This window comes from Pseudomonas aphyarum (assembly GCF_028657055.1).
GTDB lineage: Bacteria > Pseudomonadota > Gammaproteobacteria > Pseudomonadales > Pseudomonadaceae > Aquipseudomonas > Aquipseudomonas aphyarum.
Genome location: NZ_JAMDGS010000011.1, coordinates 54,116 through 110,636, shown reverse-complemented (window position 1 = coordinate 110,636; position 56,521 = coordinate 54,116). Strand labels below are relative to the sequence as shown.

Annotated in this window: 54 protein-coding genes (1 of these 54 only partly in view); 28 read left to right on the top strand and 26 right to left on the bottom strand. The window is 61.2% G+C overall.

Features of this window, described 5'->3' with window-relative positions; translation table 11 throughout:
- Window positions 1-92, bottom strand: the 5' portion of a protein-coding gene (glyQ, locus tag M5G18_RS16575; protein ID WP_003187265.1) for a glycine--tRNA ligase subunit alpha. It extends 862 nt beyond the left edge of the window; the window shows 92 of its 954 coding nt (coding positions 1-92); its start codon is at window positions 90-92; the stop codon falls past the left edge of the window.
- A gap of 81 nt (window positions 93-173) precedes the next feature.
- On the opposite strand from glyQ, the gene tag reads away from it, so the two are divergent.
- Both tag and M5G18_RS16565 read left to right on the top strand, forming a co-directional pair.
- Window positions 174-731 carry a DNA-3-methyladenine glycosylase I gene (tag, locus tag M5G18_RS16570; RefSeq protein WP_273898123.1) on the top strand — a complete coding sequence of 186 codons (558 nt, stop codon included), beginning with the start codon at window positions 174-176 and terminating at the stop codon, window positions 729-731.
- Between the two features lie 40 nt (window positions 732-771).
- Window positions 772-1,659 (top strand): lysophospholipid acyltransferase, encoded by an 888-nt coding sequence (locus M5G18_RS16565; RefSeq protein WP_085748012.1) that lies wholly within the window; start codon window positions 772-774, stop codon window positions 1,657-1,659.
- 51 nt (window positions 1,660-1,710) lie between these two features.
- Here M5G18_RS16565 and M5G18_RS16560 read toward each other — a convergent pair whose 3' ends face one another.
- From M5G18_RS16560 to def, 5 genes are read right to left on the bottom strand one after another with little or no spacing between them, the layout of a single operon-like run.
- Entirely contained in the window at window positions 1,711-2,025 is a 315-nt protein-coding gene (locus tag M5G18_RS16560; protein WP_273898122.1) for a hypothetical protein, read from the bottom strand.
- 20 nt (window positions 2,026-2,045) lie between these two features.
- Complete coding sequence (gene trkA, locus M5G18_RS16555) at window positions 2,046-3,422, bottom strand: Trk system potassium transporter TrkA (protein WP_085606334.1); 1,377 nt, start codon at window positions 3,420-3,422, stop codon at window positions 2,046-2,048.
- A 22-nt stretch (window positions 3,423-3,444) separates the two neighbouring features.
- Complete coding sequence (gene rsmB, locus M5G18_RS16550; protein WP_273898121.1) at window positions 3,445-4,755, bottom strand: 16S rRNA (cytosine(967)-C(5))-methyltransferase RsmB; 1,311 nt, start codon at window positions 4,753-4,755, stop codon at window positions 3,445-3,447.
- Window positions 4,752-5,711 (bottom strand): methionyl-tRNA formyltransferase, encoded by a 960-nt coding sequence (gene fmt, locus M5G18_RS16545; protein ID WP_273898120.1) that lies wholly within the window; start codon window positions 5,709-5,711, stop codon window positions 4,752-4,754. The genes rsmB and fmt overlap by 4 nt, the downstream gene beginning before the upstream one ends.
- A gap of 56 nt (window positions 5,712-5,767) precedes the next feature.
- A complete protein-coding gene (gene def / locus M5G18_RS16540) occupies window positions 5,768-6,274 on the bottom strand; it encodes a peptide deformylase (protein ID WP_007954104.1) in 507 nt (168 codons plus the stop codon).
- Window positions 6,275-6,443: 169 nt separating this feature from the next.
- Between def and M5G18_RS16535 the strand changes: the two genes are divergently transcribed.
- The 8 genes from M5G18_RS16535 to M5G18_RS16500 all read left to right on the top strand — a co-directional run bounded on the left by M5G18_RS16535 (window position 6,444) and on the right by M5G18_RS16500 (window position 14,603).
- Window positions 6,444-7,469, top strand: coding sequence for a LysM peptidoglycan-binding domain-containing protein (locus M5G18_RS16535; protein ID WP_007954103.1), 1,026 nt, complete (start codon window positions 6,444-6,446; stop codon window positions 7,467-7,469).
- Window positions 7,470-7,548: 79 nt separating this feature from the next.
- Window positions 7,549-8,649, top strand: a complete 1,101-nt coding sequence (gene dprA / locus M5G18_RS16530) for a DNA-processing protein DprA (protein ID WP_273898119.1) — start codon at window positions 7,549-7,551, stop codon at window positions 8,647-8,649.
- Window positions 8,650-8,703: 54 nt separating this feature from the next.
- Window positions 8,704-9,261 carry an L-threonylcarbamoyladenylate synthase type 1 TsaC gene (gene tsaC, locus M5G18_RS16525; RefSeq protein WP_007954101.1) on the top strand — a complete coding sequence of 186 codons (558 nt, stop codon included), beginning with the start codon at window positions 8,704-8,706 and terminating at the stop codon, window positions 9,259-9,261.
- A 271-nt stretch (window positions 9,262-9,532) separates the two neighbouring features.
- Window positions 9,533-10,204 carry a hypothetical protein gene (locus M5G18_RS16520; protein ID WP_273898118.1) on the top strand — a complete coding sequence of 224 codons (672 nt, stop codon included), beginning with the start codon at window positions 9,533-9,535 and terminating at the stop codon, window positions 10,202-10,204.
- The gene (locus M5G18_RS16515; protein ID WP_273898117.1) at window positions 10,182-10,916 is read left to right on the top strand and encodes an iron-containing redox enzyme family protein; all 735 of its coding nucleotides are present in this window, start codon (window positions 10,182-10,184) and stop codon (window positions 10,914-10,916) included. Before M5G18_RS16520 ends, M5G18_RS16515 begins: the two co-directional genes overlap by 23 nt.
- 42 nt (window positions 10,917-10,958) lie before the next feature.
- The gene (locus M5G18_RS16510; protein WP_273898116.1) at window positions 10,959-12,053 is read left to right on the top strand and encodes a DUF3419 family protein; all 1,095 of its coding nucleotides are present in this window, start codon (window positions 10,959-10,961) and stop codon (window positions 12,051-12,053) included.
- Window positions 12,050-13,318, top strand: coding sequence for an aminotransferase class I/II-fold pyridoxal phosphate-dependent enzyme (locus tag M5G18_RS16505; protein WP_273898115.1), 1,269 nt, complete (start codon window positions 12,050-12,052; stop codon window positions 13,316-13,318). Before M5G18_RS16510 ends, M5G18_RS16505 begins: the two co-directional genes overlap by 4 nt.
- Window positions 13,308-14,603 (top strand): phenylacetate--CoA ligase family protein, encoded by a 1,296-nt coding sequence (locus tag M5G18_RS16500; protein ID WP_273898114.1) that lies wholly within the window; start codon window positions 13,308-13,310, stop codon window positions 14,601-14,603. The genes M5G18_RS16505 and M5G18_RS16500 overlap by 11 nt, the downstream gene beginning before the upstream one ends.
- A gap of 23 nt (window positions 14,604-14,626) precedes the next feature.
- Here M5G18_RS16500 and M5G18_RS16495 read toward each other — a convergent pair whose 3' ends face one another.
- Window positions 14,627-15,604, bottom strand: coding sequence for an NADPH:quinone reductase (locus tag M5G18_RS16495; protein ID WP_273898113.1), 978 nt, complete (start codon window positions 15,602-15,604; stop codon window positions 14,627-14,629).
- Between the two features lie 147 nt (window positions 15,605-15,751).
- On the opposite strand from M5G18_RS16495, the gene hemF reads away from it, so the two are divergent.
- Entirely contained in the window at window positions 15,752-16,666 is a 915-nt protein-coding gene (gene hemF, locus M5G18_RS16490) for an oxygen-dependent coproporphyrinogen oxidase (RefSeq protein WP_007954079.1), read from the top strand.
- 9 nt (window positions 16,667-16,675) lie between these two features.
- Window positions 16,676-17,497, top strand: coding sequence for a shikimate dehydrogenase (gene aroE / locus M5G18_RS16485; protein WP_273898112.1), 822 nt, complete (start codon window positions 16,676-16,678; stop codon window positions 17,495-17,497).
- Between the two features lie 7 nt (window positions 17,498-17,504).
- On the opposite strand, the gene M5G18_RS16480 is transcribed toward aroE, so the two are convergent.
- The 3 genes from M5G18_RS16480 to betC all read right to left on the bottom strand — a co-directional run bounded on the left by M5G18_RS16480 (window position 17,505) and on the right by betC (window position 21,806).
- On the bottom strand, window positions 17,505-19,073 hold the full coding sequence (locus tag M5G18_RS16480) for a SulP family inorganic anion transporter (RefSeq protein WP_273898111.1): 1,569 nt from the start codon (window positions 19,071-19,073) through the stop codon (window positions 17,505-17,507).
- A 284-nt stretch (window positions 19,074-19,357) separates the two neighbouring features.
- Window positions 19,358-20,275, bottom strand: coding sequence for a choline ABC transporter substrate-binding protein (gene choX / locus M5G18_RS16475; RefSeq protein ID WP_273898110.1), 918 nt, complete (start codon window positions 20,273-20,275; stop codon window positions 19,358-19,360).
- Window positions 20,276-20,291: 16 nt separating this feature from the next.
- A complete protein-coding gene (betC, locus tag M5G18_RS16470) occupies window positions 20,292-21,806 on the bottom strand; it encodes a choline-sulfatase (protein ID WP_273898109.1) in 1,515 nt (504 codons plus the stop codon).
- A 114-nt stretch (window positions 21,807-21,920) separates the two neighbouring features.
- On the opposite strand from betC, the gene M5G18_RS16465 reads away from it, so the two are divergent.
- A complete protein-coding gene (locus tag M5G18_RS16465; protein WP_129973334.1) occupies window positions 21,921-22,871 on the top strand; it encodes a choline sulfate utilization transcriptional regulator in 951 nt (316 codons plus the stop codon).
- A 4-nt stretch (window positions 22,872-22,875) separates the two neighbouring features.
- On the opposite strand, the gene M5G18_RS16460 is transcribed toward M5G18_RS16465, so the two are convergent.
- Window positions 22,876-23,535, bottom strand: coding sequence for an NAD(P)-dependent oxidoreductase (locus M5G18_RS16460; protein WP_273898106.1), 660 nt, complete (start codon window positions 23,533-23,535; stop codon window positions 22,876-22,878).
- 84 nt (window positions 23,536-23,619) lie between these two features.
- Here M5G18_RS16460 and M5G18_RS16455 point away from each other — a divergent pair, with 84 nt between their 5' ends.
- Window positions 23,620-23,946: a DOPA 4,5-dioxygenase family protein gene (locus M5G18_RS16455; RefSeq protein WP_127796489.1), complete on the top strand. Its 327-nt coding sequence runs from the start codon at window positions 23,620-23,622 to the stop codon at window positions 23,944-23,946.
- On the opposite strand, the gene M5G18_RS16450 is transcribed toward M5G18_RS16455, so the two are convergent.
- Complete coding sequence (locus M5G18_RS16450) at window positions 23,947-24,348, bottom strand: GFA family protein (RefSeq protein WP_273898103.1); 402 nt, start codon at window positions 24,346-24,348, stop codon at window positions 23,947-23,949. It abuts the gene before it with no gap.
- Window positions 24,349-24,671: 323 nt separating this feature from the next.
- Here M5G18_RS16450 and M5G18_RS16445 point away from each other — a divergent pair, with 323 nt between their 5' ends.
- The 9 genes from M5G18_RS16445 to M5G18_RS16405 all read left to right on the top strand — a co-directional run bounded on the left by M5G18_RS16445 (window position 24,672) and on the right by M5G18_RS16405 (window position 34,848).
- Window positions 24,672-25,979: a CitMHS family transporter gene (locus M5G18_RS16445; RefSeq protein ID WP_007954069.1), complete on the top strand. Its 1,308-nt coding sequence runs from the start codon at window positions 24,672-24,674 to the stop codon at window positions 25,977-25,979.
- A 71-nt stretch (window positions 25,980-26,050) separates the two neighbouring features.
- Window positions 26,051-26,818: a TerC family protein gene (locus M5G18_RS16440; protein WP_273898101.1), complete on the top strand. Its 768-nt coding sequence runs from the start codon at window positions 26,051-26,053 to the stop codon at window positions 26,816-26,818.
- A 214-nt stretch (window positions 26,819-27,032) separates the two neighbouring features.
- Window positions 27,033-28,691: a Na/Pi cotransporter family protein gene (locus M5G18_RS16435; protein WP_273898100.1), complete on the top strand. Its 1,659-nt coding sequence runs from the start codon at window positions 27,033-27,035 to the stop codon at window positions 28,689-28,691.
- A 94-nt stretch (window positions 28,692-28,785) separates the two neighbouring features.
- The gene (locus M5G18_RS16430) at window positions 28,786-30,177 is read left to right on the top strand and encodes a M16 family metallopeptidase (protein ID WP_273898099.1); all 1,392 of its coding nucleotides are present in this window, start codon (window positions 28,786-28,788) and stop codon (window positions 30,175-30,177) included.
- A gap of 75 nt (window positions 30,178-30,252) precedes the next feature.
- The gene (locus M5G18_RS16425; protein ID WP_273898098.1) at window positions 30,253-31,281 is read left to right on the top strand and encodes a DUF5924 family protein; all 1,029 of its coding nucleotides are present in this window, start codon (window positions 30,253-30,255) and stop codon (window positions 31,279-31,281) included.
- Between the two features lie 55 nt (window positions 31,282-31,336).
- Entirely contained in the window at window positions 31,337-32,485 is a 1,149-nt protein-coding gene (locus tag M5G18_RS16420) for an ABC transporter permease (protein ID WP_045121722.1), read from the top strand.
- The gene (locus M5G18_RS16415; RefSeq protein WP_273898097.1) at window positions 32,482-33,285 is read left to right on the top strand and encodes an ABC transporter ATP-binding protein; all 804 of its coding nucleotides are present in this window, start codon (window positions 32,482-32,484) and stop codon (window positions 33,283-33,285) included. The genes M5G18_RS16420 and M5G18_RS16415 overlap by 4 nt, the downstream gene beginning before the upstream one ends.
- Window position 33,286: 1 nt before the next feature.
- Entirely contained in the window at window positions 33,287-34,225 is a 939-nt protein-coding gene (locus M5G18_RS16410; protein WP_273898096.1) for an MlaD family protein, read from the top strand.
- Complete coding sequence (locus M5G18_RS16405) at window positions 34,222-34,848, top strand: ABC-type transport auxiliary lipoprotein family protein (protein WP_273898095.1); 627 nt, start codon at window positions 34,222-34,224, stop codon at window positions 34,846-34,848. Before M5G18_RS16410 ends, M5G18_RS16405 begins: the two co-directional genes overlap by 4 nt.
- A 3-nt stretch (window positions 34,849-34,851) precedes the next feature.
- On the opposite strand, the gene M5G18_RS16400 is transcribed toward M5G18_RS16405, so the two are convergent.
- From M5G18_RS16400 to M5G18_RS16380, 5 genes are all read right to left on the bottom strand, one after another.
- Window positions 34,852-36,081, bottom strand: coding sequence for a nucleoside recognition domain-containing protein (locus M5G18_RS16400; RefSeq protein ID WP_007954056.1), 1,230 nt, complete (start codon window positions 36,079-36,081; stop codon window positions 34,852-34,854).
- A gap of 102 nt (window positions 36,082-36,183) precedes the next feature.
- Complete coding sequence (gene gltP / locus M5G18_RS16395; protein ID WP_007954055.1) at window positions 36,184-37,515, bottom strand: glutamate/aspartate:proton symporter GltP; 1,332 nt, start codon at window positions 37,513-37,515, stop codon at window positions 36,184-36,186.
- Window positions 37,516-38,212: 697 nt separating this feature from the next.
- Window positions 38,213-38,677, bottom strand: a complete 465-nt coding sequence (locus M5G18_RS16390; RefSeq protein WP_007954053.1) for an inhibitor of vertebrate lysozyme family protein — start codon at window positions 38,675-38,677, stop codon at window positions 38,213-38,215.
- Between the two features lie 2 nt (window positions 38,678-38,679).
- Window positions 38,680-38,844, bottom strand: coding sequence for a DUF1328 domain-containing protein (locus tag M5G18_RS16385; protein WP_003177151.1), 165 nt, complete (start codon window positions 38,842-38,844; stop codon window positions 38,680-38,682).
- 67 nt (window positions 38,845-38,911) lie between these two features.
- Entirely contained in the window at window positions 38,912-39,196 is a 285-nt protein-coding gene (locus M5G18_RS16380; RefSeq protein WP_273898090.1) for a hypothetical protein, read from the bottom strand.
- Window positions 39,197-39,623: 427 nt separating this feature from the next.
- Here M5G18_RS16380 and algB point away from each other — a divergent pair, with 427 nt between their 5' ends.
- Both algB and M5G18_RS16370 read left to right on the top strand, forming a co-directional pair.
- Complete coding sequence (gene algB / locus M5G18_RS16375; protein WP_007954049.1) at window positions 39,624-40,970, top strand: sigma-54-dependent response regulator transcription factor AlgB; 1,347 nt, start codon at window positions 39,624-39,626, stop codon at window positions 40,968-40,970.
- A 10-nt stretch (window positions 40,971-40,980) separates the two neighbouring features.
- Window positions 40,981-42,771, top strand: a complete 1,791-nt coding sequence (locus tag M5G18_RS16370) for a KinB sensor domain-containing domain (RefSeq protein WP_273898087.1) — start codon at window positions 40,981-40,983, stop codon at window positions 42,769-42,771.
- On the opposite strand, the gene M5G18_RS16365 is transcribed toward M5G18_RS16370, so the two are convergent.
- From M5G18_RS16365 to M5G18_RS16335, 7 genes are all read right to left on the bottom strand, one after another.
- The gene (locus M5G18_RS16365; protein ID WP_273898086.1) at window positions 42,768-44,381 is read right to left on the bottom strand and encodes an EAL domain-containing protein; all 1,614 of its coding nucleotides are present in this window, start codon (window positions 44,379-44,381) and stop codon (window positions 42,768-42,770) included. The genes M5G18_RS16370 and M5G18_RS16365 overlap by 4 nt on opposite strands.
- A gap of 75 nt (window positions 44,382-44,456) precedes the next feature.
- Window positions 44,457-45,236 carry an N-acetylmuramoyl-L-alanine amidase gene (locus tag M5G18_RS16360; RefSeq protein WP_273898085.1) on the bottom strand — a complete coding sequence of 260 codons (780 nt, stop codon included), beginning with the start codon at window positions 45,234-45,236 and terminating at the stop codon, window positions 44,457-44,459.
- A gap of 100 nt (window positions 45,237-45,336) precedes the next feature.
- On the bottom strand, window positions 45,337-47,427 hold the full coding sequence (locus M5G18_RS16355) for a diguanylate cyclase (protein ID WP_273898084.1): 2,091 nt from the start codon (window positions 47,425-47,427) through the stop codon (window positions 45,337-45,339).
- Window positions 47,424-48,302, bottom strand: a complete 879-nt coding sequence (locus M5G18_RS16350; protein ID WP_273898083.1) for an endonuclease/exonuclease/phosphatase family protein — start codon at window positions 48,300-48,302, stop codon at window positions 47,424-47,426. The genes M5G18_RS16355 and M5G18_RS16350 overlap by 4 nt, the downstream gene beginning before the upstream one ends.
- 14 nt (window positions 48,303-48,316) lie before the next feature.
- Window positions 48,317-48,958 carry a thiol:disulfide interchange protein DsbA/DsbL gene (locus M5G18_RS16345; protein WP_007954043.1) on the bottom strand — a complete coding sequence of 214 codons (642 nt, stop codon included), beginning with the start codon at window positions 48,956-48,958 and terminating at the stop codon, window positions 48,317-48,319.
- 200 nt (window positions 48,959-49,158) lie between these two features.
- On the bottom strand, window positions 49,159-49,770 hold the full coding sequence (locus M5G18_RS16340; RefSeq protein WP_085606391.1) for a c-type cytochrome: 612 nt from the start codon (window positions 49,768-49,770) through the stop codon (window positions 49,159-49,161).
- A 32-nt stretch (window positions 49,771-49,802) separates the two neighbouring features.
- The gene (locus tag M5G18_RS16335; protein ID WP_045121721.1) at window positions 49,803-50,108 is read right to left on the bottom strand and encodes a c-type cytochrome; all 306 of its coding nucleotides are present in this window, start codon (window positions 50,106-50,108) and stop codon (window positions 49,803-49,805) included.
- Between the two features lie 191 nt (window positions 50,109-50,299).
- Here M5G18_RS16335 and yihA point away from each other — a divergent pair, with 191 nt between their 5' ends.
- Window positions 50,300-50,944, top strand: coding sequence for a ribosome biogenesis GTP-binding protein YihA/YsxC (gene yihA, locus M5G18_RS16330; protein ID WP_096822423.1), 645 nt, complete (start codon window positions 50,300-50,302; stop codon window positions 50,942-50,944).
- 423 nt (window positions 50,945-51,367) lie between these two features.
- Here the strand turns inward: yihA and polA are convergent, their stop codons facing one another.
- The gene (polA, locus tag M5G18_RS16325) at window positions 51,368-54,172 is read right to left on the bottom strand and encodes a DNA polymerase I (protein WP_273898082.1); all 2,805 of its coding nucleotides are present in this window, start codon (window positions 54,170-54,172) and stop codon (window positions 51,368-51,370) included.
- A 74-nt stretch (window positions 54,173-54,246) separates the two neighbouring features.
- Between polA and M5G18_RS16320 the strand changes: the two genes are divergently transcribed.
- Both M5G18_RS16320 and M5G18_RS16315 read left to right on the top strand, forming a co-directional pair.
- Window positions 54,247-54,543, top strand: a complete 297-nt coding sequence (locus M5G18_RS16320) for a DUF2782 domain-containing protein (protein WP_273898081.1) — start codon at window positions 54,247-54,249, stop codon at window positions 54,541-54,543.
- 61 nt (window positions 54,544-54,604) lie between these two features.
- Window positions 54,605-55,558, top strand: a complete 954-nt coding sequence (locus M5G18_RS16315; RefSeq protein WP_273898080.1) for a homoserine kinase — start codon at window positions 54,605-54,607, stop codon at window positions 55,556-55,558.
- Window positions 55,559-55,600: 42 nt separating this feature from the next.
- Here the strand turns inward: M5G18_RS16315 and M5G18_RS16310 are convergent, their stop codons facing one another.
- Complete coding sequence (locus M5G18_RS16310) at window positions 55,601-56,521, bottom strand: zinc ABC transporter substrate-binding protein (protein ID WP_273898079.1); 921 nt, start codon at window positions 56,519-56,521, stop codon at window positions 55,601-55,603.

The window sequence follows — 56,521 nt, the reverse complement described above, 5'->3', positions numbered from 1 at the left end:
TGAAGTACCACACAACCTTGCTCGGCCCAGTATTGCTGGAGCGCGAGGATCAAGTCTTGGAAGGTACGCACGGCTGGCGTAGGCTGGCTCACGAAATTCACCTGTTTCTTGGGCTGCGATTTAAAGAGCGGGAGTATACCCGATTCAGTCGCACCTCCACCCCCTGGAGCCTTATGCCACGCTGCTTTTGGTGCAACGAAGATCCGCTGTACATGGCTTACCACGATCAGGAGTGGGGCACGCCGCTACGCGATGCGCAGGGTTTGTTCGAGTTGCTTTTGCTCGAAGGGTTCCAGGCCGGGCTTTCGTGGATCACCGTGCTGCGCAAGCGCGAGCGATATCGCGAGGTGTTGTTCGGCTTCGACGTACAGCGCGTGGCGCAGATGAGCGACGCGGAAATCGATGAATTGATGCTCGATCCGGGGATCATCCGCAACCGCCTCAAGCTCAACGCCGCCCGGCGCAACGCCCAGGCCTGGCTGGCGCTGGAAGATCCGGTGGCCTTCCTCTGGTCGTTTGTGGATAACCGCCCGGTGATCAATCATTTCAAGGATCGCAGCGAAGTCCCGGCCATCACTCCACAAGCCGTGGCCATGAGCAAAGGCCTGAAAAATGCCGGTTTTACCTTCGTCGGGCCGACCATCTGTTACGCGCTGATGCAGGCCTCCGGCATGGTCATGGACCACACTCAGGACTGCGACCGCTACGCGCAGCTGGTCAACGCCGGTTAGAATGGCCGCCTCGCGCACAGCACAAAATCAGGAGTGACCTGTGGAAAAGTTTAAAGGCGCCATGCTGGTTGGCGCTCTGCGGCTGTTTGCCCTGCTTCCGTGGCGGGCTGTGCAGGCCGTGGGTTCGGCGATCGGCTGGATCATGTGGAAAACCCCCAACCGTTCCCGCGATGTGGTGCGGATCAACCTGGCCAAATGTTTTCCACAGATGGACCCGGCCGAGCGTGAGCGTCTGGTCGGCCAGACCCTGAAAGACATCGGCAAATCCCTGACCGAAAGCGCCTGCGCCTGGATCTGGCCGGCCCAGCGTTCCATCGACCTGGTGCGCGAAGTCGAAGGCCTCGAGGTGCTGAAAGAAGCGCTGGCCTCGGGCAAGGGCGTGGTCGGCATCACTAGCCACCTGGGCAACTGGGAAGTGCTCAACCACTTCTATTGCAGTCAGTGCAAACCGATCATTTTCTACCGGCCGCCGAAGCTCAAGGCTGTGGATGAATTGCTGCGCAAACAGCGCGTGCAACTGGGCAACAAAGTCGCCGCGTCGACCAAGGAAGGCATCCTCAGTGTCATCAAGGAAGTGCGCAAGGGCGGTCAGGTGGGGATTCCTGCGGACCCGGAGCCGGCCGAATCCGCCGGGATCTTCGTGCCGTTCTTCGCCACTCAGGCCCTGACCAGCAAGTTCGTGCCGAACATGCTCGCCGGTGGCAAGGCTGTCGGGGTGTTCCTGCATGCCCTGCGCCTGCCGGACGGTTCCGGCTACAAGGTGATCCTCGAAGCGGCGCCGGAAGCCATGTACAGCACCGACACCGAAACCTCCTGTGCGGCGATGAGTAAAGTCGTCGAGCGTTATGTGGCGGCTTATCCGAGCCAGTACATGTGGAGCATGAAGCGCTTCAAGAAGCGTCCGCCGGGCGAGGCGCGCTGGTACTGATCGGCGAGGGGCGTTTGTGGATAACCTGACAATACGGGTTATCCACAGCCGTCACGGCTTCTGCCGATCGAGCTTCTTCAGAAACACCGTCATTTCCTTCTCGGCCTGCTTGTCACCATGGGCCCGGGCCGCTTCCAGCCCCTGCTCCCATGCCTGCCGCGCAGCCGCCAGGTCACCCAGCGCCAACTGCGCCTTGCCCAACAATTTCCACGCCGCCGAATACTTCGAATCGAAGCCGACACACCGCTGCAAGTGCTCGGCTGCCTTCGCGTTCTCCCCCAAATCCAGATAACCCTTGCCGAGGCCGAAGCGCAGCAGCGAGTTATCCACACCCTTGGCGAGCATTTTTTCCAGGGATTCGATCATCGGTCTCGTCTCTTGGTCGGTCAGAAGAAACTCAGGCCCACGTGGAACAACTTTTCCACATCGCGAATATGCTTTTTATCCACAAGGAACAGGATCACATGGTCCCCGGCAGCGATCACTGTGTCGTCGTGGGCGATGATCACTTCTTCATCGCGGATGATCGCGCCGATGGTGGTGCCTGGCGGCAGTGCAATGTTTTCGATGGCCTTGCCGATGACCTTGCTCGACTTCGAATCACCATGGGCCACCGCTTCGATGGCTTCCGCCGCGCCCCGGCGCAACGAGTGCACACTGACGATATCGCCGCGCCGCACGTGGGCCAGCAAGGTGCCGATGGTTGCCAGTTGCGGGCTGATGGCGATGTCGATGTCGCCGCCCTGGATCAGGTCGACGTAGGCCGGGTTGTTGATGATCGTCATCACCTTCTTCGCGCCCAGACGCTTGGCCAGCAGCGACGACATGATGTTGGCTTCGTCATCGTTGGTCAGCGCAAGGAAGATGTCCGCGTCGGCAATATTCTCTTCCAGCAGCAGGTCGCGATCCGACGCGCTGCCCTGCAGCACCACGGTGCTGTCGAGGGTGTCGGAGAGATAACGGCAGCGCGCCGGGTTCATCTCGATGATCTTCACCTGATAGCGGCTTTCGATGGCCTCGGCCAGGCGCTCGCCGATCTGGCCACCACCGGCGATGACGATGCGTTTGTAGCTTTCGTCGAGACGGCGCATTTCGCTCATCACTGCGCGAATGTTCGCACGTGCGGCGATGAAGAAGACTTCGTCGTCGGCCTCGATCACCGTATCGCCCTGGGGAAGAATCGGTCGGTCGCGACGGAAAATCGCGGCGACTCGGGTTTCCACATTCGGCATGTGTTCGCGCAACTGGCGCAGTTGCTGACCCACCAGCGGCCCGCCGTAGTAGGCGCGCACCGCGACGAGTTGCGCCTGGCCTTCGGCGAAATCGATCACCTGCAAGGCGCCGGGATGCTGGATCAGACGCTTGATGTAGTTGGTGACGACCTGCTCGGGACTGATCAGCACGTCGACCGGAATCGCCTCGTTCTGGAACAGTTGCTCCTCGCGGGTCAGGTAGGACGCTTCGCGCACCCGGGCAATCTTGGTCGGGGTGTGGAACAGGGTGTGGGCGACCTGGCAGGCGACCATGTTGGTTTCGTCGCTGTTGGTCACCGCGACCAGCATGTCGGCGTCGTCGGCACCGGCCTGACGCAGAATGTTCGGCAACGAGCCACGGCCCTGCACGGTACGGATGTCGAGGCGGTCGCCCAGATCGCGCAGACGGTCGCCGTCAGTGTCGACCACCGTGATGTCGTTGGCCTCGCTGGCCAGATGTTCAGCCAGCGAACCGCCGACCTGTCCCGCACCGAGGATGATGATTTTCATCCAGTCACTCCATTGAATCCGTTTAGCCGCGCGCGGCAGCGATCTTGATCAGCTTGGCGTAGTAGAACCCGTCATGCCCGCCCTGCTGGGCCAGCAATTGGCGACCATGGGGCTGCTTGATCCCGGCGGCCGTGGCCAGATCCAGTTCCCGGGCACCCGGTGTGCGCTCAAGGAACGCGGCGATCACTTCGGTGTTCTCGGTCGGCAAGGTCGAACAGGTGGCGTAGAGCAGGATGCCGCCCACTTCGAGGGTTTTCCACATCGCGTCGAGCAACTCGCCTTGCAGTTGCGCGAGGGCGGCGATGTCGTCGGCCTGGCGGGTCAGCTTGATGTCCGGGTGACGGCGGATCACGCCGGTGGCCGAGCACGGTGCGTCGAGCAGAATGCGCTGGAACGGCTTGCCATCCCACCACGCTGTCGTGTCGCGACCGTCGGCGGCGATCAGTTCGGCGTTCAGACCGAGGCGTTCGAGGTTTTCCTTCACTCGCACCAGACGCTTGGCTTCCAGATCCACCGCTACCACGCCGGCCAGCGCCGGTTCGGCTTCAAGGATGTGGCACGTCTTGCCGCCCGGCGCACAGCAGGCGTCCAGCACTCGCTGGCCCGGTGCGAGGTCGAGCAGGTCGGCGGCCAGTTGCGCGGCCTCGTCCTGCACGCTGATCCAGCCTTCGGCGAAGCCCGGCAGGCTGCGCACATCGGCAGCGGCCTCCAGCACGATGCCGTCACGGCTGAAGGTGCACGGCTGCGCGGCGATCCCGGCTTCAGTCAGCAGACCCAGGTACGCGTCACGACTGTGATGACGACGGTTGACCCGCAGAATCATCGGCGGATGCGCGTTGTTGGCTTCGCAGATGGCTTCCCATTGCTCAGGCCAGAAGGCCTTCAGGGATTTTTGCAGCCAGCGCGGGTGGGCGGTGCGCACCACCGGATCGCGTTCCAGTTCGGCGAAGATCGCCTCATGTTCGCGCTGCGCATTGCGCAGCACGGCGTTAAGCAAACCCTTCGCCCACGGCTTTTTCAGCTTGTCGGCGCAACCGACGGTTTCGCCGATGGCGGCGTGCGGCGGGACGCGGGTGTAGAGCAGTTGATAGAGGCCGACCAGCAGCAACGCCTCGACATCGGCGTCCGCTGCCTTGAACGGCTTCTGCAGCAGTTTTTCCGCCAGCGCCGACAAACGTGGCTGCCAACGGGCGGTGCCGAACGCCAGGTCCTGGGTGAAACCGCGATCGCGATCTTCGACCTTGTCCAGTTGCGTCGGCAGGGAGCTGTTGAGCGAAGCCTTGCCGCTCAGGACAGCGGCGAGTGCCTTGGCGGCGGCCAGACGCGGGTTCATTGCGCTTCTACCGCTGCGCCCAGCACGGTGCCGGTGGCGAATTTCTCACGGCGGCTGTTGAACAGATCGCTGAAGTTAAGCGCCTTGCCGCCGGGCAATTGCAGACGGGTCAGGCACAGCGCCTGTTCGCCACAGGCGACGAGCAAACCGTCCTTGCTGGCGCCGAGGATGGTGCCCGGTGCGCCGTTGCCATCGGCAAGTGTCGCCGCCAGCACTTTCAGCGCTTCGCCGTTGAGCGTGCTGTGGGTGATCGGCCATGGATTGAAGGCGCGGACCAGACGTTCCAGCTCAACGGCCGGACGGCTCCAGTCGATGCGTGCTTCGTCCTTGTTCAGTTTGTGCGCGTAGGTGGCGAGCTCATCGTTCTGCACTTCGCCTTCCAGGGTGCCAGCGGCCAGACCGGCAATCGCCTGCACCACGGCGGTCGGGCCCATTTCGGCGAGGCGATCGTGGAGGCTGCCGCCGGTGTCTTCGGCGCTGATCGGGGTCACGACCTTGAGCAGCATCGGGCCGGTATCGAGGCCCGCTTCCATACGCATCACGGTCACGCCGCTCTCGGCGTCGCCCGCTTCCACCGCGCGCTGGATCGGTGCCGCACCGCGCCAGCGTGGCAGCAGCGAGGCGTGGCTGTTGATGCAACCCAGGCGCGGAATATCCAGCACCGCTTGCGGCAGGATCAGGCCGTAGGCGACCACCACCATCAAATCCGGTTTGAGCGCAGCGAGCTCGGCTTGAGCGTCAGCGTTGCGCAGGGTCGGCGGCTGCAACACCTGGATATTGTTTTCCAGGGCGAGTTGTTTGACCGGGCTCGGCATCAATTTTTGCCCACGACCGGCCGGGCGATCCGGTTGGGTATAGACCGCAACGATCTCGTAAGGGCTGTCCAGCAGGGCCTTGAGGTGTTCGGCGGCGAATTCCGGGGTGCCGGCAAAAACGATGCGCAGTGGCTCAGTCATTGGGGAGTCTCATAAAAAGAAAAAGGCTTGCCGCAGCAAGCCTTTGGAGAGGGGCATCAAGCGTTCTGGCGGTGCTGCTTTTCCAGTTTCTTCTTGATCCGGTCGCGTTTGAGCGTGGACAGGTAATCGACGAACAACTTGCCGTTAAGGTGGTCGCATTCGTGCTGGATGCACACGGCGAGAAGGCCTTCGGCGATCAGTTCGTAAGGCTTGCCGTCGCGGTCCAGAGCCTTGATCTTGACCTTCTGCGGGCGGTCGACGTTTTCGTAGAAACCCGGCACCGAGAGGCAGCCTTCCTGGTATTGCTCCATTTCGTCGGTCAGCGATTCGAACTCGGGGTTGATGAACACCCGCGGTTCGGTGCGGTCTTCGGAAAGGTCCATCACGACGATACGTTTGTGCACGTTGACCTGGGTCGCGGCAAGGCCGATGCCCGGCGCTTCATACATTGTTTCAAACATGTCATCGACCAGCTGACGCACTTCGTCGTCCACTACAGCCACAGGTTTGGCGATAGTGCGCAGACGCGGGTCCGGAAATTCGAGGATGTTCAAAATGGCCATAAGCTTGATTGCTGCACGTGTGAGGTAAAGTCGGGCGATGGCCTGGCGGGTCCGAAGATGCAGGCTACCGTTGTGAAACGTAGCTCCTTGATTTTCAGCATAGAGCAGGGAGCGAGCCACGGGGGCTCTGGCGTTTCACGCGAACGCACATAATAAAGGGATTCACCGCATGAGGAAATCACTACTCGCCCTGCTGTTTCTGGCCTCGGCCGGCGCCGCGCACGGGCAAGTGCAACTCAAGGAAGGTTTTCCACAGCAATACACGGTGGTTTCGGGGGATACGCTCTGGGACATCTCCGGTAAATATTTGCGCGAACCCTGGCAGTGGCCGCAGCTGTGGCGGGCTAATCCGCAGATCGAAAACCCCAATCTGATCTACCCCGGCGACACGCTGACGCTCAGTTACGTCAACGGCCAGCCGCGCCTGACCGTCAATCGCGGCGAGTCGCGCGGCACCATCAAGTTGTCGCCACGCATCCGCACCAGCCCGGTGGCCGAGGCGATTCCGAGCATTCCGCTCAAATCGATCAACAGCTTTCTGCTGAGCAACCGCATCGTCGATAAGGTCGAGGACTTCGACAAGGCGCCGTACATCGTCGCCGGCGATGCCGAACGGGTGCTCAGCGGCACCGGCGACCGGATCTTCGCCCGTGGCCATTTCGATCCGAACCAGCCGGTCTACGGCATCTTCCGCCAGGGCAAGGTCTACACCGATCCGCAGAGCAAGGAGTTTCTGGGGATCAACGCCGACGACATCGGCGGTGGTGAGATCGTCGCCACCGAAGGCGACGTCGCCACCCTCGCCCTGCAACGCACGACCCAGGAAGTGCGCCTCGGCGACCGCTTGTTCAGCGGCGAAGAGCGTTCGATCAACTCGACCTTCATGCCCAGCGCTCCCACTACCGACATCAACGGCCTGATCATCGATGTGCCGCGCGGCGTCACGCAGATCGGCGCGATGGACGTGGTGACCCTGAACAAGGGCAAACGCGACGGCCTGGCCGAGGGCAACGTGTTGGTGGTGATGAAAACCGGGGAAACCGTGCGTGACCGGATCACTGGCCAGCCGCTGAAAATCCCCGATGAACGTGCCGGATTGCTGATGGTGTTCCGCACCTACGACAAACTCAGTTACGGCCTCGTGCTGAACGCATCGCGCTCGCTCGCGGTGCTGGACAAGGTGCGAAATCCTTAGCTGGCTTCACAAGTTACCAACAGAGTTATCCACAGCTTGTTCCGAAAGGTTCGGGCCTTATAACGATCAAGGATGATCCATGATGATGCCTGTCTCTGCGTCGGTTTCCCCGGCGGAACTGGAAGCGCGCCTGCGCCTGCACCGCTTGCCGGAAGTCGGTCCCAAGCGTTTCACCAAACTGCTCGAAGCCTTCGGCTCTGCCTCGAAGGCGATCAGCGCGCCGGCCAGCGCCTGGCGCTCGCTGGGTTTGCCGGCGGTCTGCGCCGAGGCCAGACGCTGCCCTGAAATTCGCGACGGCGCCAGCCACGCATTGCGCTGGCTAGAGCGTCCGGATCAACATTTGCTGATGTGGGATCACCCGGATTACCCGGCCTTGCTGGCGCAGATTCCCGACCCGCCGCCCTTGCTGTTCGTCGCTGGCGACCCACGGATTCTGGAAAAACCGCAACTGGCGATGGTCGGCAGTCGCCGCGCTTCCCGCCCGGGTATGGACACTGCCGCTGCGTTTTCCCGCAGCCTTGCGGGGGCCGGATTCGTCATCACCAGTGGCCTGGCGCTGGGCATCGATGCGGCGGCGCATCAAGCTGCTGTCGATGTCGGTGGGCAAACGGTCGGTGTGCTCGGTACCGGCCTGGAAAACTTTTATCCACAGCGCAACCGGCGGCTGGCGGACGCGATGATTGCGTCTGGCAGTGCGGTGCTTTCGGAGTTTCCTCTGGACACCGGGCCGACGGCGAGCAACTTCCCCAGGCGCAACCGGATCATCAGCGGTTTGTCCCTCGGCGTGCTGGTGGTCGAGGCCAGTGTTGCCAGCGGTTCGTTGATCACCGCGCGGCTGGCAGCGGAACAGGGTCGCGAGGTGTACGCCATTCCGGGCTCGATCCATCACCCCGGCGCCCGGGGCTGTCATCAGTTGATCCGTGACGGCGCCGTGCTGGTGGAAACCATCGAGCACATTCTCGAAGCCCTGCGCGGCTGGCAGCACCTGCCGGTATCCACCGTCGCAGCGAATCCGGATAACCCGTTGTTGCGTCTGCTGCACGCCGCGCCGCACACCAGCGAGGGGCTGGCCGACAGCAGTGGCTGGGCGCTGCCCAAAGTGCTGGCGGCACTCACCGAACTGGAGATGGATGGCCGCGCCGTGTGCGAAAACGGCCGCTGGTTTGCGCGCGTGAGCTAGGTTTTACATTGAAGATCGGTAAACTGCGCGAAACCTGTTTGCGGAGAGTTTTTCATGGTCAACAGTTGGCGTGTGCAACAAGCCGCACGAGAGATTCGCGCCGGGGCGGTGATTGCCTATCCAACCGAAGCCGTCTGGGGGCTGGGGTGCGATCCTTGGAATGAAGAAGCGGTGGATCGCCTGTTGGCGATCAAGAACCGTTCGGTGGACAAGGGCTTGATCCTGGTCGCCGACAACATTCGTCAATTCGATTTTCTGTTCGAGGATTTCCCCCAGGACTGGATCGACCGCATGGCCAGCACCTGGCCGGGGCCGAACACCTGGTTGGTGCCGCACCAGAACCTGCTGCCGGAGTGGGTGACCGGGGTGCATGACACCGTGGCGCTGCGGGTCAGCGATCATCCGCAGGTGCGGGATCTGTGCTCGCTGGTAGGGCCGTTGATTTCGACGTCGGCCAATCCACAGGGGCGACCGGCGGCGAAGAGTCGCTTGCGGGTCGAGCAATATTTCCGAGGTCAGGTCGATCTGGTGCTCGGCGGAGCGCTTGGCGGTCGCAAGAACCCGAGCCTGATTCGGGATCTGGCCACCGGCAATATCGTGCGCCCGGCCTGATACCACCCTTGGTTAATCATGTGAGTACTCCTCGGCTTTCATGGCGAGGAGTACTACGCGTGCCTGCGATTTTTCCTTCACTTAGCTGAAGTTATAGCCCTGTGTTTTGTTTGAATTTTTCCTTTCTACGTCAGATGAATCTTTAAGTGTTCAATTGTTGTAATTTTTCCGACGTTATTCTCAGAAGCCACACAGTGGCGATTTTTCTAAAACCATTCATTATTTCAATGCGCTCAGAAAACTTCGAAAAGTTAACGGCTGCGGAGAAGAAATGGATATCAGGGATTCGCAATTAACGGATTATCTGCAAGAGATTCAGACGACCTTTAAAAGGCGTCATGAAAACTATCGCATCGTTATTCTTGAAGCAGGATCAGACACACGAGAGTTTGAACGGTTTGTTTCCCGTCATTTTCGATTGCGATTGCAACACTACATGTTGACACCCAGAGCCAGGTCACTTGAAACACGCTTGGCGATTATTTCGCGCAGTACCCACTTTCTGTTGTATCAGCACGACAGGCCCACGGCCGTGTTGAGAGTGACCCCTGCGCCGTTCGAATGGGCCTCACTGGCGCAGCAGCAACTGTCTCCCGCCACGACGCTGTCGCGCCATGTCGAGTTCAGTCGCTTGATCAGTCACTCGCAGAATCAGTTCCCCATGTCGATCAACGGCCTGCTGGCGGCTGCCACGGAGTGGGCGATCAAGCGGGGTTACGAAGGGGTTACCGCGCTATGCCGACCACCGCAGCGGCGACTGTTCCAGCGCTTTGGCCTGACGCCCATCACCACCGACGCCCTGCGCATCGAACAGCGCCAACGCGGCGATTACTGGCTGCTCTCGGCTCAATGGCAGCAAATCCTCACAGCACTTCAACAGTCCGCCCACCTGCTCGCCAACCCATTGGAGAACTCCGTTGATGAATACGCCTCTCAGTTTTGAACAACAATTAAGCCTGCTCGATGAGCGAATCGAAAAGTCATGGGCCGGTATTCTGGAAAGTTCGCGGCTGGTAAAAGCCATCCGCGAGGGCAGCATTTCTAAAGCCTTATATGCGATCTACATGATCCAGACTTTTCATTACACGGCGCACAATGCGCGAAATCAAGGACTGGTGGGTGTTAGACATGCGGATAATCCGGTGTATGCCAAGTTCTGCTTTGAACATGCGGCACAGGAAGTCGGTCATGAAAAAATGGCACTGCATGATGTCATGAGTCTTGGTTTGAAGAATGAAGTGTTCGATATTCCGCCTGCACTTCCGGCCACTGATGTATTGATCGCTTATTTATATTGGATCTCCTTTACCGGTAACCCGTTACAACGGCTTGGTTATAGTTATTGGGCAGAAAATGCCTACCAGTTCATTACTCCGCTCATTGATAGCCTGAGTGAAACACTGGCGCTCAAACCCGCTCAACTGACTTTCTTCATTGCGCATTCCGACATTGATATCGAGCACTTCAACGAAATCAAATTGATGCTGCAGCGCACCTGCAAGCGTCAGGAAGACTGGGATGCGATAGCCACTGTGATGGAAACCAGCCTGCGTCTGACCGGCAACATGCTCGAGGCGGTTTATGAGCAGTTCGAGGCCTGGCGAAACGGGCTGGCGCCTCGCTATGACTTCCTCCATGCGCTGGACAACCAATGAAGGCCGGCCACCCATGTTCAGATCAGACGGCTGGAGGCAGACATGGCTGATTATTTCGACCGGCTCAACTACACGCTCGGGGATGAGGACACCGCGCTTGAGTACGCGATCCTGCCCAGACGTGCCAGGCACGTGCTGGGTATCGCCGGATGCGGCGGCCGGCTGTTGCCGTTATTGGCCGCCGCCCCGGCACGCATGACCTGTACCGATATCAGTGCGCCACAACTGGCGTTGACCCGATTGCGGTTTGCCCTGCTGGAACAGACCGATCACGAGTCGTTCATGGCGTTCATGGGCTATCGAATGGAAAGTATGCGGGCGCGACGCCGCTCCATTTTCCAGCAGCTGGTTTTACCGCCGCAGGATCGTCGCTGGCTGTCGGCGTTCTTCCAGTCCCGACGTTGGGAAGCGCCGATTTACATGGGGGCATTCGAGCAGACCCTGAAGCGCTTGGCGAAGATCACCCGACTGTTTACCGGCAAGGCCGGCCGGGGCATTTTTCAGTTCAGCCAGCTTGACGAACAAACGGAATATTACCGAAGCCGCTTCCCGCTCAAGCGCTGGAAAGCCGTGATCGCTTTGCTGGGAAACGCAGCAGTCCTCAATTCGCTGTTGTACAAGGGCGCGTTTCCACCCAACAACCTGGGGATCAGTTCCCGCGCGGCATATCTGGAAATTTTCCATACGTTGTTCACCACTCAGGTGGTCCGCGAGAGCTTTTTCCTGCAAATGCTGTTTTTCGGTGAGCTGCGTTATCCACAAGGCTTTCCGCTGGAGTGCGATCCGGCAATTTTCCAGCGGGCCCGTGAGGGACTTCAGCAGTGCGAGTTACGCGTGGTGCAGGCCGACATCCTCGACTGCGTTGCCGGGGAAACAGCCATCGATTTCGTATCGCTGTCGGACGTGCCTTCTTTCATGCCCGAAGCCGCCGGCAAGAACGTTTTGCAGCGCCTGGCACCGGCCCTGTCGGAAAACGCACAGGTGGTCATGCGGGGGCATTTGCATGTGGTGCGACCCGATTGGGCAGGTTTCTGCGATATCACCCAGCAGTACCAGGCAGACATTGCGCGAGAAAAAACCCAGCTCTGGCATGTCCAGGTCTATCGCCGCACACCCTCTTTGCAGGTATCCCGATGAACACTTTTCAACCGACCGTCAATTGGGTCAAAAACCGTGTCCGGCAAGCGCGTGACGATCAGCAGCAGCTATTCGATGCGGGGCTGAATGGCCTGAAGCTGGCTAAACGTGAAAGCAAAGAGATCGAACTCGATAGCGGCGAACGGCTGACCGAGTTTCTCTCGTGTTCTTATCTGGGGCTGGAGTGTGATCCCCGCTTGATTCAAGGGGCGATGCACTCCGTCCAGTCCTTCGGCGTGCAGTTCGCCGCCGCACGAACCCGGGCGCTGTTGCCACCCATGCGTGAGCTGGATGAACTGCTGAACCGGATATTTCAGGGGTATACGGTCACCTTCAACTCGGTGGGCAGTGCGCATCTTGGTTGTCTGCCGCTGCTCGGCTCCGGTGAGATGCCTTCGTATCCCATGCGTCGTGGCCCGTGCTGGATTGTCGACCGTTCCGCTCATGCTTCGATGCAAGTGCTGCAAGGCATTCTCTGGCAATTCGGGCCTATACAGCGCCGCGATTGCAGCGATGTAGAGCAGGTGGAAGAAGCGTGCTCAACGGCGGTCGCGGCGGGTAATACACCCATCATCCTGACCGACAGCATTGGCTCGATGCGCGGTGTGTACCCGATCAATCGCCTGCTGCAACTGGCGGAGCGTTTCGACGGTTATCTCTATGCGGATGACGCCCACGGTACCTCGATCCATGGCGTGGCCGGAGGTGGTTACGCGCTGGACACGGCGGATGAACGACAGCGTGGCCGGTTGATCCTCCTGTCATCGTTGTCCAAGGCCTTCGGCGCAACCGGTGGGGCAATCACTGTGCGCACCGAAGCCGATGCCGAGATGATTCGGCGTCATGCATCGACCTACACGTTTGGCGGGCCATTGTCCGTTGGCGGGGTGGGCGCGGCAGTCGCTTCGGGGAAAATCCATTTGTCGCCGGAACTGGGGCAATTGCAGGTGGCGCTGTGGAGAAATATCGCCACGATCGACCGTTTGCTGGGGCCAGTGCTGGGTAATCATCACGTCGCATCCCCCATTCGTTTTGTCCGCGTCGGTGCCGAAAGAGATGCGATCAGCCTGTCGCAGCATTTGCGCCGGCAGGGTATGGCGGTCACTACCGCGCTGTTTCCGGTGGTGGCCAAGGGCGAGGCGATTTTGCGCCTGGCTATCAGCGCGAGCCACAGTCAGCGCCAGTTGGAATGTCTGGCGAACGCCGTCCGTAGTGGATTCGATGAGCTGGGCATTCGTCAGGGAGGGCGGGGCCATGAGCAATGAACCCACGGATGTATCGGCCGAGGCCTTCGCTCGTAAATTGGCTCACGCGCGTTCACTGCCGTGGTTTCGTGCGCTGTATCCGCGAATCCTTGAAGTACAGGAATTGGCCGATCTGCACCGACTGCCGGTTCTGGCAGTGGAAGACGTTTCCGGCGGCGGGCTGTTTTCCGCGCTCGGTGAAGCCTCACATCGAGCACCGGGCGGTGGATTGACCCTGACCTCGGGAGGCAGCACCGGCAATCGCAAACAGATCAGCCATTCCTGGGCGTTCAACGCTGCAATCGTACCCTTGGGGGCACGGATGTTCGGTGCGACGGACGAACGCCCTGAATCGGTCATCAACTGCCTGACGGCCGGGGAAATGCAGGGTGCCTTTCAATACGCGTCAGCCATCGTCCAGCATATTGGCGCACGCCTGTTGCCTGCCGGTTCACAGATGGGGGTGCAGCGCGTCGCCGAGCTGATTGAGGCACACAAGGTCGATGCGTTGATATGCACCTCCTCCTTCGCCGCCGCGTTGTTCAACCATGAAAACGTCGGCGCCGTGCAATTGGGCAGCCTGAAGTGGCTTTACTACATTGGAGAACCTTGCAGTAAAACGTTGCGCGGCCAGTTGGCCCGGGACTGGCCGATGCTCAACATTCGCTCGTTGGGCTACAGCTCGACGGAGACCGGCCCCATCGGTTTTCAGTGTGCCCATCTGGAGCACGGTTTTTATCACCTGCATGCCGACGCCATGCTGCTCGAAGTGGTTGATCCTCTGACCCTCCAAGCGGTGGCTGAAGAGGAAACCGGTGAGTTTCTGCTAACGCCGCTGCTTCCCGATCATGTGCCGCTGTTGCGCTACCGGATCGGGGATCGTGGGCGAGTCCTGCGCACGGTGACGAAGTGTGCCTGCGGCAGTTCCATGCCGGTTCTGGCGCTCGAGGGACGGGTCGAGACATCGATCAAACTGGGTGGCGCGATCATCACTCAGTCACAGGTATTGCACGTACTCCGGCAGCTCTTGCCGCAGCTGCAGGCGACCGATGTCCAGGTGCAGATTGATCAACAGCCCGAGGGTGCACGCATGCGACTGGTCCTCGCCGAGGACGCACTGACAGCCGACACACAAGGCGTCATTGAAGATGCGTTGAAGGTCGAAGGACAGGCCAGCGCATTGCTCAGGTTGCCCGGTGTGCTGGGGCTGGAGGTGAAGCGTCTTGCCCGTCAGGGATTTGAAACTACCCTGGCCGGCAAGACGCCGTTTTTTGTGACGCTGGAACAGACCTCGGCACCGTCATGAAGATGGGACGAGGTCATCGGTGGTCAGGGCAGCAGCACAGTCGAGCCCGTGGTGCGCCGTGCCGACAGCTCGGTCTGCGCTTTGGCCGCGTCAGCCAGTGGATAACGCTGGCTGATATCCACTTTCAGCTTGCCGCTGGTGATCATCCCGAACAGCTCGTCGGCCATGCGCTGCAGGTTTTCGGCGTTGTTGGCGTAGGTCGCCAGGGTCGGCCGTGTGACGTACAGCGAACCTTTTGCCGCCAGAATCCCCAGGTTCACGCCGTCCACCGCGCCCGACGCATTGCCGAAGCTCACCAGCAGGCCACGGGGCGCCACGCTGTCCAGCGAAGCCGGCCAGGTGTCCTTGCCGACGCCGTCGTAGACCACCGGGACTTTTTTCCCGTCGGTCAATTCCAACACCCGTTGGGCGACGTTTTCGTGGCTGTAGTCGATGGTTTCCCAGGCGCCATGGGCTTTGGCCAGATCGGCCTTGGCTTTCGAGCTGACGGTGCCGATCAGATTCACGCCCAGGGCCTTGGCCCATTGGCAGGCGAGCAAACCGACGCCGCCGGCCGCTGCGTGGAACAGAATGGTTTCGCCACCCTTGAGTTCATAGGTCTGGCGCAGCAGGTACTGCACGGTCAGGCCCTTGAGCATCACGCCGGCGGCGGTTTCGAAGCTGATGGCGTCCGGCAGGTGCACCAGATTCGCTTCCGGCAAGACGTGGACGTCGCTGTACGCGCCCAACGGGCCGCTGCCGTACGCCACACGATCACCGACCTTGAACCGGGTGACCTCGCTGCCCACGGCCTCGACAATGCCGGCGCCTTCCGCACCCACGCCCGACGGCAACGCCGGTGGTGCGTACAGACCGCTGCGGTAGTAGGTGTCGATGAAGTTCAGGCCGATAGCCTTGTTGCTCACGCGAACCTGCTGCGGACCGGGTTCGGCCGGTTGATAGTCAACGTACTCGAGCACTTCGGGGCCGCCGTGGGCGCGGAACTGGATTCGCTTGGCCATCTGCCTACTCCTTGGGTCATTTGGGAAGGTCCCTATCGAACGCTCATGCTTGATCTTCGTCAACTGCGGCGTGCCGGTTTGCGATGGTATGCTACGCGCCCATTTGCGCGGGGCGCCGCGCAGTTCCGCCCGATCCAAGGTGAAGCCATGACGACCCGCACCGACGCCGTAAAGGCCTATCTGCTCGACCTGCAAGACCGCATCTGTGCCGCGCTGGAAACTGAAGACGGTGGCACGCGCTTCGTCGAAGACGCCTGGACCCGTCCGGCCGGCGGTGGCGGTCGGACCCGGGTGATCGAGAACGGCACTGTGATCGAAAAAGGCGGCGTCAACTTTTCCCATGTCTTCGGCAGCGGTTTGCCACCGTCTGCCAGTGCCCATCGGCCGGAGCTGGCCGGGCGTGGTTTCGAAGCCCTTGGCGTGTCGCTGGTGATCCACCCGCACAACCCGCATGTGCCGACGTCCCACGCCAACGTACGTTTTTTCATCGCCGAGAAAGAAGGTGAAGAACCGGTCTGGTGGTTCGGCGGTGGCTTCGACCTGACCCCGTACTACGGCAACGAAGAAGACTGCATCCACTGGCACCGCGTCGCCGAACAGGCCTGCGCGCCGTTCGGCCCGGACGTCTACCCGCGCTACAAGGCCTGGTGCGACACCTACTTCCACATCAAGCATCGCCACGAGCCGCGCGGCATCGGTGGCCTGTTCTTCGATGACCTGAACGAGTGGGACTTCGACACCAGTTTCGCCTTCATGCGCGCCATCGGCGATGCGTACATCGACGCTTACCTGCCGATCGTGCAGCGCCGCAAGAACGACGCCTTCACCGCCAAGCAGCGCGAGTTCCAGGAATTCCGTCGCGGTCGCTACGTCGAGTTCAACCTGGTTTACGACCGTGGCACCCTGTTCGGTCTGCAATCGGGCGGGCGTACCGAGTCGATCCTGATGTCGCTGCCACCGCAAGTGCGCTGGGCCTACGACTGGAAAGCCGAGCCGGGCAGCGAAGAAGCGCGCCTGACCGAGTACTTCCTGCAAGACCGCGACTGGCTGGCCCAAGCCTGAGGATTTCTGATGGATCGTTACGTCGTTTTCGGTAACCCGATCGGCCACAGCAAGTCGCCGATGATTCACAAACTGTTCGCCGAACAGACCGGGCAGAGCTTCGACTACAGCACCCTGCTGGCGCCGCTCGAGGACTTTTCCGGCTGCGCCACGGCGTTTTTCCAGGAAGGTCGCGGCGCCAACGTGACCGTGCCGTTCAAGGAAGATGCCTATCGCCTGGCCAACAGCCTGACCGCCCGCGCCGAACGCGCGGGTGCGGTGAACACCCTGAGCAAACTGGCCGACGGCAGCCTGCTCGGCGATAACACCGACGGTGCCGGTCTGGTGCGGGATTTGACGGTCAACGCCGGGTTCAGCCTCACCGGCAAACGCATTCTGCTGCTCGGCGCCGGTGGCGCGGTGCGCGGTGCGCTGGAGCCGTTGCTGGCGGAAAAACCGGCCTCGGTGATCATCGCCAACCGCACGGTGGACAAGGCCGAGCTGCTGGCCGAACTGTTCTGCGACCTGGGGCCGGTGTCGGCCAGTGGTTACGACTGGTTGCGCGAACCGGTGGACGTAATCATCAACGCCACCTCCGCCAGCCTCACCGGCGACGTGCCGCCGATTGCCCCAAGCCTGATCGAACCTGGCAAGACCCTGTGCTACGACATGATGTACGGCAAGGAACCGACCGCGTTCTGCCGCTGGGCCAGCGAGCATGGCGCAGGCGTGGTGATGGACGGCTTGGGCATGCTGGCCGAGCAGGCTGCCGAAGCGTTCTTCCTGTGGCGCGGTGTGCGCCCGGACACTGCGCCGGTTCTGGCGGAATTGCGTCGGCAGTTGGCGCTGTAAGGCGCCCTCAGTCCTCGAAGCGGATCGGACATTTCTCCGGCCCTTCGAGCTTGCGCAACTCCTCCACCACCTGCGGTCGCGCCTGACGCAAGGTCAGGCTGCGATCCTGGCGCAGCAGGCGCCGGGCTTCCTGATGGAGCATTTCCACGCCTGAATAGTCGATGAAGTTGATCTGTTGCGCCTCGATCACCACCCGCGCGCCATGCATCCGTTGCAAGCGCACTTGCAGGTAGTGGCTGGCGCCGAAAAAGATCGACCCGCCGACCCGCAACACATCGTCCTCGCCATCGCGCCAGTGCTGCACCCTCGGCTGCGAAGTGCGCTTGAGGTAGAAAAACAATGAGGCCAGCACGCCGGCATAGATCGCCGTTTGCAACTCCAGCAGCAACGTGGCGACGCAGGTCAGGCTCATCACCACGAATTCCGCCCGGCTCACCCGCAACAGCGCACGAATGCCGCGATGATCCACCAGTCCCCAGGCGATCAACAGAATGCTGCCGGCCATGGCCGGGATCGGAATGTGCGCGATCAGCCCGGCACCGAAAATCGCGAACAACGCCACCCACAACGCCGAAAACACCCCGGCCAGCGGTGAACAGGCCCCGGCCTCGTAGCTCAGCCCGGAACGGGTGAACGAGCCGGCGGACAAGGATCCTGAAAAGAACGCCCCGACGATGTTCGAAAGACCCTGTGCGCGGACTTCCTGGTTGGCGTCGAGCAGCTGTTGCGAGCGTGCGGAAATCGAACGGGCAATCGACAGGCTGGTGACCAGCCCGAGCATGCCCACCGCCACGGCGCTGGGCAGCAGGCGCAGGATCAGGTCCATATCCAGCGGCAATCCACTGAACGGCGGCAAGCGCCCGACAAACGCGCTGACCAGTTGAACGTGGCCGAAAATCGCCGGCCACAGCCAAACCACCAGACTGCCGAGCACCAAGGTCATCAACAGCGTTGGCCAGCGCGGCAGCCACTGTTTGAGCAACGCGCCAACCACCACCGTCGCCACACCAAGGACCAGCGACGGTTTATCCACAGCCCCGAGATGGCGCAGCAAATCCATCAGACTGGCCAGTGCCGTCGCCTTGGCCGACAGATCCAGTCCCAGCAGGTTCGGCAATTGACCGATGGCAATCACCACCGCCGCGCCGAGGGTGAAACCCAGCACCACGGAGTGCGAGACGAAATTCACCAGCGCACCGAAGCGCAACAGGCCGAGCAGCCACTGGAAAATCCCGGCGAGGAAGGTCAGCAGCAGGATCAGAGTGATGTAGTCCTGTGACGCAGGCACGGCCAGCGGACTGACACTGGCGAACAGCACAATCGAAATCGCTGCCGTCGGCCCACAGATCAGATGCCACGATGAGCCCCACAGGCAGGCGATCAATACCGGGACGATGGCGGCATAGAGCCCGTATTCCGGTGGGAGCCCTGCGATCAGCGCGTAGGCAATCGACTGGGGCAACGCGAGAATCGCCCCGCTGAGGCCGACGACCAGGTCCCGCCCGACGCTGGCGCGGGTCTGCCGGTGCAGCCAGGTCAGGAAGGGGAAAAGTGAGCGACGGCTGGGGAGGGCCATGGATCCTCTCGGTTTTTGGGAATGGTGCAAGGGTAACAGGGTGGTTTCGGATGTCGTTGTGTGTCAGTTGAATCCTTCCCCCTCACCCTAGCCCTCTCCCGGAGGGAGAGGGGACTGACCGAGGTGTATGTACGGGATGCATCGACCTGAAAGTCTTCAGTCGAACTCAGTTTCTGAAACCAACGAAGGTCAGCTCCCTTTCCCCCTCGCCCCCCTTGGGGGGAGAGGGTTGGGGTGAGGGGGGAAAAGATCTAAAGCGAACTCAGACCTTCAGCACACCGCGATCAAAGCTTCGCTTTAACCGCCGCCAACGCATCTTTGCCATCCACCGTCTTCACCCCCTCCAGCCACTTGTCCAACACCGCCGGATTCGCCTTGATCCACGCCTTCACCGCCTCCGCATTGCTGATCTTCTTGTTCACCACCTCGGCCATGATGCTGTTCTCCATCTCCTGAGTGAACGCAAGATTGGTCAGCAATTTACCCACATTCGGACAGGCCTCGGCATAGCCCTTGCGGGTCAGGGTGTAGACGCTACCCGTGTCGCCAAAGTACTTCTCGCCGCCCTTGAGGTAATGCATTTTCAGCTGCACGTTCATCGGGTGCGGGGTCCAGCCGAGGAAGGTGACGAACTTCTGTTTCTTCACCGCCCGCGAGACTTCGGCGAGCATCGCCTGTTCGCTGGACTCGATCAGCTTCCACTGGCCCAGGTCGAAGTCGTTCTTCTTGATGATCTCCTGCAGCGAGATATTCGCCGGCGCGCCAGAGCCGATGCCATAGATCTTCTTCTCGAATTTATCGGCGTACTTATTCAGGTCGGCAAAGTTATGCACACCCGCATCCCACACGTAATCGGGCACGGCCAGGGTGAATTCGGTGCCGTCGAGATTCTTCGCCAGTTGGGTGACATCGCCGGTGGCGACGAACTTGTCGTAGAAGCCCTGCTGCGCCGGCATCCAGTTGCCGAGGAACACGTCGACCTGGCCATCCTTCAAGCCGCCGAAGGTGATCGGCACCGCGAGGGTGTCGACCTTGGCCTTGTAGCCCATGCCCTCCAGCAGAAACCCGGTGATGGCGTTGGTCGCGGCGATGTCGCTCCAGCCGGGATCGGCCATTTTCACCGTGTCGCAGCTCTCGGCGAACGCGGATGCGCTGCCCAGTGCCAGCAGACTGAGCGTCACGACTGTGGATAACTTGACCATGGACTTCCCCTTAACGTTATTGGTTTTGGCAGGGTTGTGGATAACGGGCCTTGCGCTCCAGGTCATCGAGGTCGATGTGGTTGCGCATGTATTGCTGACTGGCGTCCACCAGCGGCTGGTGATCCCAGCTCTTCAGCTTGCCGATCGTCAGCGCCTCGGCGACGAAACGCCGGCGACGCTGGCTTTCGAGGACTTCGCGGTGGATTGCCGGGATGTCCCACTTGGCACGTGCTTCGGCGAGAAAATCGTCGAACAGCTGGCGATGTTGCGGTGATTGGCTGAGTTCTTCCTGCTCGCGTGGATCGTTATCCACATCGAAGAGTAGGCAAGGGTCGGTTTCGCTGTAGATAAATTTGAAGGCGCCACGACGAATCATCATCAGCGGGCTGACAGTGCCTTCGGCCATGTATTCGCCGAACACCTCGTCGTGACCACCCTGCCCTTGCAGATGCGGCACCAGCGAACGGCCGTCCATTGGCAGGTTCGGTTCCAGGTTGCCCCCGGCCAGTTCGACAAAGGTCGGCAACAGGTCGGCGGTGGAGACGGCAGAGCTGACACGGCCCGATTTGAACTGACCGGGTGCACTTATCAACAGGGGCACCCGCGCGGCCATTTCGAACCAGTGCATTTTGTACCAAAGGCCCTTCTCGCCCAGCATGTCGCCATGGTCACCGGAAAACACGATGACGGTGTCGTCCATCAGCCCACAATCTTCGAGGGTTTGCAGAAGTTTGCCGACGTTGGCGTCGATATAGCTGCACGCGCCGAAGTAGGCACGGCGTGCGTCGCGGATTTTATCCACAGGCAGCGGCTTGTCCCACAGGTCGTAGACCTTGAGCAAACGCTGGGAATGCGGATCGAGTGAATGCTGATCCGGCGTCGTCGGAAGCGGGATATCAGCATCGTCGTACAAATCCCAGAATGCCTTGGGAATCGTGTACGGATCGTGAGGGTGAGTCATCGACACGGTCAGGCAGAACGGCTGGTCGCCGTCCTCGCGAATGTGGTCGAACAGGTATTGCTGAGCCTTGAACACCACCTCCTCGTCGAAGTCGAGCTGGTTGGTGCGCACGCACGGGCCGGCCTGCAACACCGAAGACATGTTGTGATACCAGCTCGGCCGCACATCGGGCTCGTCCCAGTTCACCGCCCAGCCGTAGTCGGCCGGATAGATGTCGCTGGTCAGGCGCTCTTCGTAACCGTGCAGTTGATCGGGGCCGCAGAAATGCATCTTGCCCGACAGCGCGGTGCGGTAACCGAGGCGGCGCAGGTAATGGGCGTACGTGGGAATGTCGGCGGGGAAATCGGCAGCGTTGTCGTAGGCGCCAATTTTGCTCGGCAACTGGCCGCTGACCAGGGTGAAACGCGACGGTGCGCACAGCGGGCTGTTGCAGTACGCGGCATCGAACACCACGCCTTGTTCGGCGAGGCGGCTGAGATTCGGCAGTTTGATCGGCGACGGGCCGTAGAACGGCAACATTGGCGCGGCCATTTGATCGGCCATGATGAAAAGAATGTTCTTGCGCTTCATGTGATCGCGGCATTCCATAGTGAATATTTATGCGACATTGCTGCGATCGAGCATGGATTCCACGCAATATCCGGTAAAGCCCGCGCCGGACAATGACTAGGATAAGCACAGCTTATGTATGAAGCCCTCGGTGATCTGTCGCTGGACCTGCTGCGCGCCTTCGAGGCGGCGGCCCGTCATCGCAGCTTTACCGCTGCGGCGGTTGAGCTTGGCACGACCCAACCGGCGATCAGTCAGCAGATCAAACGGCTGGAAGAGCAACTCGGTACACGGCTGTTCGACCGCATCTACCGAGGCATCGAACTGACCGAGGTCGGCTCGATCCTGTTCGAGCAAGTTACCCTCGGTTTACAGAATATCGATGCAGGATTGAGCGCAATCAGCACACAGCAGCAACATGAAGTGCTGCAGGTCGCCACCGATTTCGCCTTCGCCGCGTATTGGCTGATGCCGCGTCTGCATCGCTTTCATGAAGCTTATCCACAGGTGGACGTCAGCTTGGTCACCAGCGAACGCAATCACAACATGCTGCGCCCGGATATCGACGTTGCCGTGCTGTTCGGCGACGGTCGCTTCAAACAGGGCGAAAGTCACTGGCTGTTCAGCGAAGAAGTGTTTCCGGTGTGCAGCCCGCAGTTGCTCAAGGATCGTCCCCTGCCCCTGCCGGCCCAAGCACTTATGGAGTTTCCGCTGCTGCACCTGCGCGGAGAAAACAGCAGCAACTGGTTCGACTGGAGCGGCCTGTTCCGCGCGCTGAACATCAGCACGCCCCCCGCGCCTGGTCAGTTGCGCTTCGACAACTACACCCTTCTGATTCAAGCGGCTATTGGCGGTCAGGGTGTGGCCATCGGCTGGCGGCACCTTGTGGATAACTTGCTCACCCAAGGTCTGCTGTGCCGGCCGATCGCCGAAACCACCTTGTCGCGCCTCGGTTATTACGTGGTGCTGCCGCAACGCAAACGCCGGGGCGCTTTGATCCAGACCTTCGTGGATTGGTTGATGGCCGAACAGGCGAGCAGCGCCGAATCCCTGGCTGGACTCCCGCTGCCGTCGATTGCGGTGTAACGGATCAGGAAGCAGCAACAAAATCCACATGTTGGCGGAGATGCAGATTCAGCCGCAACTCATCTGCAATCCCCACCGCCACCCGGTTCAGGCGCTCCAGCGGTTCGGCCAGACCCGGTTCAAGCGTGCGGCCCACCTGACTGAAATGCTCGATCGTCAACCCGGCGACGCTGCGCGGTGCATTCACCAGCGTCCAGTGCAACGGGCTGCTTTGCAGGGCTTCGCGCACTTCTTCGGCGGCGTGGCGTTGCAATGGGTCTGCGTTTTCCGGATCGTCCAGAGCTTCGAATTCGCCGATGACAAACAGCCGCGAGACGTTCGCCGCCTGCAATCCATCGATCAGCGCATCCACCGCCAGCACCTGTTCCACCGGCCCCAGCACCACGGTTTTCTCGACATGATCACTGCTCAGCGGCAAGCCCGGCGCATTCAGCAGGCAGATCACCGCCGAGCTGCCGGCCACGCTCTGATTGACCCGCTCGGCATCGAGCAGGTCGCCGCTTTTGGTGCGCAGCCCCGGCCGTGGCGCGAGCGCCGTCAGATCGTCGAGGATCGCGATGACTTCGTGCTGGCGGCGCAGCAGTTCAGCCATCAACGCACTGCCCAGGCTACTCATGGCACCATAGAGCACCACTTTCACCGCCGGGGTTTCGGCATTTTTCATGGCTGAGGTCCCTTTTGTTTTCCCTTGTATGGCGTGTGACATACGGGCAACGCCGAGGGTTCGAACCGATTCAGAGGGTTTGCGATGCAGACGATCAAGGGTTATCACGCCCATGTTTATTACGACGCCAGCACGATCGAACAGGCGCGGGCGCTGTGTGAGCAGGCCGCGCAATTATTCCCATTGAAGATGGGCCGCGTGCATGAACGTCCGGTCGGCCCGCACCCGGACTGGAGCTGCCAGCTGGCCTTCGGCCCGGAGTTGATCGGCGACGTGTTGCCGTGGCTGGCGCTCAATCGCAAAGGATTAGTGGTGTTCCTGCACCCGGACACCGGCGATGACTTGCTCGATCACACCGAACACGCGATCTGGATGGGCGCGATGCGGCCGCTGGATCTGTCTATTTTTTAATCAGATGGTTTCTTCAGGTTCGCCCGGCAAATGCTCGTCCAGGTGCAGCCATGGCAACTGGCTGTCGGTCCAGATGTGCCGCTCGGCGGGGGCCAGTTCTGGATGATCCAGTGTGGCAATCGTCAGATCGATGCTCTCGGGACTGAGCAACGTCACCAGCGCCAGTTGTGCGCCGCAGTTCGGACAGAAGAACCGGGCACAACTGGTCGACGAGTCATAACGCGAAGGCGTCCCGGCCAGCCACTGGAAGTTCGCCGCCGGCAGCGTGATCCAGGTGGTGACGATGCCGCCGCTGACCTTTCGACAGATCGAACAATGACAGTGGGCTATGTCGTGCAACGCTCCGCTGAACTGATAGCGGATATGTCCGCAGTGACAGCCACCGCCGTGCAACTCAGTCATCGCCCTGCCCTCCGCTTCCCGTGTTCATTGACTCTAGCCCGCATCCGACGGCCGGTTGGCCGTTCGCCCAAAGCTTTCTTGCGCGAAAGGTAGCTGAAAGGTTCCCCGATTAGGATCGCCCCCACTGCCGGCAACAGACCGGTTGGCCAACGCGTGTGATTGCTCGCACGACAGGCCCAATTAACAACAACAATGGTGATTCTGATGTCCTCTGCAACCCGCCTCCTCGCTCCGACTCCGCCCGTACGCTTCGTGCTTCCCGTTCTGCGCTGATCCGCCCGATCCGCTCACTTACCTAGCCGCGCTACGCCTGGAGTATTCCCATGCTGACTTTCCTTGGCTTCGCCATGGTCATCACGTTCATGTTCCTGATCATGACCAAGCGCCTGTCTGCGCTGATCGCTCTGATCATCATCCCGATCCTGTTCGCCCTGTTCGGTGGCTTCGCCCCGAAGATCGGCCCGATGATGCTCGAAGGCATTACCAAGCTTGCGCCGACCGGCGTGATGCTGATGTTCGCGATTCTGTATTTCGCCCTGATGATCGACTCCGGCCTGTTCGACCCGGCCGTGCGCAAGATCCTCAAACTGGTCAAGGGCGACCCGCTGAAGGTTTCGGTCGGCACCGCCGTACTGGCGCTCGTCGTTTCCCTTGATGGTGACGGCGCGACCACTTACATGATCTGCGTGGCCGCCATGCTGCCGCTGTACAGCCGCATCGGCATGAGCCCGCGAATCATGGCCGGTCTGATCATCCTCGCCGGCGGCGTGATGAACATGACCCCGTGGGGTGGCCCGACCGCCCGGGCCGCCAGTGCGCTGCACGTGGATCCGTCGGACATCTTCGTACCGATGATCCCGGCGATGGCTGCCGGTGTGGTGGCGATCCTGATCATTGCCTACTTCTACGGCAAACGTGAGCGTGCGCGTCTGGGTGAGCTGCACCTGATCGGCGACGAAATCGATCACAGCGAAATCAGCGTCTCGCAATTCCCGGATGCCCGCCGTCCGAAACTGATCTGGTTCAACGGCCTGCTGACTCTGGCCCTGATGTGCACCCTGATCGCCGGCCTGCTGCCGCTGCCGGTGCTGTTCATGGTGGCGTTCAGTATTGCCATGATCGTCAACTACCCTTGCCTGCAAATGCAGAAAGATCGTGTCGCGGCCCACGCCGGCAGCGTGCTGTCGGTGGTCAGTCTGATCTTCGCGGCGGGCATTTTCACCGGTATCCTGTCGGGCACCGGCATGGTCGATGCCATGTCGAAAAGCCTGCTGGCGGTGATCCCTGATTTCCTCGGCCCGTACCTGGCGGTGATCACGGCGCTGGTGAGCATGCCGTTCACGTTCTTCATGTCGAACGACGCGTTCTACTACGGTGTGTTGCCGGTGCTGTCCGAAGCGGCCAGCCATTACGGCATCACCGCAGTGGAAATGGCCCGTGCCTCGATCGTCGGCCAGCCGGTTCACCTGCTGAGCCCACTGGTGCCGTCGACGTACCTGCTGGTGGCACTGGCGGGGATCGAATTCGGCGATCACCAGCGTTTCACCCTGAAGTGGGCAGTGCTGGTCTGCCTGTGCATACTGGTCGCAGCCTTGCTGTTGGGGACTTTCCCGCTGTTCAGCACGTTGTAACGGCACCAAACTCACCAGGACGCCAGCTGATTGCTGGCGTCCTGGTTTAACACTCGCTCAAAGGAATACACATGGAATGGCTGACCAACCCTGAGATCTGGGTTGCCTTCTTCACCCTGACCGCCCTGGAAATCGTTCTGGGCATCGATAACATCATCATGATTTCGATCCTGGTCAGCCGCATGCCCAAACACATGCAGCAGCGCACCCGGATCTTCGGTCTTGGCCTGGCCATGATCACGCGGATCCTGTTGCTGCTGTCGATCACCTGGGTCATGCGTCTCACCGCCGACCTGTTCGAAGTGTTCGGCCAGGGCATTTCCGGTCGCGACCTGATCCTGTTCTTCGGTGGCCTGTTCCTGCTGTGGAAAAGCTCCCAGGAGATGTACCACGCACTGGAAGGTGAAGACGAAAGCGACGAGACGCCCGGCGGCAAGGGCGGCAATTTCCTCTACACCATCATCCAGATCGCGATCATCGACATCGTGTTCTCGCTGGACTCGGTGATCACCGCCGTCGGCATGGTTTCCCACGTGCCTGTGATGGTCGCGGCAATCATCGTGGCAGTGCTGGTGATGATGTTGGCTTCGGGCAAGATCAGCGAGTTCATCGATAAGCACCCGTCGCTGAAAATGCTCGCGCTGTCGTTCCTGCTGGTGGTCGGCACCGTGCTGATTGCCGAGTCGTTCGACGTGCACGTACCGAAAGGCTACGTCTACTTCGCCATGGCGTTCTCGCTGGCGGTCGAAGCGATCAACATCAAGCTGCGCACCGCCATCGCGAAAAAACGCAAACAGCAGGATCCGGTGAAACTGCGCAAGGATATTCCGGGTCAGTGACCCGAACGCTGCGCAACAGATCAAAGGGCCTTCGGGCCCTTTTTTCATGGCTGCATGAACCTGTTTTCATGACACTTTTGTTTCAATCCCCGCTTTAGCTGTGCAATGCTGGCGCCCAGACCGTTAGCCAACTACAGCTTAAGTATCAGAACGTAGAAATTGCGCGGTACCGTCAACTTGCCCCTTTGGGGCGCTGCTATTACAGGGGGTCTGCATGCTAACCCTGCTCAATCTGCTCTCTGCCGTGGCCCTGCTGATCTGGGGCACGCACATCGTCCGAACCGGCATCCTGCGGGTGTACGGCACCAATCTGCGCCACGTGATCGGCCAGAACATGTCCAAACGCTGGCTGGCCTTTGTCGCCGGCATCCTCGTGACCGCGATGGTGCAGAGCAGCAACGCCACCGCCATGCTCGTGACGTCCTTTGTCGGTCAGGGCCTGATGGCGTTGACCCCGGCCCTGGCGACCATGCTCGGCGCCGACGTCGGTACGGCGCTGATGGCGCGGGTGCTGACGTTCGACCTGTCGTGGCTGTCGCCGCTGCTGATTTTCATCGGGGTGATTTTCTTTCTCTCGCGCAAACAGACCCGGCTCGGGCAGATGGGCCGTGTGGCCATCGGGTTGGGGCTGATCATCCTGGCGCTGCAACTGATCGTCGAGGCCGCTGCGCCGATCACCCATGCCCAAGGAGTGAAAGTGATTTTCGCGTCACTGACCGGCGATATCCTGCTCGACGCCCTGGTCGGCGCGCTGTTCGCGATGATTTCCTACTCCAGCCTGGCGGCCGTGCTGCTGACCGCCACGCTCGCCGGCGCTGCGGTGATCAGTCTGCCGGTGGCGATCGGTCTGGTGATCGGCGCCAATATCGGCAGCGGCGTGCTGGCGTTCATGAGCACCAGCATGCAGAACGCCGCCGGCCGGCAAGTGGCGCTGGGCAGCCTGCTGTACAAGCTGATCGGGCTGTTGCTGATCATTCCGGTGCTCGACCCGCTGGTGCACTGGATCGACAGCCTGGATTTCAGCCCGCAGGAAATGGTCATCGGCTTCCACCTGCTCTACAACACGGCGCGCTGCCTGATCCTGCTGCCGAGCGTCGGGCCGATGGCACGGCTGTGCGCCTGGCTGCTGCCGGAGCGCCCGGAGGTCAATGGCACCGCCAAGCCGCGTCACCTCGACGCAACCGCCCTGGTCACGCCGAGTCTGGCACTGGCCAACGCCGCCCGAGAAACCCTGCGCATGGGCGACCTGATCGACAACATGCTTGACGCGACCCTCGACGTGCTGCGCGGCAAGCAGACCGCCGTCACCCAGGAAATGCGCAAGCTGACCGATGACGTCGAAGCGCTGTACAGCGCGATCAAGCTGTACCTGGCGCAAATGCCTCGTGAGGATCTCGGCGAACAGGACAGTCGGCGCTGGGCGGAGATCATCGAGCTGGCGATCAACCTCAAACTCGCCAGCGACCTGATCGAACGCATGTTGCGCAAAGTGCAGCAGCAGAAGACTTCGCAACGCCGCTCGTTCTCCGAGGACGGGCTGGAAGAACTGGCCGGCCTGCAACAGCAATTGATCGCCAACCTGCGGCTGGGGCTGTCGGTGTTCCTCAGCGGCGACAAGGAAAGCGCACGCCAGCTGCTGCGCGAGAAACGTCGCTTTCGCGCACAGGAACGGCGTCTGGCCCACGCCCATGTCAGCCGGTTGCAACGTAAGATCGTGCAGAGTATCGAGACCAGTTCGTTGCACCTGGAGTTGATTGCCGACATGAAACGCCTTAACTCGCTGTTCTGCAGCAGCGCCTATGTGGTGCTGGAAACTTCCGATACCGGCGCGCTGGCGGCGGACGATATGGCAGACATCACGCATTCGCCTTGAACGTCTGGGGTTGTGGTCAGTCAGTAACTCAAGGTTCGGCCTCGCGGCCGGACTGACGACACGGATCTCCAATTCAGCCGTATGGAAGCTCGTTATGCGTTGCCTGTTGTTCGCCTGTCTGTTGCTCGGTTCCCTGCCCGCCTTTGCCCTGGATCGTTTTCAGGTCGAAGGCTATGCGCTGCCCAACGGTCTGCAATTGCTGCTCAAGCCCGGCACCGAGCGTGGGCATGTGGCGATCCGCTTGGTGATCGGCGTCGGTCTCGATGATTTCGACTGCAATGAAAAAGAGCTGCCGCACCTGCTCGAACACTTGCTGTTCAGCGGCATCGACGCCACCGGCGAAGGTGGCCTCGAAGAACGCATGCAGGCCCTCGGCGGCGACTGGAACGCCTTCACCAGCAACGCCGACACCACCTTCGTCATCGAAGCCCCGGCGAAAAACCAGCGCAAGGTCCTCGACCTGCTGCTGGATCTGCTGACCCAGACCCGCTTCGACGACAACGCGATCAACGCCGCCAAACGCGTGGTCGAGCGTGAGGACGGCGGCCATTACACCCGGCTGCAACGCTTTCTCGACCGGCAGGATCTGGGCCACACCGCGAGCAATCAGCTGGCAGTAGAGCTGGGCCTGAAATGCCCTCAACGGGCCGAAGTCGATGGCCTGACCCGCGAACAGCTGGAGAAGGTGCGCAAGGCCTGGTACGCGCCGAACAACATGACCCTGATTGTCGTTGGTGACCTCGATAAATTGCTGCCGGCCTATCTGGAACGGGCGTGGGGCGCGCTGGAAGCGGTCGACCCGAGCGAACACCGTCCGTTGCCGGACATCCGCGCCAGCGCCGCCCACGAACGCACGATCACTCGCGGCTTCATCGGCAACAGCGCCAAGCTGCACTGGCTGGTGCCGGAGCCGGTGCTGGACGATCAGTACGACGAAACCTTCGACCTGCTCAAGGAATATCTGGAGTGGGCGCTGTATCGCCAATTGCGCCTGAACCACGGTTTGTCCTACGGGCCGTGGGCCGAGCGCGAAGTGTTCGGCGGCGTGGGTTTCATGAGCCTCAACGCCGATCTGGATCGCAGTGATATCGCCGAAGCCGAACAAGTGCTGGAAGACCTCAAGGCCGACCTGCTGAAAAACGGCCTCGACGCCGACACCTTCAATCGCCTCAAACAAGCCGCCATCGCCCATCAGGCCTGGGCCGTGCAAGGCACCAGCGCCATGGCCGACTATTACTGGAGCGCCCTTGGCGACTACGAGGATGGTCGCTTCGCCGATCCTGCGCGGGAGCTGCAAGGCGTGACGCTGGAGGCGGCGAACAAGGCCATGCGCGAGTTGCTGCTGCAACCGGGCTATCTGCGGATCGAGAAACCGCTGCTCAGCGACGATCAGGTGTTGTGGCTGCTGGCGGGCGGATTGGGCGTGCTGGTGCTGATGCTGCTCGGCTGGCGCCTGCATCGACGCAAATCCGTGCATCCAGACTGACCGGCAGCCTCGCCACGCGGCCCGGCGGGCGGTACTCTGTCGGGGTTTTTTCCTCGACTGTCGTGAACCGCCCAAATGTCTAAATTGACCCTCCTGATCCAGCGCATTCTCGAACTGATGAAGCGCTACCCCGGGGTCATTGCGCTCGGCGGTTTCATCTCCGGGGTCGGCAGTTTCATTCTGGTCGACCGGCAACAGGGGCTGGCGAGCTGGATCACCACGATCATGCTGCTGAGCTGGATCTGGCTGATGCTGGAAAACAGCCTGACCAGGCTGTTCACGCGGATCTTCAAACGGGAAATTCCTCAGCCGCTGCTGCGTTACGCGACGCAGATGATCCACCAGGAAAGCCTGTTTTTCGTCCTGCCGTTCTTCTTCATCACCACCACCTGGAACAGTGGCCAGCTGTTTTTCACCGGGCTGCTGTGCATCGCGGCGCTGATTTCGATCGTTGACCCGCTCTACTACAAATGGCTGGCGCCACGGCGCTGGGCGTTCCTTGCGCTGCACACCCTGACCCTGTTCGCCGCCCTGCTCACGGCGCTGCCGGTGATCATGCACCTGACCACCTCGCAGAGCTTCAAATGGGCGCTGGGGATTGCGGTGGTGTTGTCGTTCCCGAGCCTGGCGTCGATCTTCCCGATCCGCACGGTGCGCAATGCCTTGGCGATCCTGTGTATTACGGTCGGGATTGGTGGCGTGGGCTGGGTTCTGCGTTCGTGGGTGCCGCCGGCAACGTTGTGGATGACCGACGTGGCGATCAGCACTCAGGTGCAGGACCGGGTTCCGGGCGCCAGCCTCGAGGAAGTCAGCGCCGAGCAGATCCGTGGCGGCGGGCTCTATGCCTACACCGCGATCAACGCGCCGCGCGGGCTTGATGAGCGGATTTATCACGTGTGGCAGTTCAACGGCAAAGAGGTCGACCGCATCGCCCTCGACATCCACGGCGGACGCAAGGAAGGCTACCGGGCCTGGACCCACAAGCAGAACTTCCCCGGCAACCCGGCGGGCAAATGGCAGGTGCGGGTGTTGACCGAGGACGGTCAGGTGATTGGCGTGCTGCGCTTCGAGGTCACGGACAGCACACCGACCAAAGAAAAGTAACCGGGTTCGTGCTATTACGTATGCCAGCGTATTCAGCCGAACAAGCACGGAGCTTATGACCAGCAGCCCAATGACCGGCAGTGCCCGCCTGGACACCTCGATCACCCCTGCCCGCCTGCGGGTGACCGGGGACTGGACGCTTGCCCACTACGCCGACCTCAAGCAACTGAGCGAAACGCTCCACGGCCAATACGACGCCAACACCCCCATCGATCTCAACGGCCTCGGTGCCCTCGACACCGCCGGCGCGTCGCTGCTCGTCGAACTGCTCGGCTCCGAGCGGCTGGGAAAATCCGCCGAACACCCCGACTGCACGATTTCCAGCGCCGACCGCGCCTTGCTGCAAACCGTGTATCGCTCGCTGACCGACTTCTGCGTGCCGATCAAGGAACCGGAAATCAGCGTCAGCGTGCAATTGCTGACGCGCATCGGCCGGGCCGTCGACACGGTCTGGCAAGACACCCTGCAATTGCTCGGCTTCGTTGGCCTGATCCTCGAAACCATCGCCCGCAGCCTGTTCCGGCCCAAGCGCTGGCGGATCACGCCGATGATCGCGCACATCGAACAGACCGGCCTCGACGCTGCGCCCATCGTCGCGTTGCTGACCTTTCTGGTGGGCGCGGTGGTGGCGTTCCTCGGGGCGACGGTGCTGGCCAGTTTCGGCGCCAGCGTGTTTACCGTGGATCTGGTTGGTTTCGCCTTTTTGCGCGAGTTCGGCGTGTTGCTCACGGCGATCCTCATGGCTGGCCGCACCGCCAGTGCCTTTACCGCGCAGATCGGCTCGATGAAGGCCAACGAGGAAATCGACGCCATTCGCACCCTCGGCCTCGATCCCATGGAATTGCTGGTGGTGCCGCGAGTGCTGGCGCTGCTTGTGGCGCTGCCGATGCTGACCTTCCTCGCGATGATCTGCGGGATCGTCGGTGGCGCAGTGGTCTGCGCGGTGTCGCTGGATATCTCGCCGGCGATGTTCCTGTCGCTGCTGCAAAGCGACATAGGGATTCAACATTTCCTGGTCGGCCTGGTCAAAGCTCCGATCTTTGCGTTCCTGATCGCCGCCATCGGCTGTCTGGAAGGTTTCAAGGTCAGCGGCAGCGCCGAATCGGTCGGCGCCCACACCACCTCCAGCGTGGTGCAATCGATCTTCGTGGTGATCGTGCTCGATGCGGTCGCCGCGCTGTTTTTCATGGAGATGGGCTGGTGAGTCGTCTACCCCGCGCGCCCTCCGAGGCGGTGATCGAAGTCCGTGGCCTGTGCAATCGCTTCGGCAGCCAGAGCGTGCACGAGAACCTCGACCTCGATTTGTACAAAGGCGAGATCCTGGCCGTGGTCGGCGGCTCCGGCAGCGGCAAATCGGTGTTGCTGCGCAGCATCGTCGGCTTGCGCCGGCCCAGCGAAGGCATGGTCAAGGTGTTCGGCCAGAACCTGCCGAGCCTGCCGGAGCATGAGCGTTCGCTGATCGAGCGGCGTTTTGGCGTGCTGTTCCAGAAAGGCGCGCTGTTCTCGTCGCTGACAGTCACCGAGAACGTTGCCCTGCCCCTGATCGAACACGCCGGTCTCAGCCGCGACGATGCCGAGCATCTGGCGGCCGTGAAGCTGGCGCTGGCCGGGCTGCCGCTGTCGGCAGCGGACAAGTACCCGGCCTCGCTGTCCGGCGGCATGATCAAACGCGCGGCGCTGGCCCGGGCGCTGGCGCTGGACCCGGACATCCTGTTTCTCGACGAACCCACCGCCGGCCTCGATCCGATTGGCGCGGCGCAGTTCGACCAATTGATCCTGACCCTGCGCGACGCGCTGGGCCTGAGCGTGTTTCTGGTGACCCACGACCTCGACACGCTCTACACCATCACCGACCGCGTCGCGGTATTGGCGCAGAAGAAGGTGCTGGTGGCCGGTCCCATCGACGTGGTCTCGGAAACCGACGACGCGTGGATTCACGAATACTTCCACGGCCCTCGCGGCCGCTCGGCGCTGGACGCCGCCAAACAGTTCAACGAGGTCTGACATGGAAACCCGAGCCCATCATGTATTGATCGGCCTGTTCACGGTGATTGTGGTGGCGGGCGCCCTGCTCTTCGGTCTGTGGCTGGCCAAGTCCAGCGTCGACACCGAGTTCAAGGATTACGAAATCGTCTTCAACGAGGCGGTCAGCGGCCTGTCCCGGGGCAGCCCGGTGCAGTACAGCGGAATCAAGGTCGGCGATGTGGTCAGCCTGCGCCTCGACCCGCAGGACCCGCGCCGGGTGCTGGCGCGGATTCGCCTGGCGGGCGACACGCCGGTCAAGGAAGACACCCAGGCCAAACTGGCCCTGGCCGGGATCACCGGCACCTCGATCATCCAGCTCAGCGGTGGCACGCCAGAGAGCCCGAAACTCAAAAGCCATGACGGAAATCTGCCGACCATCGTCGCCTCGCCCTCGCCGATCTCGCGACTGCTCAATGACAGCAACGACCTGATGAGCGGAGTCAGCACTCTGCTGAGCAACGCCAATCAGATGTTCTCCGCCGACAACATCGAGCGCGTGAGCAAAACCCTCCAGCATCTGGAACAGACCACCGGCTCGATCAACGATCAGCGCGGCGACCTGCGCCAGGCCATGCAGCAACTGGCGACGGTGGGCAAGCAGGCCGGCAGCATGCTCGAACAGACGTCCGCGCTGATGCGCAACGCCAACGGTCTGCTCAACGATCAGGGCAAGCAGGCCTTGGGCAGTGCTGAACAGGCGATGAAATCCCTGGAGCAAAGCAGCGCCACCATCAACGGCCTGCTCAGCAAGAACCAGAATTCCCTCGACAGCGGCATGCAGGGCCTCAACGGTCTGGCCCCGGCGATCCGCGAACTGCGTGAAACCCTGAACTCGCTGCGCGCCATTTCCCAACGCCTGGAGGCCAACCCCAGCGGTTACCTGCTGGGCAGTGACAAGAACAAGGAGTTCACGCCATGAAGCTGACTCACCTCGCCCTCCTCGCCGGCTTCACGCTGATTAGCGCGTGCTCGATCCTGCCAAAGTCCGAGCCGCTGGATGTCTATCGCCTGCCGGCGGTACAGGCGCCCGCCTCGGCCAGCTCGGCATCCACGCAGCACTGGTCGCTACGGTTGAACAAATTGCAGGCCAGCGAGGCGTTGAACCGGCCGGGCATCGCGGTGATTCCCCAGGGTGACGTGATCAGCACTTATAAAGCCTCGCGCTGGAGCGATCCGGCGCCGGTGCTGGTGCGTAATCGGTTGCTGGATGGGTTCCAGCGTGACGGGCGTATATCGCTGTTGAGCACCGACGACAGCAATTTCCAGGCGGATCTGGAATTGGGTGGCAGCCTGCAGGCGTTTCAGACCGAGTATCAGGGCACGCAGGCCAGCGTCGTGGTGCGGGTCGATGCGTTGCTGGTGCGCGGTTACGACCAGCGGATTCTCGCCAGTCGCCGCTTCGAGGAGCGTCAGCCGCTCAATGATGTGAAGGTCCCGGCGGTGGTGGCCGGATTCGGTCAGGCCAGTGATCGCCTCACCGCGAAGGTGGTGGCGTGGGCGGTGGAGCAAGGGCAGAAAGTTGCCCCACCTGCCCGGCCTTGAGCCTTAACCGAAGAACCAGTAGCAGACGCCGATAGCGCCGAGTACGCCCGCGAGTTCGGCCAGCAGCGCGCAACCGACGGCATGGCGGGCGCGCTGGATGCCTACGGCGCCGAAGTACACTGCCAGCACATAGAACGTGGTTTCGGTGCTGCCCTGAATGGTCGCGGCCACCAGCGCCGGGAAGCTGTCCACGCCCGAGGTCTTCATCGTTTCGATCAGCATCGCCCGGGCGGCGCTGCCGGAGAACGGTTTGACCATCGCAGTCGGCAGCGCATCGACGAAGCGCGTGTCCCACCCTGCCCACTCCACCAGATGGCGGATGCCGTCGAGGCCGAAGTCCAGCGCGCCCGATGCGCGCAATACGCCGATCGCGCAGAGCATCGCCACCAGATACGGCAGCAGGTTCTTGGCGACGTCGAAACCTTCCTTCGCGCCTTCGACGAACGCCTCGTAGACCTTTACCTTGCGCAAGGCGCCGATCACCAGGAACAGCATGATCAGGCCGAACAGCGTCAGGTTGCCGAGGATCGACGACAGCCCCGCCAATGCGGTGGCCGACATCGTCGCGAGCAACGCCATGAAGCCGCCGAGAATCAGCGCGCCGGGAATCAGGTAAGCCAGCACCACCGGGTCCCAGACCCGCAGGCGCTGCATGAACGCCACCGACAGGAAGCCGACGATGGTCGAACAACTGGTGGCCAGCAGGATCGGCAGGAACACCAGCGTCGGGTCCGGCGCGCCTTGCTGGGCGCGGTACATGAAGATCGTCACCGGCAGCAGAGTCAGGGAAGATGCGTTGAGCACCAGGAACAGGATTTGCGCGTTGCTGGCGATGGTCGAGCTGGGGTTGAGCTCTTGCAGCGCCTTCATGGCCTTGAGGCCGATCGGCGTGGCGGCGTTGTCCAGACCCAGGCCGTTGGCGGCAAAGTTCAGGGTGATCAGACCGATGGCCGGGTGACCCGCCGGCACTTCCGGCATCAGCCGCAGGAACAGCGGGCCCAGCGCTTTGGCCAGCCATTCGACGATCCCGGCCTTCTCGGCGATGCGCAGGAAACCCAGCCACAGGGTCAGCGTGCCGAACAGCAGCACCATGACCTCGACCGACAGCTTGGCCATGGCAAAAATGCTTTCCACCATCGCCGCGAAGATCCCGGCGTTGCCGCCGATCAGCCATTGCCCCAGCGCCGAAACGGCTGCCACGATGAAGAAGCCAAGCCACAGGCCATTAAGCATCAGTCAAATCCCCCGGAAGATGCGGCGAATGATAGCGGGGTCGCCAGAAACGACAAACCCCGGATTTCTCCGGGGTTTGTCAGGGCGCCTGGCGGGCGGGGATCAGTTGTTCGAAACGTCACCGGCCGGCAGTTTTTCCTTGCTGCGCCAGTGCGGCAGCGAGTTCCAGTAGCGCTGACCCTTGGCGTCGTCGTACATGCCTTCCCAACGAGCGATGACCAGTACGGCGAGGGCGTTGCCGATCACGTTCAGGGCGGTACGCGCCATGTCCATCACACGGTCGACACCGGCGATGAACGCCAGGCCTTCCAGCGGAATACCGACGCTGCCCAGAGTGGCCAGCAGTACCACGAAGGACACGCCCGGCACGCCGGCGATACCTTTGGAGGTCACCATCAGGGTCAGGACCAGCAGCAGTTGCTGGCTGATCGACAGGTCGATGCCGTACAGCTGGGCAATGAAGATGGCGGCGATGGACTGGTACAGGGTCGAACCGTCGAGGTTGAACGAGTAGCCGGTCGGTACCACGAAGCTGCAGATGGCTTTCGGTGCGCCGTAGGCTTCCATCTTCTCGATCACGCGTGGCAGCACGGTTTCCGAGGAAGCGGTGGAGTAAGCCAGGACCAGCTCATCCTTGAAGATGCGCATCAGCTTGATCACCGAGAAACCGAACATCTTGGCGATCAGGCCCAGAATCACGAAGGCGAAGAAGGCGATGGCGACGTAAACCAGGATCACCAGTTTGGCCAGCGGCAGCAGCGAGGCGAAACCGAAGTTGGCTACGGTCACCGCGATCAGTGCGAATACGCCGATCGGGGCGTAGTTCATGATCATGTGGGTGACTTTGAACATGCTTTCCGAGACGCCCTGGAACATCTTCACCAGCGGCTCGCGCAGGTCCGACTGCAGGCTCGACAGACCGAGACCGAACAGCACGGAGAAGAAGATGATCGGCAGCATTTCGCCGCGGGCCATGGCCGCGAAGATGTTCGACGGGATCAGGTTGAGGATGGTCTCGATGAACGCGTGTTCATGCTGCACTTCGGCGGCGGTCGCCTGGTACTTGGAGATGTCCACAGTGCCCAGGGTGCTCATGTCGATGCCGGCACCCGGATGGAACAGGTTGGCCAGCAGCAGACCGACGACGATGGCGATGGTGGTGACGATTTCGAAGTAGATGATGGTCTTCAGGCCGATACGCCCGAGCTTCTTGGCGTCGCCCACGCCGGCGATGCCGACGATCAGGGAAGAGATGACGATCGGGATCACGATCATCTTGATCAGACGGATAAAGATATCGCCTGCCGGTTGCAGGACGTTGCTGATCCACCAGGCCTTCTCGGCACTGAAATGGTTGAGCAACGCACCGATTGCAATCCCCAACACCAGACCGATGAGGATCTGCCAGGCGAGGCTAAGCTTTGCCTTCTTCATTATCTTTACCCTTACTTGCGTTTGACTCAGGCACATGCAGGAACTGGAACGCTCTTTAGCGGAAAAGTCTGTGCATCTGCCTCCGTATAAGGTGCCCCGAAGCGCGTGTTTACGGCTCTCCGGCAGGCGAAAAAAGGCGCAACTATTCCGATGCAAGGTTGCGCCGTCTAATGCCGTAAACGCCTACCCTATGCCGAATCGGCATGAGCTTTTTTAAATGAAACTGGCGTCCCAACCGGTTCGAATACGACATTTCGGCAGGCATAAGTGCCGTGAACCGGCCATTACAGCGTAGGTTGGTTATTTTTTGAACGAGTGATTTCGACGAAAAATTTAGGAAAAAGCCTACGTTCGGAAACTAAAAGTCCCACTTACTCGATCGACTCTTTCTCGATATACGGTCGCGAAGAAACACCGCGAAATGCTTTCGCACGCAGTGTGAGCGATAAAAAAGACGAGCAGAACGCTCTGGATCAACGTTTTGTCACGTTGAAAGCTCAGCGCAAGTCCGTCGAACCGCTCCGGTTGGCGAACTTGCGTCGCAGCTTTTACCCTGACCCGGCCCTCATCGCAGGCACTCCCTGTACCCGTAGGTCACTCCGACCCTGCAACAGTCAGAACGTCCCGGCCCCCTGGTCATGCACCGGCCTTCCTCGGGCGGGTGCAATGGAGGACAGCCTTTCAGCTGCCCTCATGTTCAATACCAGTTCGGATCTTTCTTCAGCGTTTCCATCAACAGATCCTGCATGCCCTGGTCGGGCTTGCCGAGGAAGCGGTAGGTGGCATGTCGCGTTGGCGACTTGTCGGCCGGCAGTCCTTCGGGCACATCGACCAGCATGGCGTAAGCGTGTTTCTTGTCGAAGCTGAAGGCGACGATCAGGCGATGGTTGAGGCATTTGTCCTGCGATTCGCAGAGCGGCCCCACCAGATACTGATCGCCATCTTCAGTCACGGCGTTCATCTGTTGGTCCGGCGCGCCGGAGAGGTTCATCACCCATTCCGGCAGGCGTTCTTCCTTCTTCACCACGCCTTCCCAGGTTTCCCTGTATTGCGGGTCGGAACTCAACAGTTCGTTGACCCGCGCCTGGCCGTCATTGGCCGCCATCGCCATGGCACTACCGCCCAGTAGCAGGGCGGCTGCCAGTGTCTTTAAACCCTTCATGTTCAACCTCGACCGCGACGGCCAAAGAAGAAGGAAGCGATGAACATCACCAGGAACACGACAAAGAGAATCTTGGCGATACCCGTGGCGGTGCCCGCGATACCACCGAAGCCCAGTACTGCAGCGATGATGGCAATGATCAGGAATGTGATTGCCCAGCTCAACATGGTGATTCTCCTTGCTTCTATTTAGGGGTGTTGCCGGTCTCGGCGCGGGGGCGCCCAGATTCGTTGATCAGAAAACCCAGCGTTCTTCACGGGGCATGTCGCCCAGTGGCTGTGGCTGGTCGACGTCCATCATGCGCATCGCGCCGTTGTCGGCCTGGCTGCTGCTGACCGCGCTGAAGTGCGTCTGCGTCGCGTGTTGCATGGAAATCAGGGGCTCAGGTTGCTGACTGTGTTCCCAGCGCAGGTATTGCTGGCAGGCGATCAGCGTGATCAACAGCGCAAGTGCGCCAAACAGGGCCTGCTGCAAGTGCAGTGGCGAGATACGTATTTGGGCGGCACGTGGGCGAGTCATCCTGGGTTCCTCACTCTTATTCGGTTGGGGCAGTGCATTTCTGCCCGGGCTGAGAGAGGTATTGCAGCCTGCATGCCAGCTTTTTTGTTTGAAAAAATCCAATAAAATCAGCTAGTTACAGATGGTGTGAAAATTCCTGACGACGCATCCTGCACGATGGTCCGCGCAGGGTCGTGCGTAATGCACGATTATTTCGTAGGAGAAATCATTCTTTTTGAATTGAGGGCAGGGTGCGGATGTCAGAAAAGGACGCAGGCAAATGCCTGAAAAACGCGAATTGTTTAAAAATTCAACAAAATCAGCGGATTAGCCGTGAGGGCAGGAGAGAGCTACCCTGCTATGACCGGAATCGATCAGAATCAACCATGCAACTTGCCCGATTTTTCCGGGACTAACCCAAGACATTCACTTATGGAGCGTAGGAAAAATGGAATCAGCCACTGAGCACCAAGGCCGCATTCTGCTGGTGGACGATGAATCCGCCATCCTGCGAACCTTCCGTTATTGCCTGGAAGACGAAGGTTATACCGTCGCCACTGCCAACAGCGCGGCCCAGGCTGACGCGCTGTTGCAACGTCAGGTGTTCGACCTGTGCTTCCTCGATTTGCGTCTGGGCGAAGACAATGGTCTCGATGTATTGGCGCAGATGCGCATTCAGGCGCCGTGGATGCGGGTCGTGATCGTTACCGCTCATTCGGCCGTCGACACGGCGGTGGACGCGATTCAGGCCGGCGCTGCCGATTATCTGGTCAAGCCGTGCAGCCCGGATCAATTGCGCCTGGCGACCGCCAAGCAGCTTGAAGTACGTCAGCTTTCGGCGCGTCTGGAAGCCCTCGAAGGTGAGATCCGCAAACCCAAGGACGGCCTCGATTCCCACAGCCCGGCGATGAAAGTCGTACTCGAAACCGCGCGGCAAGTGGCGGGCACCGACGCCAACATTCTGATCCTCGGCGAGTCCGGCACCGGTAAAGGTGAACTGGCCCGAGCCATTCACGGCTGGAGCAAGCGCGAGAAGAAATCGTGCGTGACCATCAATTGCCCGTCGCTGACTGCCGAACTGATGGAAAGCGAGCTGTTCGGTCACAGTCGTGGCGCGTTCACCGGGGCCAGTGAAAGCACGCTGGGTCGGGTTAACCAAGCCGATGGCGGTACGCTGTTTCTCGACGAGATCGGCGATTTTCCACTGACATTGCAACCCAAGTTGCTGCGTTTCATTCAGGACAAGGAATACGAGCGGGTAGGGGATCCGGTCACCCGCCGCGCCGATGTGCGTATTCTTGCCGCCACCAATCTCAATCTTGAGGACATGGTGCGTGACGGGCGTTTCCGTGAAGACTTGCTCTATCGCCTGAACGTTATCACCCTGCATTTGCCGCCGCTGCGCGAACGGGCCGAAGACATCCTGACCCTGGCCGACCGTTTCCTCGCTCGTTTTGTGAAGGAATATGCGCGTCCGGCCCGTGGCTTCAGCGACGAAGCTCGCGAAGCACTGCTGGGCTATCGCTGGCCCGGCAACATCCGTGAGCTGCGCAACGTGGTCGAGCGGGCGAGCATCATCTGCCCGCAGGAGCGTGTGGAAATCAGCCACCTCGGCATGGCCGAACAACCGGCGAACAACGCGCCACGGGTCGGCGCTGCACTGAGCCTCGACGAGTTGGAGAAAGCCCACATCGGCGCGGTACTGGCGACTGCCGGCACCCTCGATCAGGCCGCCAAGACTCTGGGGATCGACGCCTCGACCCTGTATCGCAAGCGCAAGCAGTACAACCTGTGAGCACCCGCCGATGAAACTGGCGATGAAGTTGCGGACCCGCTTGTTCCTGAGCATTTCCGCGCTGATCACCGTGGCCTTGCTCGGGCTGATGCTCGGGCTGGTCAGCGTGATGCAGATGGCCGGCACTCAGGAGGCGCTGATCCGCAACAACTTCGTCACCCTCGATCTGGGACTCAAGCTGCGCCAGACCCTCGGCGATCAACTGATCATGATGCTCGCCGAGAAGCCCGACCCCGTGGCGTTCGAAGCGTCCAAACAACGTTATTTCGAATTGCTCGACGAGGGCATCGCTCAAGAGCAGAAAAACGACAATCGCCAATACGGGTTCAGTCAGGCCAAAAGCGATTACTTGACCTTCCTCGAAGCGTTCGACGTGTCCCGCGATCCGGGCGCCGCCCTGAGCAGTGGTGGCGACTTGCGCGAGCGATTCAACACCCTGCGTAACGGTTTGATCTCAGAGCACAAGCACGCGCTGGATAACATCAATGCAGTCCAGCACGCCGCCCGTGACCGGGCGCTGCTGATTTCCGGCTTGCTCGGGTTGGTGGGGCTGGCGGTGCTGATCATCGGCTTCATCACCGCCCAAGGCATTGCCCGGCGTTTTGGTGCGCCGATCGAAGCGCTGGCGAAAGCCGCAGATAACATCGGCCAGGGCAATTTCGAAGTGACCCTGCCGGTGTCCTCGGCGATGGAAATCAATCTGCTGACCCGGCGCTTCGGGCTGATGGCCGAAGCCCTGCGCGAACACCAGGCGACCAATGTCGACGAATTGCTCGCCGGCCAGCAGCGCCTGCAAGCGGTACTCGACAGCATCGATGACGGCTTGCTGATGATCGACCGTCAGGGGCATCTGGAACACTTGAACCCGGTGGCCCAGCGGCAACTGGGCTGGGACAGCGACCGTTTCGGCGAGGGCCTGGGCACAGCGCTTCAGCGGCCGGAACTGGATGCACAACTGCAACTGGTGCTACGCGGCGGCACGCTTGAGCGGGCACCGGATGACTTGAGCATCGAGGTCGATGGCGAGTCGCGTCTGCTGACCTACAGCCTGACGCCGGTCAGCCATACCCAGGGGCATATCCTCGGTGCCGTCATGGTCTTGCATGACGTCACCGAACAGCGCGCCTTCGAACGGGTGCGCAGCGAGTTCGTGCTGCGCGCATCCCACGAATTGCGCACACCGGTCACGGGCATGCACATGGCATTCGGGCTGTTCCGCGAGCGGGCGAAATTTCCTCAGGAGTCACGCGAATCCGATCTGCTCGACACGGTTAACGAAGAAATGCAGCGCCTGATGCAGCTGATCAACGATCTGCTGAACTTCTCGCGCTATCAGAGCGGCTTGCAGAAGCTCACGCTGGCGCCGTGTTCCATCGAGGATCTGCTGGAGCAGGCGCGTTTGCGTTTCGCCGATTCGGCGGCGCAGAAGGGCGTTACCCTGCAGGTCGAAGCGCAGGGTCCGCTGCCGCGCTTGCAGGCGGATCAGGCGCAGCTCGATCGAGTTCTCGACAACCTGATCGACAATGCCTTGCGCCATACGGCGCGCGACGGTCTGATCCGCTTGCAGGCCCGGCGCCATGGCGAGCGGGTGATCATCAGTGTCGAAGATAACGGCGAAGGGATTGCCTACGGTCAGCAAGGGCGGATCTTCGAACCCTTCGTCCAGGTTGGCCGCAAGAAGGGCGGGGCCGGGCTCGGTCTGGCGCTGTGCAAGGAAATCGTCCAGTTGCACGGCGGGCGGATGGGTGTTTACTCGCGGCCGGGGCAGGGCACGCAGTTCTACATGGCGCTGGCGGTCTAGGCCTCGTCGTCGATCCGGCGGCCGGCGAGCCGCCGACCACGGGTGATCAGTTCGATGAACTGCACCGCGCTCAAGGCGTGGGCGAACAGCCAGCCTTGACCGAACTTCACGCCCTCGCTGCTCAGCAGCTCGGCCTGGGATTCGTATTCGATCCCTTCGGCGATCACCTTCAGGTCCAGCGCCTGGGCCATGTGAATGATGTGCGGCGCGACACCGCTGCTGGCAGCGTCATGGCCGAGGGCGTCGATGAATGCCTTGTCGATCTTCAGGCAGTCCACGGGCAAGGTTTGCAGGTACGCCAGGCTGCAATAGCCGGTGCCGAAATCGTCGATCAGCACCTGATGGCCGACATCCCGCAGCGCCTGCAGGTTTTCCCGGGCCACCACCACATCGATCAGGCCGCGTTCGGTCACCTCGAACGCAATCTGCCGCGCCGCGACCCGGTGCAGGGTCAGCAGCCGCGCCATGACCTGGCCAATGCGCGGGACCATCACGTCGCAGGCGGCCAGGTTCACCGAGATGTACAGCTGCGGGTTGGTTCGCAGCAATTGGCCCAACTGCTCAAGCAAGCGTTGCAGGACGAAGTCGGTCATCTGGCGAATCTGCCCGGTGTTCTCCGCCATCGGGATGAACAGGTCGGGGCTGGTCAGCGTGCCGTCCGGCCGGCGCCAGCGCAGCAGGGCTTCGGCGCCGACGCAGTTGCGGCTGTCGAGATCGAAGATCGGTTGATAGAGCACCTGCAACTCGCCCCGGCGGATCGCGCCGTGCAGCTCGGCATCCAGAGACTGGCGCTGGCGCACGATCCAGAACACCAGAACGCCCACCAGCGCACCGAGCACCAGACAGAACGGCACCATCCACCACCAGAGCTCCGGAATGTGCATGCCCGAGCGCGGGCTGATCAGCACCAGTTGGTATTCCGGGTTATCGGTGGGCATGCGGTAGATCAGGTGCGACTGGGTGACTTGCAGCGCATCCGGGGTTTTCGGCGGCCAGGGTTCAGTGGGTGGCCAGGCTTGTGGAACGCCGAGCACCGGAATCGCCCGGGACCCGTGATCCAGCACCACCAGCAGACTGCTGCCGGGCGACAGGTCGACCATGTCGGTCAAATGCCCGCGTGAAGTGGCGACGCGAAAGTTGCCGCGCCCTAGCATCAGCGCCGCGCGGTTTTCATCGGGTTCGGTGGTGGTGTTCAGCCAGTAGCTGTAGGTCGGGCCCCTGATGTCGGGAGGGCGCACGACTGAAAGGCCCTCCTGGCGCGGACGGTTGGAACAGATCCGCGTGGCGTCCATGTAGGCCGCTTCATACACGAAGCGATAGTTGAACGTCACTTGCTGCAACGTGGCAATCATTTCGTCGTCGCAGCTGCGCAAGGGTTGGGCTTCGAGGTCGTCGAGGCTTTCGCGCAACTGGCCGAACAGTTGCTCCAGGCGCGCCAGGAACCGCTCGCCCTGAGCGTTCATTTCCTGGCTTTCGCTTTGTTCGACTTGGCGCATGGCCACGAACAGCCCGCCGGTGATCAGCAGGCTCGCACTGAGGACAGCCGCGATCATCGCCAGAAACCAGGGGCGATAAAACCAGCTACGCAGCGTCTCTCGGGTAGCAACCATCATGGATATCCGAAGAATTACCAATGAGTTATAGCTGCTGATTGCACTTTCGCCCTGACCGTCGGGCGGGCGTCATTATTTTGTCTGATTCAGCACCAGCAGCAACGCTGCCGTTTGCGCATCCGGCGTGCCGTCAAAGCGCGTAGGGCGGTAGTGCATCTGGAAGGCTGCGAGCACATGGCGGGTCGCCACATCCAGCTCGCCGGTCTGCGGCGTCGAGTAGCCCAGGCGCGCCAGTTGGCTCTGGAACCATGTAATGCTCGGCAGCTCGGCGTCGAACTGCGCCTGCTGGCGTGCCACCGCTTGTTCGTTGGGCCAGAGCCCCAGCCCTTCGGCCGCCAGGCGTTTCCAGGGGAACAGCGGCCCCGGATCGAGCTTGCGCAGCGGGGCGATGTCGCTATGGCCGATGATGTGGCGCGGGCTGATACCCTGGCGCTTGCTGATGTCCTTGAGCAGAACGATCAGCGATTGCACCTGGGCTTCGCTGTAGGGATACCAGAGGCGACCGGTCGGCGTGTCCTTGAAGCCCGGATTGACGATTTCGATGCCGATCGAGCTGGAGTTGAGCCAGGTACGGCCTTGCCATTCGCTTTCGCCGGCGTGCCAGGCACGCAGGTTTTCGTCCATCAGCTTGTAGATGGTGCCGTTTTTGTCGTCGCCGATCAGGTAATGGCTGCTGACTTCGCCGTGGGTCAGCAACTGCAGCGAGCGTTCGAGCGAGGCGGAGGTGTAGTGCACGATCACAAACTGCACGCGACTGTCGTGATTGACCGAAGGATGGCTGGTGTCAAAACGCGGGCCGCTGGCACAACCGGCCAGGAGGATCAGCGACGCGAGGAGGGTAAAAAATTTCATGGCAGAGGGCAGTACACGCAAGACGATAATGCAACAGTGTAACGTATCGCCTTGCGCTTCGACGCTTAAAGGGCTGATTTAAACAATATGGAACAATTGCTCAGCCCAGCTCCACCCGGTTACGACCTGCGTTTTTCGCCCGGTAAAGCGCCTGATCGGCTCTTTTGAGTACCAGATCGCTGTGTTCTCCCGGCCGGAACGCCGCGAGTCCCATGGAAACGGTGATCGTGACGCGCTCGCCCTTGAAGTGAAACGGGCAGGCTTCGATGGAAGCGCGCAGGGTTTCAAGGAGTTTGGCGCCGACGGCCGGCGGTGTCGCCGGAAGCAGCAGGACAAACTCTTCACCGCCGAAACGAGCGATGAAATCGCTGCCACGCAGGCGTTTGCGCAGCACGGTCGCGATGATCTTCAACACCTTGTCGCCGGCCAGGTGGCCGTAGTTGTCGTTGATCCGTTTGAAGTGATCGAGGTCGAGCATGGCCAGGCTCAGGGTGTTGCCGTGCTGCTGCCATTGGGCGATTTCATGTTCGAGCCGTTCGGTCCAGGCCGCGCGGTTGGGGAGGCCGGTGAGCGGATCGATCAGGGCTTTCTGGCGCTGCTCTTCAAGGTGTTCGCGATAGCCCAGCGCTTCCTGCTCCATGTGCGCGACGCGCTCGGCCAGGCTTTTCAGGCGTCCGGCGACTTCCTGTTCCCGGGCGTCACGCTGTTTCTGATGCTGATCCATCGTGCCGAGCAGGCCCTCGAGATGGTTTTCCAGCACCTGCTTCAGATCGTCCAGATCGGCCGCTTCCTGCACGCTGTTCTGCAAGCCGTCGACCTGTTCACGGATCTGCGTGTCCATCGCCCGCGCCGCGGAGCTGTTGTCGGCGTGGCCTTCGCTGGCGGCCTGCAAATTGCTCTGGAACGCTTCGAGGCGTTCGTTGAGTTGCTGCAGATAAGCTTCGAATTCGTGCTGGCCGCTGTCGGTGATGGCCAGCATCAAGGTCGCCAGATCGTCGAGGATCGGCAGCAGTTCGTACCAGTTCAGACCGTTTTTCAGACGATCGCGCATCGCTTCGGCTTGCGGGCGGTGGCGCTCCGGCAAGGTCAGGTCGTCCAGCAGCCCGATCAGCGTGTCTTCGATGTGTTTGGCGACCGAGCTGTAGGACGGTTCCGGCGAGTCCGGCAGGGCGTAGAGGATGTCGTGTTCGGATTGCTCCGGATCGATTGCGGCCAATGCCTGGGCGATGGGGTCGGGCAGGGGCAGGCTGTCGAGGATCACCGGCGGCGGGGTATCGCCGGGGTGGATCAGTTCGTCCGGGTTGATGGCTGTTGGCACTGCTGGCGCGAAAACCGGAGGAGATGTGAAGGCTTGCGGCTCCGGTTCTGGCTCGGCGGGATCTGGTTCGCTGGCGGCGGTGGGGGCTTCGGCGAGGATTCTGGCCGGCTCAAAGGCCACTACCTCCGGCTCCGCATGGTACTCGGGGGTTGGCTCTGGAGTTTTCGCGGGTTCGGCCATGGGGGCGGCAACCGGTGCTTGGCTGATGGGCGCAGTGGCGACTGGTTCGGCGGTCGTGGCAGGCGGTTCCTGCAAGGGTGCGGTTTCATGCGTGACGGGCAGTTGCTCTGGCTTTGCGGGCGGTGCGGCCACGGCAGGCTGGGTCGCCGTCACAGGCGTTTCCTCGTTGTCGCGGCTGCCGAACAGGCGCTGCAACAAACCTGGGCGTCCCGGTTCCGCCGGGGTCTCCAGCTGGCTCAAGGCCTTGCCCTGCAAGCCGCTGAGCTCGCTGAGCAGCAGCGGCATTTCCCTTGCCTGACTCACCCGGCCGTCCAGTTGCTTGGCGAATTTCTTCAGTGGCTGGGCGACATCACGAGGCAGCGGGAGGGATTGCAGCTGAGTGACCAGCGCAGTCAGTGCGGTGCTGACCTGTTCGATCCGGGTTTCCCGGCGCTGCTCGGAATCGAGCACGGCTTTTTCCAGCCGCGGCAGCAGGGCGGCGAGGCCGGCGTCCATGTCATCGGTGCGCACCACGTCGCGCATCTCTTTCATGCACTGATCGACCACGCGGTCGGTGCCTTCCGCCGCCAGGGTGCTGCGCACCAGACCACGGCGCAGCAGGTCGAGCCGGGCGTCCCATCGACGTTCGAGCTTTTCCTGTTGTTCGATGCTTTTGAGGTATTTCTCTTTCCAGCGCTGGGCTTCGTCGCTCATTCAGGGGTTCCGCGAAGGGCAGTGCTCAACGCGGGCAATGCATCGGCCGTGAGCGAACCCGGCAGACGAATCTCTACCGCGACCGGCAGGTGATCGGAAATCGGTTGTGCCAGCACTTCGACCTTTTCCAGGGTCAAGGTCGGGCTGAGCAGAATATGGTCCAGGCAGCGCTGGGGGCGCCAGCTGGGGAATGTCGCTTCGAGTTGCGGGGCCAGCAGGCCGAGGTCGCGCAACGGCGAGTGTTGCAGCAGATCGCTGGCGTGGGTGTTCATGTCACCCATCAGCACTTGATGCTTGTAGCCGCCGATCAGTTCGCGGATGTAGGCCAGTTGCATGCTGCGCACCCGGGCGCCGAGCGCCAGGTGCATCATCACCACCACCAGCGCTTCCGGGCCTTCGCCAAAACGCACCAGAATTGCCCCGCGTCCCTTCGGACCCGGCAGCGGGTGGTCCTCGATCGCCCACGGCCGCAGGCGACTGAGCACGCCATTGCTGTGCTGGGCCAGTCGGCCAAGGTTGCGATTGAGTTGTTGATACCAGTAGGGGAAGGCGCCGAGCTGAGCCAGGTGTTCAACCTGATTGACGTAGCCTGAACGCAGGCTGCCGCCATCGGCTTCCTGCAGGGCGACCAGATCGAAGTCGCCGAGCAGATTGCCGATCTTTTGCAGATTGCCGGAGCGCCCGGGGTGCGGCAGCAGATGCTGCCAGCTGCGGGTCAGGTAGTGCCGATAGCGCTCGGTGCTGATGCCGACCTGAATATTGAAGCTGAGCAAGCGCAGACGGCTGTCTGCGGGCAGGCCCGTCGATTCCAGGTGATGCTCGTTGACCTGCGGATCATGCAGGCCAACGACGCGTTCGGCTCCCCAGCGGCGCATGGCGATTGCCGCGCTTAGTTGGCGGCTGCCTTGTTGGTCGCTCGCTCTTTGGCCACCAGTTGGTCAGCCAGTTTCAGCGCCTGTTCGGCACCACCGGCGGAGCCGATGTCGAAGCGGTACTTACCGTTGACGATCATGGTTGGAACGCCGGAGATTTCATATTTCTTGGCCAGCTCGCGGGCTTTCACGATCTGCCCCTTGATGGCGAACGAATCGAAGGTCGCCAGGAACTTGTCCTTGTCCACGCCTTGAGTGGCGAGGAAGTCGGCCATGTCGTTCTTGTCGGTCAGCTTCTTGTGTTCTTTCTGGATGGCGTTGAACACGGCAGCGTGCACGTTGTGCTCGACGCCCATGGCTTCCAGGGTCAGGAACATCTGACCGTGAGCGTCCCACGGGCCACCGAACATCGCAGGAATGCGCACGAAGTTGACGTCGGACGGCAGTTTTTCAACCCACGGATTGATCACCGGCTCGAATGCGTAGCAGTGCGGGCAGCCATACCAGAACAGCTCGACCACTTCGATCTTGCCAGGCACGGCGACCGGTACCGGGTTGCTCAGTTCGACATAAGGGGCAGCAGGGGCTTCGGCGGCCTGGGCGGTCACGCCGAACAGGCTGGCAGCGACGAGGGCGGCGCTGATGATCAGATTACGCATGCTTTACTCCTGGACAATTTTGGTCGCCTCGCGCGACCTGTTTTCAGACAGATCCTGGCGGGCATGAGTTCTGTAGTGTAACGGCAGCGGCCACAAAAAAGGGCGGCCAAAGCCACCCTTTTTATACTTGCTGCGACGGATTAATCGAGCGTTAACGTGGCAGGCGTTGGCCATCGCACGCAACGCTCGAATCGCGCGTCTTAGTGCAGGCCCTGAATGTAGCTGGAGACTGCCGCGATGTCTTCGTCGCTCAGCTTGCGGGCGATGGTGCGCATGGTCATCGCGTCGCCGTCGTTGCTGCGGCCGGCTTCTTCCTTGCGGAAATCGGTCAGTTGCTTGGCGATGTACTGAGCGTGTTGGCCACCCAGGTGCGGGAAGCCGGCGGCTGCGTTGCCGGCGCCGTTCGGCGAGTGGCAACCGGTGCAGGCTGGCAGGCCTTTCTCGAGGTTGCCGCCACGGAACAGGGCTTCACCGCGAGCGACGATCTTCGGATCGGCGGCGCCGACGCTGCCTTTCTGGCTGGCGAAGTAGGCGGCGATGTCGGCCAGGTCCTGATCGCTCAGGTTGGTCAGCAGGCCGGTCATTTCCAGAACGGTGCGCTTGCCCGACTTGATGTCGTGCAATTGCTTGGTCAGGTAGCGTTCACCCTGTCCGGCCAGCTTTGGAAAGTTTGGCGCCATGCTGTTGCCATCCGGGCCATGGCAGGCGCCGCATACGGCGGCTTTTGCCTGGCCTGCGGCTGCATCACCGGCAGCATGGGCGAAGCCTGAGATTCCCACGGTCAACAGCAGACTCACGATCAGTTTGTTCATCAGCTAATCCAACTACGGCTAAGGGTTAAGAGTTATGGACCGGGCTTACTCTCGCTCATCCAGAGGATGAGGGCCTGGTAATCCTCGGCACTGCAGTCCATGCACAAACCACGCGGCGGCATCGCCTTGAAACCCTGGGTCACGTGTTGCACCAGCGTCTCCATACCTTTCGCCAACCTCGGCGTCCAAGCTTCCTGATCGCCTCTTCTGGGCGCCATGGGTAGTTGGCCGGAATGACAGGCTCCACAAACACGGTTGTACACGGCTTCCGGATCCTGTGTAGCCTGTGCGCTGTAAAGCGGCATCAAGACTCCGGCAGCCAGCAGCCATTTCGTCATAAAACGACCTTTTCAGGGTTGAGAGCGTTCTGCGTTCTAATGCGCAATCAAGGTCTGTCGCTCTCGTGAACTTCATCCTTCGCTGGGACAAAGCACACACAAAATCTGCGGCATTATATACTGGCGTCACTGAAACGGAAGCGACACCGCGTTCCGCGCCTAATCCCGGCGCCGCCCACATCGGAAATCCCATGCAACTCAAGAATCCCATCCTCGGCCTGTGCCAACAGTCCACGTTCATGCTCAGTGCCGCCAAAGTCGATCAGTGCCCCGACGACGAAGGCTTCGAAGTGGCGTTCGCCGGTCGTTCCAACGCCGGTAAATCCAGCGCGCTGAACACTCTGACTCACGCCAGCCTGGCGCGCACCTCGAAAACCCCGGGTCGCACACAGCTGTTGAACTTCTTCAAGCTAGACGATGAACGGCGTCTGGTCGACCTCCCGGGCTACGGTTATGCAAAAGTACCGATCCCGCTCAAGCAACACTGGCAGCGTCACCTTGAGGCTTACCTCGGTGGCCGCGAGAGTTTGAAGGGTTTGATTCTGATGATGGACATCCGTCATCCAATGACCGACTTCGACCTGCTGATGCTCGACTGGGCCGTTGCGGCCGGCATGCCGATGCACATCCTGCTGACCAAGGCCGACAAACTGACCTACGGCGCAGCCAAGAACACACTGCTCAAGGTGCAGTCGGAAATCCGTAAAGGGTGGGGCGATCTGGTAACGATCCAGCTGTTCTCCGCCCCAAAACGCATGGGCCTGGAAGAGGCCTACACTGTGTTGGCAGGCTGGATGGAACTGGCAGATAAAGGCGCGGAAGCGGCGGCAGAGTAAGGGATTTCAAAACTGTCTGTGGTGCTGTCAGGCAAGGCAAAAGCATCGCTAAAACGGCCGGGGTCGCGCTCGACTTTAGGGGACCTAAATGAGCATTTTTAGCAGTGCTTTTAACGCAGCATGACGGCGCCACAGGCAGTTTTGAGGCAAAAAAAGCCCCGGACTTCATATGGGGAGGGAGAAGTTCCGGGGTTTAAGTTCCGAACCGCTAGGGCGGGGTTCAGATATCTGCCAACACTTAACACAACATAGGAGCATCGAAGGGCTTCACCAGCCATTCAGTATCTCTGAGTGCCCTGTTGCAAGATTAGTTCAGAATCTTTTCAAAAAACTTTGGAATAAGCTCAAGAACGATCAGGCCTAAGCACTTTTCGGTGCCTTTGCCGCGACGCTCGGTCGCGGCATAGTCCCGTCCCAGACGCCTCAGTGCGCCTCGTCCCAGTTGTTGCCAACCCCGACTTCCACCAGCAACGGCACGTCCAGTTTCGCCGCTTCGCTCATATACACGCGAATTTCTTCGCGAACCTGATCGACCAGATCCTCGCGGACCTCCAGCACCAGTTCGTCGTGCACCTGCAGGATGACTTTGGCGTCCAGCCCGGAAGCGCTCAGCCAGTTATCCACCGCCACCATGGCTTTCTTGATGATGTCTGCTGCGGTGCCTTGCATCGGCGCGTTGATTGCCGTGCGTTCGGCGGCAGCGCGTTCCTGCGGCTTGTTGGAGTTGATGTCCGGCAGGTACAGGCGACGACCGAAGATCGTTTCCACAAAGCCTTGGTCTGCTGCCTGGGCGCGGGTGCGATCCATGTATTCACGCACGCCCGGGTAGCGCGCGAAGTAGGTGTCGATGTAGGCCTTGGCGGTCTTTGTGTCGACGCCGATGTCCTTGCCCAGCTTCTGCGCGCCCATGCCGTAGATCAGACCGAAGTTGATCGCCTTGGCGCCACGGCGCTGGTCTGAGCTCACTTCGTTCAGCTCGACCTTGAACACTTCGGCCGCGGTGGCGGTGTGCACGTCCAAGTTGCTGCGGAAGGCGTTCATCAGGCCTTCGTCGCGGGACAGGTGGGCCATGATCCGCAGTTCAATCTGTGAATAGTCCGCTGCCAGCAGTTTGTAACCTTTCGGCGCAACGAAAGCCTGACGGATGCGTCGGCCTTCGGCAGTGCGCACCGGGATGTTCTGCAGGTTCGGATCGCTCGACGACAGGCGACCGGTCGACGCAACGGCCTGATGGTACGAAGTGTGGATACGCCCGGTGCGCGGGTTGATCTGCTCCGGCAGGCGATCGGTGTAGGTGCTTTTCAGCTTGCTCATGGAACGGTGTTCCATCAGCACTTTCGGCAAGCGGTGATCGTCTTCGGCCAGTTTCGCCAGCACTTCTTCGGCGGTGGACGGCTGACCCTTGGCGGTCTTCTTCAGCACCGGCAGGCCGAGTTTTTCGTAGAGGATCACGCCCAGTTGCTTCGGCGAGCCGAGGTTGAATTCTTCACCGGCGATCTCGAAGGCTTCACGCTCCAGCGCGACCATCTTGTTGCCCAGCTCAATGCTCTGGATGCCGAGCAGTTCAGCGTCGACGAACGCGCCCTGGCGCTCGATGCGAGCGAGCACCGGCACCAGCGGGATCTCGATATCGGTCAGTACGCTGGCCAGGCTCGGGATGGCGCTCAGCTTGTCGAACAGCGTCTGGTGCAGGCGCAGGGTCACGTCGGCATCTTCGGCGGCGTATGGGCCGGCCTGTTCCAGAGCGATCTGGTCGAAGGTCAACTGTTTGGCGCCTTTGCCGGCGATGTCCTGGAAGCTCACGGTGGTGTGATCCAGGTACTTCTGCGCCAGGCTGTCCATGTCGTGACGAGTAGCGGTGGAGTTGAGCACGTAGGACTCAAGCATCGTGTCGAAGGCAATTCCGCGCACGGTGATGCCTTCGTTCTGATCGCCACCGATGGCGCAGTTGGCCAGGATGTTCATGTCGAACTTGGCGTGCTGGCCGACCTTGAGCTTGTTCGGGTCTTCGAGGATCGGCTTGAGTGCGCGCAGCACGGTGTCGCGATCCAGCTGCTCCGGCACGCCGATGTAGGAGTGGGTCAGCGGGATGTAGGCCGCTTCGTTGGCCTGCACCGCGAAAGACAAGCCAACCAGTTGCGCCTGCTGCGCGTCGATGCCGGTGGTTTCGGTGTCGAAGGCGAACAGCTTGGCGTTCTTCAGCTTTTCCAGCCAGACGTCGAATCGTGCCTGATCGAGGATGGTTTCGTACGCGGCTTCAGCCGAAGCGGTGGGCGCTTCTTCGGCAGGCGCACTGAACAGATCGCCGGCCGGCGCAGGCTCGGTGGCAGCGCTCAGTTCCAGACGCTTGGCGTCCCGCTCCAGATCGTTGATCCAGCTCTTGAACTCCAGCAGGGTGTAGAGCTCGTAGAGTTTGGCCGAATCTTCCGGGCCCATTTGCAGGTCGTCGAGGCCGATATCCAACGGCACGTCGACCTTGATGGTCGCCAGTTCATAGGAGAGGAACGCCATCTCCTTGTGTTCTTCGAGCTTGGCCGGCAGGGTCTTGGCCCCACGGATCGGCAGGGTCGGCACGATGTCGAGCTGCGCATACAGTTCGGTCAGACCGCCGTTGACGCCTACCAGCAGGCCGGAAGCGGTCTTCGGACCGATGCCAGGAACGCCGGGGATGTTGTCGGAAGAATCGCCCATCAGGGCTAGATAATCGATGATCTGCTCGGGAGCGACGCCGAATTTCTCCTTCACGCCTTCCACATCCATCGAGCTACCGGACATGGTGTTGACCAAGGTAATGTGGCCATCGACCAATTGCGCCATGTCCTTGTCGCCGGTGGAGATGATCACCGGGCGATCGGCGGCCGCGCTGCTGCGGGCCAGGGTGCCGATCACGTCATCGGCCTCGACGCCTTCGACGCAGAGCAGCGGAAAACCGAGCGCGATCACGCTCTGATGCAGCGGTTCGATCTGCACGCGCATGTCGTCGGGCATGCTTGGGCGGTTGGCCTTGTATTCGGCGTACATCTCATCGCGAAATGTCCCACCCTTGGCGTCGAACACCACGGCGAACGGGCTGTCCGGATACTGCTTGCGCAGGCTCTTGAGCATGTTCAGCACGCCTTTGACCGCACCGGTCGGCAGGCCTTTGGAGGTGGTCAGCGGTGGCAGCGCGTGAAAGGCGCGGTACAGGTAAGACGAACCGTCCACCAGGACGAGGGGGGCTTGGCTCATGAGCAGAATCAACCTTTTCGGCGGGCCCGGCGCTAGAATAGCGGGACCGTTGACGACAAAGGGACAAGGTTATCATGCGTACGTTAAATCGCTTGCTGCTGGTCAGTCTGATTGCTGTCTCACCGCTGGCCGCGATCGCGGCGGATGATGCGCCATCGTCGGAGCCGGAAGTTACCATTAGCACGCACACGGAAGGCGACAAGGTCATTCAGGAATACAGCCGGAGTGGATTCGTGTATGCGATCAAGGTCACACCGAAGGGCGGCAAGCCCTATTTCCTGGTGCGCGCCGATGGTACGGACGCGAATTACATCCGGTCCGACCAGCCGAATATGTTGATTCCAGCGTGGGAAATCTTTACCTGGAAGTAAGTTTCCTGACTTTTAATCGGCGCCGTTTGATGGCGGCGCCAGAACTGAGCAGTTTTTAACCATGTCTGTGTTCACCCCCCTGGCTCGGCCCGAGCTGGAAACCTTTCTCGCCCCTTACGGGCTCGGCCGTCTGCTCGATTTCCAGGGGATCGCCGCCGGCAGCGAAAACACCAACTTCTTCATCAGCATGGAACAGGGCGAGTTCGTCCTGACCTTGGTCGAGCGCGGCCCGGTGCAGGAAATGCCGTTTTTCATCGACCTGCTCGACGTCCTGCACGAGGCCGATCTGCCGGTGCCTTACGCGCTGCGCACTACCGACGGCGTGGCCCTGCGCGAGCTGAAAGGCAAACCGGCGCTGCTGCAACCGCGCCTGGCCGGCAAGCACATCAAGCAGGCCAACGCCCAGCATTGCGCGCAGGTCGGTGAGTTGCAGGCGCACCTGCACCTGGCGACCCAGGGCGACAACATGATCAAGCGCAAGACCGATCGTGGCCTGGACTGGATGCTGGAAGAGGGCACGCAGTTTCTTTCGCACCTGAGCGATGAACCGCGTGCGCTGCTGCAAAAGGCGCTGGACGAAATCACCCAACAGAAAGAGAAAATTCTCGCGCTGCCTCGGGCGAACATCCACGCCGACCTGTTCCGCGACAACGCGATGTTCGAAGGCACGCACCTGACCGGGCTGATCGATTTCTACAACGCGTGCTCCGGGCCGATGCTCTATGACGTGGCGATTGCCCTGAACGATTGGTGTTCGGACGATGACGGCCTGATCGACGGTCCGCGTGCGCGTGCGTTCCTGGGTGCCTACGCGGCACTGCGTCCGTTCACGGCAGCCGAAGCCGAGCTGTGGCCGACCCTGTTGCGAGTGGCGTGCGTGCGGTTCTGGCTGTCGCGTCTGATCGCGGCGGAATCGTTCGCCGGGCAGGACGTGCTGATCCACGATCCGAAAGAGTTCGAGCAGCGTCTGGCGCAGCGTCAGCAGGTCAGCACACCGCTACCTTTCGCCCTGTAAAAGAAAAAACCGCAGCCTGTGCAGGCTGCGGTTTTTTTTGTATCAGAGCGATTCGAGACAACCCGCCAGATCATTCCCCAGCTTCTCCAGCACTTGCTCGTAACCCTGAGCCGTCGCTGGCGTGTACCCGCCCAACGCATCCAGTTCCGCCAGTTTCACCGGCAGGCCCGCCACCAGGGTCTCGGCCAGACGTGGACGCAGCGGCGGCTCACTGAACACGCAGGTCTTGCCGACCTCCTGCAAACGCGCGCGCATCGCCGCCACATGCTGGGCGCCCGGCTGCACTTCCGCCGCCACGCTGAACACACCAGTGTGTTTCAAGCCGTAGGCGTCTTCGAAGTAGTCGAAGGCTTCGTGGAAGACGAAGTAGGGTTTGTCTTCAACGCTGGCCAGGCGTTTCTTCAAGCGCTGATCCAGTGCATCCAGACGCTCGTCGAACGTCTTGGCGTTGCTCTGATAGCGCTCGGCATTGGCCGGGTCGGCGGAGCTCAGGTCAGCGGCCATCTTGTCGGCAATAACCCGCGCGTTCACCGGCGATAGCCACAAATGCGCGTCGAGGCTGCCCGGGCGATGGTCGTGATCGTGTTCGTCGGCTTCTTCAGCATGGGAATGGCTGTCCGCAGCGAAGCGGCGCAGTCTCATGCCCGGCAGATCCTGCACGGCAACGCTCGGCAGCGTACGACCGTTCAGCACGCGAGGCAGGAAACCTTCCATGTCCGGGCCGATCCAGTACAGCAGGTCCACCGATTGCACCTTGCGCACGTCGGACGGGCGCAACGCGTAGTTATGCGGCGAAGCGCCCGGTGGCAGCAGCACTTCCGGAATCGCCACGCCGTCCTGCACCGCAGCGGCAATCAGTTGCAGGGGCTTGATGCTGGTGAGGACTCTGACCTCGGCCTGAGCCGGACCGATCAGCAGAAAACCGGTGATGAATACGACAAAAACAGAAAAAAGTCGGGACAC

Coding starts and splice junctions, on each gene's coding strand:
- M5G18_RS16420 (WP_045121722.1), top strand. CDS start 31,337: ATGACCAGCAGCCCAATGACCGGCAGTGCCCGCCTGGACACCTCGATC.
- betC (WP_273898109.1), bottom strand. CDS start 21,806: ATGAAGCGCAAGAACATTCTTTTCATCATGGCCGATCAAATGGCCGCG.
- M5G18_RS16450 (WP_273898103.1), bottom strand. CDS start 24,348: ATGACTGAGTTGCACGGCGGTGGCTGTCACTGCGGACATATCCGCTAT.
- M5G18_RS16400 (WP_007954056.1), bottom strand. CDS start 36,081: ATGCTTAATGGCCTGTGGCTTGGCTTCTTCATCGTGGCAGCCGTTTCG.
- M5G18_RS16520 (WP_273898118.1), top strand. CDS start 9,533: ATGGATATCAGGGATTCGCAATTAACGGATTATCTGCAAGAGATTCAG.
- M5G18_RS16385 (WP_003177151.1), bottom strand. CDS start 38,844: ATGTTGAGCTGGGCAATCACATTCCTGATCATTGCCATCATCGCTGCA.
- yihA (WP_096822423.1), top strand. CDS start 50,300: ATGCAACTCAAGAATCCCATCCTCGGCCTGTGCCAACAGTCCACGTTC.
- M5G18_RS16445 (WP_007954069.1), top strand. CDS start 24,672: ATGCTGACTTTCCTTGGCTTCGCCATGGTCATCACGTTCATGTTCCTG.
- M5G18_RS16560 (WP_273898122.1), bottom strand. CDS start 2,025: ATGATCGAATCCCTGGAAAAAATGCTCGCCAAGGGTGTGGATAACTCG.
- tsaC (WP_007954101.1), top strand. CDS start 8,704: ATGGTCAACAGTTGGCGTGTGCAACAAGCCGCACGAGAGATTCGCGCC.
- M5G18_RS16340 (WP_085606391.1), bottom strand. CDS start 49,770: ATGAACAAACTGATCGTGAGTCTGCTGTTGACCGTGGGAATCTCAGGC.
- M5G18_RS16430 (WP_273898099.1), top strand. CDS start 28,786: ATGCGTTGCCTGTTGTTCGCCTGTCTGTTGCTCGGTTCCCTGCCCGCC.
- M5G18_RS16320 (WP_273898081.1), top strand. CDS start 54,247: ATGCGTACGTTAAATCGCTTGCTGCTGGTCAGTCTGATTGCTGTCTCA.
- M5G18_RS16335 (WP_045121721.1), bottom strand. CDS start 50,108: ATGACGAAATGGCTGCTGGCTGCCGGAGTCTTGATGCCGCTTTACAGC.
- M5G18_RS16410 (WP_273898096.1), top strand. CDS start 33,287: ATGGAAACCCGAGCCCATCATGTATTGATCGGCCTGTTCACGGTGATT.
- tag (WP_273898123.1), top strand. CDS start 174: ATGCCACGCTGCTTTTGGTGCAACGAAGATCCGCTGTACATGGCTTAC.
- M5G18_RS16440 (WP_273898101.1), top strand. CDS start 26,051: ATGGAATGGCTGACCAACCCTGAGATCTGGGTTGCCTTCTTCACCCTG.
- M5G18_RS16460 (WP_273898106.1), bottom strand. CDS start 23,535: ATGAAAAATGCCGAAACCCCGGCGGTGAAAGTGGTGCTCTATGGTGCC.
- M5G18_RS16500 (WP_273898114.1), top strand. CDS start 13,308: ATGAGCAATGAACCCACGGATGTATCGGCCGAGGCCTTCGCTCGTAAA.
- rsmB (WP_273898121.1), bottom strand. CDS start 4,755: ATGAACCCGCGTCTGGCCGCCGCCAAGGCACTCGCCGCTGTCCTGAGC.
- fmt (WP_273898120.1), bottom strand. CDS start 5,711: ATGACTGAGCCACTGCGCATCGTTTTTGCCGGCACCCCGGAATTCGCC.
- M5G18_RS16355 (WP_273898084.1), bottom strand. CDS start 47,427: ATGAGCGACGAAGCCCAGCGCTGGAAAGAGAAATACCTCAAAAGCATC.
- choX (WP_273898110.1), bottom strand. CDS start 20,275: ATGGTCAAGTTATCCACAGTCGTGACGCTCAGTCTGCTGGCACTGGGC.
- M5G18_RS16505 (WP_273898115.1), top strand. CDS start 12,050: ATGAACACTTTTCAACCGACCGTCAATTGGGTCAAAAACCGTGTCCGG.
- M5G18_RS16435 (WP_273898100.1), top strand. CDS start 27,033: ATGCTAACCCTGCTCAATCTGCTCTCTGCCGTGGCCCTGCTGATCTGG.
- polA (WP_273898082.1), bottom strand. CDS start 54,172: ATGAGCCAAGCCCCCCTCGTCCTGGTGGACGGTTCGTCTTACCTGTAC.
- dprA (WP_273898119.1), top strand. CDS start 7,549: ATGATGATGCCTGTCTCTGCGTCGGTTTCCCCGGCGGAACTGGAAGCG.
- gltP (WP_007954055.1), bottom strand. CDS start 37,515: ATGAAGAAGGCAAAGCTTAGCCTCGCCTGGCAGATCCTCATCGGTCTG.
- M5G18_RS16535 (WP_007954103.1), top strand. CDS start 6,444: ATGAGGAAATCACTACTCGCCCTGCTGTTTCTGGCCTCGGCCGGCGCC.
- M5G18_RS16315 (WP_273898080.1), top strand. CDS start 54,605: ATGTCTGTGTTCACCCCCCTGGCTCGGCCCGAGCTGGAAACCTTTCTC.
- M5G18_RS16515 (WP_273898117.1), top strand. CDS start 10,182: ATGAATACGCCTCTCAGTTTTGAACAACAATTAAGCCTGCTCGATGAG.
- M5G18_RS16370 (WP_273898087.1), top strand. CDS start 40,981: ATGAAACTGGCGATGAAGTTGCGGACCCGCTTGTTCCTGAGCATTTCC.
- M5G18_RS16510 (WP_273898116.1), top strand. CDS start 10,959: ATGGCTGATTATTTCGACCGGCTCAACTACACGCTCGGGGATGAGGAC.
- M5G18_RS16455 (WP_127796489.1), top strand. CDS start 23,620: ATGCAGACGATCAAGGGTTATCACGCCCATGTTTATTACGACGCCAGC.
- aroE (WP_273898112.1), top strand. CDS start 16,676: ATGGATCGTTACGTCGTTTTCGGTAACCCGATCGGCCACAGCAAGTCG.
- trkA (WP_085606334.1), bottom strand. CDS start 3,422: ATGAAAATCATCATCCTCGGTGCGGGACAGGTCGGCGGTTCGCTGGCT.
- M5G18_RS16480 (WP_273898111.1), bottom strand. CDS start 19,073: ATGGCCCTCCCCAGCCGTCGCTCACTTTTCCCCTTCCTGACCTGGCTG.
- M5G18_RS16425 (WP_273898098.1), top strand. CDS start 30,253: ATGTCTAAATTGACCCTCCTGATCCAGCGCATTCTCGAACTGATGAAG.
- M5G18_RS16350 (WP_273898083.1), bottom strand. CDS start 48,302: ATGCGCCGCTGGGGAGCCGAACGCGTCGTTGGCCTGCATGATCCGCAG.
- M5G18_RS16495 (WP_273898113.1), bottom strand. CDS start 15,604: ATGGCCAAGCGAATCCAGTTCCGCGCCCACGGCGGCCCCGAAGTGCTC.
- algB (WP_007954049.1), top strand. CDS start 39,624: ATGGAATCAGCCACTGAGCACCAAGGCCGCATTCTGCTGGTGGACGAT.
- M5G18_RS16360 (WP_273898085.1), bottom strand. CDS start 45,236: ATGAAATTTTTTACCCTCCTCGCGTCGCTGATCCTCCTGGCCGGTTGT.
- def (WP_007954104.1), bottom strand. CDS start 6,274: ATGGCCATTTTGAACATCCTCGAATTTCCGGACCCGCGTCTGCGCACT.
- M5G18_RS16405 (WP_273898095.1), top strand. CDS start 34,222: ATGAAGCTGACTCACCTCGCCCTCCTCGCCGGCTTCACGCTGATTAGC.
- M5G18_RS16390 (WP_007954053.1), bottom strand. CDS start 38,677: ATGAAGGGTTTAAAGACACTGGCAGCCGCCCTGCTACTGGGCGGTAGT.
- M5G18_RS16465 (WP_129973334.1), top strand. CDS start 21,921: ATGTATGAAGCCCTCGGTGATCTGTCGCTGGACCTGCTGCGCGCCTTC.
- M5G18_RS16345 (WP_007954043.1), bottom strand. CDS start 48,958: ATGCGTAATCTGATCATCAGCGCCGCCCTCGTCGCTGCCAGCCTGTTC.
- M5G18_RS16365 (WP_273898086.1), bottom strand. CDS start 44,381: ATGGTTGCTACCCGAGAGACGCTGCGTAGCTGGTTTTATCGCCCCTGG.
- hemF (WP_007954079.1), top strand. CDS start 15,752: ATGACGACCCGCACCGACGCCGTAAAGGCCTATCTGCTCGACCTGCAA.
- M5G18_RS16380 (WP_273898090.1), bottom strand. CDS start 39,196: ATGACTCGCCCACGTGCCGCCCAAATACGTATCTCGCCACTGCACTTG.